The organism is Pseudomonas sp. S36, from assembly GCF_016647875.1.
GTDB lineage: Bacteria > Pseudomonadota > Gammaproteobacteria > Pseudomonadales > Pseudomonadaceae > Aquipseudomonas > Aquipseudomonas parafulva.
Map to the genome: position 1 here is coordinate 57,327 of NZ_JACVVG010000013.1, position 57,671 is coordinate 114,997.

General features: G+C 63.4%; 49 protein-coding genes (2 of these 49 cut by a window edge). 31 read left to right on the forward strand and 18 right to left on the reverse strand.

What is annotated here, in order from left to right; translation table 11 throughout:
* The 10 genes from IAE36_RS09870 to IAE36_RS09915 form a co-directional block, all read left to right on the forward strand.
* Positions 1 to 2, forward strand: partial view of an Lrp/AsnC family transcriptional regulator gene (locus IAE36_RS09870; protein ID WP_028633638.1) — a 2-nt sliver only. The gene continues 460 nt to the left of window position 1, outside the view; just 2 of its 462 coding nucleotides fall inside the window; the start codon falls outside the window, past its left edge; only part of the stop codon is in view: it crosses the left edge, with 2 bases visible at positions 1 to 2.
* 191 nt (positions 3 to 193) lie between these two features.
* Entirely contained in the window at positions 194 to 1,876 is a 1,683-nt protein-coding gene (locus IAE36_RS09875) for a flavin monoamine oxidase family protein (protein ID WP_028633639.1), read from the forward strand.
* Between the two features lie 13 nt (positions 1,877 to 1,889).
* Positions 1,890 to 2,684, forward strand: a complete 795-nt coding sequence (locus IAE36_RS09880; protein WP_201212103.1) for a carbon-nitrogen hydrolase family protein — start codon at positions 1,890 to 1,892, stop codon at positions 2,682 to 2,684.
* Positions 2,677 to 4,974 carry a pyrroloquinoline quinone biosynthesis protein PqqF gene (gene pqqF / locus IAE36_RS09885; RefSeq protein WP_201212105.1) on the forward strand — a complete coding sequence of 766 codons (2,298 nt, stop codon included), beginning with the start codon at positions 2,677 to 2,679 and terminating at the stop codon, positions 4,972 to 4,974. Before IAE36_RS09880 ends, pqqF begins: the two co-directional genes overlap by 8 nt.
* Before the next feature lie 158 nt (positions 4,975 to 5,132).
* The gene (gene pqqA, locus IAE36_RS09890; RefSeq protein WP_003243383.1) at positions 5,133 to 5,204 is read left to right on the forward strand and encodes a pyrroloquinoline quinone precursor peptide PqqA; all 72 of its coding nucleotides are present in this window, start codon (positions 5,133 to 5,135) and stop codon (positions 5,202 to 5,204) included.
* Positions 5,205 to 5,288: 84 nt separating this feature from the next.
* Positions 5,289 to 6,200, forward strand: coding sequence for a pyrroloquinoline quinone biosynthesis protein PqqB (gene pqqB, locus IAE36_RS09895; RefSeq protein WP_201212107.1), 912 nt, complete (start codon positions 5,289 to 5,291; stop codon positions 6,198 to 6,200).
* 65 nt (positions 6,201 to 6,265) lie between these two features.
* On the forward strand, positions 6,266 to 7,021 hold the full coding sequence (pqqC, locus tag IAE36_RS09900; RefSeq protein ID WP_201212109.1) for a pyrroloquinoline-quinone synthase PqqC: 756 nt from the start codon (positions 6,266 to 6,268) through the stop codon (positions 7,019 to 7,021).
* Complete coding sequence (pqqD, locus tag IAE36_RS09905) at positions 7,018 to 7,293, forward strand: pyrroloquinoline quinone biosynthesis peptide chaperone PqqD (RefSeq protein WP_060482884.1); 276 nt, start codon at positions 7,018 to 7,020, stop codon at positions 7,291 to 7,293. The genes pqqC and pqqD overlap by 4 nt, the downstream gene beginning before the upstream one ends.
* Complete coding sequence (pqqE, locus tag IAE36_RS09910; protein ID WP_028633645.1) at positions 7,265 to 8,425, forward strand: pyrroloquinoline quinone biosynthesis protein PqqE; 1,161 nt, start codon at positions 7,265 to 7,267, stop codon at positions 8,423 to 8,425. Before pqqD ends, pqqE begins: the two co-directional genes overlap by 29 nt.
* Complete coding sequence (locus IAE36_RS09915; protein WP_201212111.1) at positions 8,391 to 10,217, forward strand: S9 family peptidase; 1,827 nt, start codon at positions 8,391 to 8,393, stop codon at positions 10,215 to 10,217. Before pqqE ends, IAE36_RS09915 begins: the two co-directional genes overlap by 35 nt.
* 42 nt (positions 10,218 to 10,259) lie before the next feature.
* On the opposite strand, the gene IAE36_RS09920 is transcribed toward IAE36_RS09915, so the two are convergent.
* Both IAE36_RS09920 and IAE36_RS09925 read right to left on the reverse strand, forming a co-directional pair.
* Complete coding sequence (locus tag IAE36_RS09920) at positions 10,260 to 10,418, reverse strand: YqaE/Pmp3 family membrane protein (protein WP_033727371.1); 159 nt, start codon at positions 10,416 to 10,418, stop codon at positions 10,260 to 10,262.
* A gap of 148 nt (positions 10,419 to 10,566) precedes the next feature.
* Complete coding sequence (locus IAE36_RS09925; protein WP_201212112.1) at positions 10,567 to 11,829, reverse strand: aspartate aminotransferase family protein; 1,263 nt, start codon at positions 11,827 to 11,829, stop codon at positions 10,567 to 10,569.
* A gap of 209 nt (positions 11,830 to 12,038) precedes the next feature.
* Here IAE36_RS09925 and IAE36_RS09930 point away from each other — a divergent pair, with 209 nt between their 5' ends.
* A complete protein-coding gene (locus IAE36_RS09930) occupies positions 12,039 to 12,953 on the forward strand; it encodes a LysR family transcriptional regulator (protein ID WP_060482887.1) in 915 nt (304 codons plus the stop codon).
* Positions 12,954 to 13,234: 281 nt separating this feature from the next.
* Here IAE36_RS09930 and IAE36_RS09935 read toward each other — a convergent pair whose 3' ends face one another.
* From IAE36_RS09935 to bioB, 9 genes are all read right to left on the reverse strand, one after another.
* Positions 13,235 to 15,013, reverse strand: coding sequence for an acyl-CoA dehydrogenase C-terminal domain-containing protein (locus tag IAE36_RS09935; RefSeq protein WP_201212114.1), 1,779 nt, complete (start codon positions 15,011 to 15,013; stop codon positions 13,235 to 13,237).
* A gap of 122 nt (positions 15,014 to 15,135) precedes the next feature.
* Positions 15,136 to 16,419 (reverse strand): GGDEF domain-containing protein, encoded by a 1,284-nt coding sequence (locus IAE36_RS09940; protein ID WP_060482889.1) that lies wholly within the window; start codon positions 16,417 to 16,419, stop codon positions 15,136 to 15,138.
* A gap of 148 nt (positions 16,420 to 16,567) precedes the next feature.
* Positions 16,568 to 18,373 carry a phenylacyl-CoA dehydrogenase gene (locus tag IAE36_RS09945; protein ID WP_028633651.1) on the reverse strand — a complete coding sequence of 602 codons (1,806 nt, stop codon included), beginning with the start codon at positions 18,371 to 18,373 and terminating at the stop codon, positions 16,568 to 16,570.
* Positions 18,374 to 18,653: 280 nt separating this feature from the next.
* Positions 18,654 to 18,950, reverse strand: coding sequence for a hypothetical protein (locus IAE36_RS09950; RefSeq protein WP_028633652.1), 297 nt, complete (start codon positions 18,948 to 18,950; stop codon positions 18,654 to 18,656).
* A gap of 118 nt (positions 18,951 to 19,068) precedes the next feature.
* A complete protein-coding gene (gene bioD / locus IAE36_RS09955) occupies positions 19,069 to 19,749 on the reverse strand; it encodes a dethiobiotin synthase (RefSeq protein WP_201162109.1) in 681 nt (226 codons plus the stop codon).
* A 10-nt stretch (positions 19,750 to 19,759) separates the two neighbouring features.
* Positions 19,760 to 20,578, reverse strand: coding sequence for a malonyl-ACP O-methyltransferase BioC (gene bioC, locus IAE36_RS09960; RefSeq protein WP_201162111.1), 819 nt, complete (start codon positions 20,576 to 20,578; stop codon positions 19,760 to 19,762).
* On the reverse strand, positions 20,571 to 21,302 hold the full coding sequence (locus tag IAE36_RS09965; RefSeq protein ID WP_201212116.1) for an alpha/beta fold hydrolase: 732 nt from the start codon (positions 21,300 to 21,302) through the stop codon (positions 20,571 to 20,573). Before IAE36_RS09965 ends, bioC begins: the two co-directional genes overlap by 8 nt.
* Positions 21,295 to 22,467 (reverse strand): 8-amino-7-oxononanoate synthase, encoded by a 1,173-nt coding sequence (gene bioF, locus IAE36_RS09970; protein WP_201212118.1) that lies wholly within the window; start codon positions 22,465 to 22,467, stop codon positions 21,295 to 21,297. Before bioF ends, IAE36_RS09965 begins: the two co-directional genes overlap by 8 nt.
* A 1-nt stretch (position 22,468) precedes the next feature.
* Positions 22,469 to 23,527 (reverse strand): biotin synthase BioB, encoded by a 1,059-nt coding sequence (bioB, locus tag IAE36_RS09975; protein WP_201162116.1) that lies wholly within the window; start codon positions 23,525 to 23,527, stop codon positions 22,469 to 22,471.
* An 89-nt stretch (positions 23,528 to 23,616) separates the two neighbouring features.
* On the opposite strand from bioB, the gene IAE36_RS09980 reads away from it, so the two are divergent.
* The 4 genes from IAE36_RS09980 (at position 23,617) to rarD (ending at position 27,158) form a co-directional block, all read left to right on the forward strand.
* Positions 23,617 to 24,348 carry a ComF family protein gene (locus IAE36_RS09980; RefSeq protein ID WP_201212120.1) on the forward strand — a complete coding sequence of 244 codons (732 nt, stop codon included), beginning with the start codon at positions 23,617 to 23,619 and terminating at the stop codon, positions 24,346 to 24,348.
* A gap of 17 nt (positions 24,349 to 24,365) precedes the next feature.
* Entirely contained in the window at positions 24,366 to 25,130 is a 765-nt protein-coding gene (locus IAE36_RS09985; protein WP_201212122.1) for a TOBE domain-containing protein, read from the forward strand.
* A 102-nt stretch (positions 25,131 to 25,232) separates the two neighbouring features.
* Positions 25,233 to 26,207 (forward strand): serine/threonine protein kinase, encoded by a 975-nt coding sequence (locus tag IAE36_RS09990; protein WP_201212125.1) that lies wholly within the window; start codon positions 25,233 to 25,235, stop codon positions 26,205 to 26,207.
* Positions 26,208 to 26,270: 63 nt separating this feature from the next.
* Positions 26,271 to 27,158 (forward strand): EamA family transporter RarD, encoded by an 888-nt coding sequence (rarD, locus tag IAE36_RS09995; RefSeq protein ID WP_201212127.1) that lies wholly within the window; start codon positions 26,271 to 26,273, stop codon positions 27,156 to 27,158.
* Between the two features lie 241 nt (positions 27,159 to 27,399).
* Here rarD and IAE36_RS10000 read toward each other — a convergent pair whose 3' ends face one another.
* Complete coding sequence (locus tag IAE36_RS10000) at positions 27,400 to 27,918, reverse strand: glycine cleavage system protein R (protein ID WP_060482897.1); 519 nt, start codon at positions 27,916 to 27,918, stop codon at positions 27,400 to 27,402.
* A gap of 445 nt (positions 27,919 to 28,363) precedes the next feature.
* Here IAE36_RS10000 and IAE36_RS10005 point away from each other — a divergent pair, with 445 nt between their 5' ends.
* Positions 28,364 to 30,544 carry a malate synthase G gene (locus IAE36_RS10005; protein ID WP_201212129.1) on the forward strand — a complete coding sequence of 727 codons (2,181 nt, stop codon included), beginning with the start codon at positions 28,364 to 28,366 and terminating at the stop codon, positions 30,542 to 30,544.
* A gap of 33 nt (positions 30,545 to 30,577) precedes the next feature.
* Here IAE36_RS10005 and IAE36_RS10010 read toward each other — a convergent pair whose 3' ends face one another.
* On the reverse strand, positions 30,578 to 31,030 hold the full coding sequence (locus IAE36_RS10010; protein ID WP_028633664.1) for a response regulator: 453 nt from the start codon (positions 31,028 to 31,030) through the stop codon (positions 30,578 to 30,580).
* 213 nt (positions 31,031 to 31,243) lie between these two features.
* Here IAE36_RS10010 and IAE36_RS10015 point away from each other — a divergent pair, with 213 nt between their 5' ends.
* From IAE36_RS10015 to IAE36_RS10045, 7 genes are all read left to right on the forward strand, one after another.
* Positions 31,244 to 33,181 (forward strand): DUF294 nucleotidyltransferase-like domain-containing protein, encoded by a 1,938-nt coding sequence (locus IAE36_RS10015; protein ID WP_028633665.1) that lies wholly within the window; start codon positions 31,244 to 31,246, stop codon positions 33,179 to 33,181.
* On the forward strand, positions 33,178 to 33,891 hold the full coding sequence (locus tag IAE36_RS10020) for a 3'-5' exonuclease (protein WP_060482900.1): 714 nt from the start codon (positions 33,178 to 33,180) through the stop codon (positions 33,889 to 33,891). The genes IAE36_RS10015 and IAE36_RS10020 overlap by 4 nt, the downstream gene beginning before the upstream one ends.
* A 585-nt stretch (positions 33,892 to 34,476) precedes the next feature.
* A complete protein-coding gene (gene exaC, locus IAE36_RS10025) occupies positions 34,477 to 35,997 on the forward strand; it encodes an acetaldehyde dehydrogenase ExaC (protein WP_028634284.1) in 1,521 nt (506 codons plus the stop codon).
* 118 nt (positions 35,998 to 36,115) lie between these two features.
* The gene (pqqA, locus tag IAE36_RS10030) at positions 36,116 to 36,187 is read left to right on the forward strand and encodes a pyrroloquinoline quinone precursor peptide PqqA (protein WP_080667878.1); all 72 of its coding nucleotides are present in this window, start codon (positions 36,116 to 36,118) and stop codon (positions 36,185 to 36,187) included.
* Between the two features lie 135 nt (positions 36,188 to 36,322).
* Complete coding sequence (gene ercA / locus IAE36_RS10035; protein ID WP_060481846.1) at positions 36,323 to 37,486, forward strand: alcohol dehydrogenase-like regulatory protein ErcA; 1,164 nt, start codon at positions 36,323 to 36,325, stop codon at positions 37,484 to 37,486.
* Positions 37,470 to 39,197, forward strand: a complete 1,728-nt coding sequence (locus IAE36_RS10040; protein ID WP_201212133.1) for a PAS domain-containing hybrid sensor histidine kinase/response regulator — start codon at positions 37,470 to 37,472, stop codon at positions 39,195 to 39,197. Before ercA ends, IAE36_RS10040 begins: the two co-directional genes overlap by 17 nt.
* A gap of 230 nt (positions 39,198 to 39,427) precedes the next feature.
* Entirely contained in the window at positions 39,428 to 39,568 is a 141-nt protein-coding gene (locus tag IAE36_RS10045; protein ID WP_201212135.1) for a hypothetical protein, read from the forward strand.
* A 42-nt stretch (positions 39,569 to 39,610) separates the two neighbouring features.
* On the opposite strand, the gene IAE36_RS10050 is transcribed toward IAE36_RS10045, so the two are convergent.
* Together IAE36_RS10050 and nhaA are read right to left on the reverse strand one after the other, a co-directional pair.
* Positions 39,611 to 40,468 (reverse strand): SDR family oxidoreductase, encoded by an 858-nt coding sequence (locus IAE36_RS10050; RefSeq protein ID WP_028634281.1) that lies wholly within the window; start codon positions 40,466 to 40,468, stop codon positions 39,611 to 39,613.
* Between the two features lie 159 nt (positions 40,469 to 40,627).
* Positions 40,628 to 41,959 carry a Na+/H+ antiporter NhaA gene (gene nhaA, locus IAE36_RS10055; RefSeq protein WP_201212137.1) on the reverse strand — a complete coding sequence of 444 codons (1,332 nt, stop codon included), beginning with the start codon at positions 41,957 to 41,959 and terminating at the stop codon, positions 40,628 to 40,630.
* Positions 41,960 to 42,174: 215 nt separating this feature from the next.
* Between nhaA and IAE36_RS10060 the strand changes: the two genes are divergently transcribed.
* The gene (locus IAE36_RS10060; RefSeq protein WP_201212138.1) at positions 42,175 to 46,506 is read left to right on the forward strand and encodes an NEL-type E3 ubiquitin ligase domain-containing protein; all 4,332 of its coding nucleotides are present in this window, start codon (positions 42,175 to 42,177) and stop codon (positions 46,504 to 46,506) included.
* A gap of 14 nt (positions 46,507 to 46,520) precedes the next feature.
* On the opposite strand, the gene IAE36_RS10065 is transcribed toward IAE36_RS10060, so the two are convergent.
* The 3 genes from IAE36_RS10065 to IAE36_RS10075 form a co-directional block, all read right to left on the reverse strand.
* Positions 46,521 to 48,950, reverse strand: coding sequence for a TonB-dependent siderophore receptor (locus IAE36_RS10065; RefSeq protein ID WP_442967447.1), 2,430 nt, complete (start codon positions 48,948 to 48,950; stop codon positions 46,521 to 46,523).
* A gap of 104 nt (positions 48,951 to 49,054) precedes the next feature.
* On the reverse strand, positions 49,055 to 49,993 hold the full coding sequence (locus IAE36_RS10070) for a FecR domain-containing protein (RefSeq protein ID WP_201212143.1): 939 nt from the start codon (positions 49,991 to 49,993) through the stop codon (positions 49,055 to 49,057).
* The gene (locus IAE36_RS10075; protein WP_028634278.1) at positions 49,986 to 50,498 is read right to left on the reverse strand and encodes a sigma-70 family RNA polymerase sigma factor; all 513 of its coding nucleotides are present in this window, start codon (positions 50,496 to 50,498) and stop codon (positions 49,986 to 49,988) included. Before IAE36_RS10075 ends, IAE36_RS10070 begins: the two co-directional genes overlap by 8 nt.
* Positions 50,499 to 50,661: 163 nt before the next feature.
* Here IAE36_RS10075 and IAE36_RS10080 point away from each other — a divergent pair, with 163 nt between their 5' ends.
* The 7 genes from IAE36_RS10080 to IAE36_RS10110 form a co-directional block, all read left to right on the forward strand.
* Positions 50,662 to 53,016, forward strand: coding sequence for an FdhF/YdeP family oxidoreductase (locus IAE36_RS10080; protein ID WP_201212145.1), 2,355 nt, complete (start codon positions 50,662 to 50,664; stop codon positions 53,014 to 53,016).
* Positions 53,017 to 53,207: 191 nt separating this feature from the next.
* The gene (locus tag IAE36_RS10085) at positions 53,208 to 54,338 is read left to right on the forward strand and encodes a catalase family protein (protein ID WP_201212147.1); all 1,131 of its coding nucleotides are present in this window, start codon (positions 53,208 to 53,210) and stop codon (positions 54,336 to 54,338) included.
* Positions 54,339 to 54,359: 21 nt separating this feature from the next.
* Entirely contained in the window at positions 54,360 to 54,515 is a 156-nt protein-coding gene (locus tag IAE36_RS10090; RefSeq protein ID WP_169338818.1) for a hypothetical protein, read from the forward strand.
* 165 nt (positions 54,516 to 54,680) lie between these two features.
* Complete coding sequence (gene hchA / locus IAE36_RS10095) at positions 54,681 to 55,559, forward strand: glyoxalase III HchA (protein ID WP_201212149.1); 879 nt, start codon at positions 54,681 to 54,683, stop codon at positions 55,557 to 55,559.
* Complete coding sequence (locus IAE36_RS10100; protein WP_201212151.1) at positions 55,556 to 56,272, forward strand: PA1136 family autoinducer-binding transcriptional regulator; 717 nt, start codon at positions 55,556 to 55,558, stop codon at positions 56,270 to 56,272. The genes hchA and IAE36_RS10100 overlap by 4 nt, the downstream gene beginning before the upstream one ends.
* A 134-nt stretch (positions 56,273 to 56,406) precedes the next feature.
* A complete protein-coding gene (locus IAE36_RS10105; protein ID WP_201212153.1) occupies positions 56,407 to 56,916 on the forward strand; it encodes a sigma-70 family RNA polymerase sigma factor in 510 nt (169 codons plus the stop codon).
* Positions 56,917 to 56,920: 4 nt separating this feature from the next.
* On the forward strand, positions 56,921 to 57,671 hold the 5' portion of the coding sequence (locus IAE36_RS10110; RefSeq protein ID WP_201212155.1) for a FecR domain-containing protein. Its footprint extends 236 nt past the window's final position; only the first 751 of its 987 coding nucleotides appear in the window; the start codon lies at positions 56,921 to 56,923; its stop codon lies beyond the right edge, outside the window.

Sequence of the window (57,671 nt, forward strand, 5' to 3'; positions counted from 1 at the left end):
AACCCGCTCGCTGGCGCTGCTTCAGAACGTGATCGTCAAACTCTATGAATAATTCGCTGTTTCGACGAAAACAAAGACAAAAAGACAACACTCTGCACCTTAATAACGACCACCCCACCTCCTAAAATGACCTCCAGCCCCCCTATACTCAGGCTTCGCCCCCTCGCGCAGCCGCTCTGGCAAGGTCCACTTCATGAACAAGAAAAACCGCCACCCCGCCGACGGCAAACAACCCGTCACCATCTTCGGCCCGGACTTTCCGTTCGCTTTCGATGACTGGCTGGAGCACCCTGCGGGCCTGGGCAGCATTCCGCCTGAGCGTCACGGCGAAGAAGTCGCCATCATCGGCGCAGGCATCGCCGGCCTGGTAGCGGCCTACGAATTGATGAAGCTGGGGCTCAAGCCTGTGGTATACGAGGCATCGAAATTGGGCGGGCGCTTGCGCTCCCAGGCGTTCAACGGCACCGACGGCATCGTCGCTGAACTGGGCGGCATGCGCTTCCCGGTATCGTCCACGGCGTTCTACCACTATGTGGACAAGCTCGGGCTGGAAACCAAACCTTTTCCCAACCCGCTGACAGCAGCCTCAGGCAGCACCGTGATCGACCTGGAAGGCCAGACCTACTACGCCGAAAGCGTTGCCGACCTGCCCAAACTGTTTCACGAAGTGGCAGATGCCTGGGCCGATGCGCTGGAGAGCGGGGCCCAGTTCGCCGACATTCAGCAGGCTATCCGCGACCGCGATGTGCCGCGCCTGAAAGCGCTGTGGAACAAACTGGTGCCACTGTGGGATGACCGCACGTTCTACGATTTTGTCGCCACCTCACGCTCGTTTGCCAAACTGAGCTTCCTGCACCGCGAGGTGTTTGGGCAGGTGGGCTTTGGCACCGGGGGGTGGGACTCTGACTTCCCCAACTCGATGCTGGAAATTTTCCGCGTGGTGATGACCAACTGCGACGACCACCAGCACCTCATCGTGGGCGGCGTGGAGCAAGTCCCCCAAGGCATCTGGCGCCATCAGCCAGAGCAATGTGCGCACTGGCCACAGGGCACCAGCCTGAGTTCACTGCATGGCGGTGCACCGAGCACCGGGGTCAGGCGCATCGCCCGGGCGGCCGACGGGCGTCTGGCGGTCACCGACACCTGGGGAGGCACACGCCACTATGGTGCGGTCCTGACAACCTGCCAGACCTGGCTGCTGACCACCCAGATCGACTGCGAAGAGTCGCTGTTTTCGCAGAAGATGTGGATGGCCCTGGACCGCACCCGCTACATGCAGTCTTCGAAGACCTTCGTCATGGTCGATCGGCCGTTCTGGAAGGACAAGGACCCGGAAACCGGTCGCGACCTGCTGAGCATGACCCTGACCGACCGCCTGACCCGGGGTACCTACCTGTTCGACAACGGTGATGACAAACCGGGGGTGATCTGCCTGTCCTACGCCTGGATGAGCGACGCCTTGAAAATGCTGCCGCACCCTGTGGAAAAACGCGTGCAGCTGGCGCTCGATGCGTTGAAGAAGATCTACCCGAAAACAGACATTGCCGGCCATATCATCGGCGACCCGATCACCATCTCGTGGGAAGCCGACCCGTACTTCCTCGGCGCCTTCAAGGGTGCACTGCCGGGCCACTACCGTTACAACCAGCGCATGTATGCGCACTTCATGCAACAGCACCTGCCCGCCGAGCAGCGCGGCATCTTCATTGCCGGCGACGACGTGTCGTGGACACCGGCCTGGGTGGAGGGCGCCGTGCAGACGTCGCTGAATGCGGTATGGGGTATCATCAACCACTTTGGTGGCAGCACCCACCCCGACAACCCCGGCCCGGGCGATGTGTTCGACGAGATCGGCCCCATCGCCCTGGCCGACTGACCCAGGAGGCGCCATGCACATCGCGCTGTTCCAAGGCACGCCCAGGCCGCTGGATGTGCCCGGCAACCTGCAGCGACTGCGCCAGCAGGCCAGGCTGGCTGCCGAACAGGGCGCCGGCCTGCTGGTGTGCCCGGAAATGTTCCTCACCGGCTACAACATCGGCGCCGCGCAGGTGCAACGCCTGGCCGAGACCGAGGATGGCCCGTCGGCCATGCGCGTGGTCGAGATCGCCCAGGCGTACCGCATCGCCATTGCCTACGGCTACCCGGAGCGAGGGGATGACGGGGCGGTCTACAACAGCGTGCAGCTGGTCGACGCCCAGGGTCGAAGCCTGAGCAACTACCGCAAAACCCACCTCTTCGGCGAACTTGACCGGGCCATGTTCAGCCAGGGGCCCGACCACTTTCCGGTTGTCGAGCTAAACGGCTGGAAGGTCGGCCTGCTGATCTGCTACGACATCGAGTTCCCGGAAAACGCACGCCGGCTGGCGCTGAGCGGTGCCGAGCTGATCCTGGTGCCGACGGCTAACATGGCCCCCTACGACTTCACCTGCCAGGTCACCGTGCGCGCCCGGGCGCAGGAAAACCAGTGTTACCTGGTCTATGCCAACTACTGTGGCTCGGAGGGCGACATTCACTACTGCGGGCAGAGCAGCATCGTTGCGCCGGACGGCAGCCTGCTGGCCATGGCCGGCCACGACGAGTGCCTGCTGACAGCGCAGCTGGAGTATGACCGGCTGATCCAGGGGCGTGAAGCGTTCCCCTACCTGCGTGACCTGCGCCAGGAGCTGCACCGGCGCCATGCCTGACGCAATTCGGCATGTCACCCTGGCCAACGGCCTGCAACTGCGCCTGCGCCACGCCCCCCGGCTGAAGCGTGCGGCGGCGGCGATACGGGTGCATGCGGGTAACCATGATGCGCCGGGCAAGTGGCCAGGGCTGGCGCACTTTCTGGAGCATCTGTTCTTCCTGGGTACGCCGCAGTTTCCGCTGGAAGACGGCCTGATGCGCTACGTGCAAGGCGTGGGTGGGCAGGTCAATGCCAGCACCCGCGAGCGCACCACCGACTACTTTTTCGAAACCCCGCCTGCTGCGCTGGCCGGTGGGCTGGTGCGGCTATGCCAGATGCTCGCCGAACCCGACCTTGGGGTTGCACGACAGCACCAGGAACGTGAGGTGATTCACGCCGAATTCATTGCCTGGTCGCGCAACCCGGCGGCGCAACAACAGTACGCCCTGCTGCAGTCGGTAGCATCGCACCACCCCCTGGGGGCTTTTCATGCCGGGAACCGCTATACGCTGCCAGTGCAGAATGTAGCTTTTCAGCAGGCGCTTGCAGGCTTTCACCAGCGTTACTATCAGGGCGGCCAGACCGTACTGGCCCTCTGCGGCCCCCAGCCGCTGGACGAGCTGGAGCAGCTGGGCAGGCAGCAGGGGCAGCGGTTTGCCAAAGGCGAGCGTGTGGAGCAGCCCCAGCCTGCGGCACTGGCGGCAAGTACGCACCCGCTGCTGTTCAGCCTGAACGCACTGCCAGAGGGGGCCGAGCAGGCCCTGGCACTGCTCACGGCCTGCCTCGGCGATAGCCGCCCCGGCACCTGGCTGGATGCGCTGCGCCAGCGCGGCTGGTTGCAGGGGTTCAATACCCAAACGTTGTATGGGTTTGGCGGGCAGTTGTTGTGGCATATCGACCTGAAACTGACCGCCGCCGCTCGCCGGGATGAAGCCACTGCACTGTTGCATGGCTGGTTCGGCTTCATTCGAGGGGCAGGCCTGGAGGCGCTCAACCAGGGTTTCGGCCTGCTGCAGCAAAGCCGTGAACGCAGTGCGGGGGCACTGGAGCTGGCCCAGCGGGACAGCACTGGCCAGCCGTTCGCGCCGCTGGATACCCAAGGTAAGCGAGCCTTTGAAGCACTGCTCGCGGCATTGCCGAGTGGCAGGCATGGCCGATGGCAGCTACCACCGCCGGAGCCATTGCTGAGCGCAGGCTGGGCACAAAACCAAACCCAGCGGTTGCCCGGTTCCCTGCATGTGACCGAAGTACTGCCCTCCACGCGGCAATATGCTGCACTCTACCTGCGCTGGAAGGTGCCAAGGGAGCTGCTTCAGCCTTTGTATCCGGTTCTTGAGCGCGCACTGGCACCCTTACAGGAGCGCTGCGACCGAGCCTCGGTGCAATTGCGCCTGGCCAGCGTGGGCGACCACCTGCAACTGCGTTGTACCGGGCTGCCGGCAGCCGTGGTTTATGCAACCGAGCACGCGTTGATGGCACTGCTACACCCCCCCGCCGATTGCTGGCAGCCGCCCATCACGGCGACGTTGCCATTGATGCCTATACGCGCCTTGCTTGAGCAACTGCCAGCCGCCGTGCAGGGGGCCGCGCGTGTGGCGGCCAGCGAAGGCTCACGTACTCAGTTACACCTCGACGCGTTATGGCAGCAGGCAACCTGGCACGGCCTGGCCGTGGGGTTCGAGCCGGCCGCCCACAGTGCCATGGCCGCAGCGCTGCAGCAGTGCCCGGGCCAGGGCTCGGCCCCGGCGCCGCTGGCCCCTTGGGCCGCGCGACGCTGGCACCCGGTGCAGGTCCCAGGCAGTGAGCACGCCCTGCTGCTGTTCTGCCGGTTGCCTGCGGCCAGCGAAGCAGCCGGCCGCCTGCTGGCCCAGCTGCTGCAGGGGCCGGTGTACCAGCGCCTACGGGTAGAGCTGCAACTGGGCTATGCCGTCTTCAGTGCCTTCCGCCAGGTGGAGGGGGCATACGGCCTGCTGTTTGGCGTGCAGTCGCCCCATGCCAGGCCGGCCGATGTTCTGGGGCACCTGATGGAGGTATTGAAAGGTGGCGTAACGCTGACGCCGAGCAGTCGCCAGGCCCTCGCAGCGCAGTTCGACGAAGCGGTCATGGTCAATGCCGAGGTCGCCGAATGGGCCTGGCAGACACACCTCGCTACACAACCCGTCAAGCTGGAAGCGTTGCCCAAGGCTATTCTGAAGGTGCGGCAGTCGGATCTGGACCAACTGCTAAGCGACCTGCTCAGCGCAGATTGCCCCTGGCTCTGTTTGGCCAACGCTGCCGCGCCACCCTCCCCCTGGCAGTGGGGTGAGTGATTGTTACGCAATATGCAACGGCACTTTTCAGATAATTAACCTTTCGGTACATAATTATCTTGTAAGATAGCGCAATCCGCGCTCAGGGAACCTCCTGCCCACGGCGGTACCCAAGTAGTAGCTGAGCCATCCGTAACCCCTTCCGAAGGAGTAATCCCATGTGGACCAAACCTGCATACACTGACCTGCGTATCGGCTTCGAAGTCACCATGTACTTCGCCAACCGCTAAGCCAGGCTTACGGTTTCACGCCTCGGCCTGCCGGGGCGTTTTCGTTTTTCCGACACGGTTTTCTGCACAGTAAAGAGAGTGCCCATGCATATCCAGGTTCTCGGCTCGGCCGCCGGTGGCGGGTTCCCGCAGTGGAACTGCAACTGCGTCAACTGCAAGGGCTTGCGCGACGGCACCCTGCGCGCCACAGCCCGCACCCAATCCTCCATTGCGCTATCCGACGACGGCGTGCACTGGGTATTGTGCAACGCCTCGCCCGACGTCCGTGCGCAACTCCAGGCCTTCGCGCCCATGCAGCCGGCCCGCGCCCTGCGCGACACCGGGGTCAACGCCATCATCCTGCTGGACAGCCAGATCGACCACACCACCGGCCTGCTCAGCCTGCGCGAGGGCTGCCCGCACCAGGTGTGGTGCACCGACATGGTCCACCAAGACCTCACCACCGGGTTTCCGCTGTTCAACATGCTCAGCCACTGGAACGGCGGCCTGCAATGGAACCGCATAGCGCTCGAAGGCAGCTTCGTTGTCGAGGCCTGCCCCAACTTGCGCTTTACCCCCTTCCCGCTACGCAGCGCCGCGCCGCCCTACTCGCCCCACCGCTTCGACCCGCACCCTGGGGATAACCTCGGCCTCTTGGTGGAGGACACGCGTACTGGCGGCAAGCTGTTCTACGCACCGGGCCTGGGGCAGGTTGACGACAACCTGCTGGCGATGATGCAGGGCGCCGACTGCCTGCTGGTAGACGGCACCCTGTGGGAAGACGACGAGATGCAGCGCCGGGGCGTGGGCACGCGCACAGGCCGCGAAATGGGCCACCTGGCGCAGAATGGCAGCGGTGGCATGCTCGAAGTGCTGGACGCCTTCCCGCGTCAACGCAAGGTGCTTATCCACATCAACAACACCAACCCGATTCTCGACGAGGACTCACCCGAGCGCGCCGAGGTGGTGCGCCGTGGCGTGGAAGTCGCCTTCGACGGCATGAGCATCGAGTTGTAACGCACCATGAGGCGCCACTCACCTTCACCCGTGGGCCGAGACGCCGCTTTACAGGAGCCAGCCGAATGAGCGACGCACTGCCGATGTCCCCTGCCGAATTCGAGCAGGCCTTGCGCGCCAAGGGCGCCTACTACCACATTCACCACCCCTACCACGTGGCCATGTACGAAGGCCGCGCCACACGCGAGCAGATTCAGGGCTGGGTGGCCAACCGCTTTTACTACCAGGTCAACATCCCGATGAAGGATGCGGCAATCCTGGCCAACTGCCCTGACCGCGAAGTGCGCCGTGAATGGATCCAGCGCCTGCTCGACCATGACGGCGCCCCGGGTGAAGACGGCGGCATCGAAGCCTGGCTGCGCCTGGGCCAGGCCGTTGGCCTGGATCCGGATCAGCTGCGCTCCCAGGAGCTGGTGCTGCCGGGCGTACGCTTTGCCGTGGACGCCTACGTCAACTTTGCCCGCCGCGCCAGCTGGCAGGAGGCCGCCAGCAGCTCGCTCACCGAGTTGTTCGCCCCGCAAATCCACCAGTCGCGCCTGGACAGCTGGCCCCAGCACTACCCGTGGATCGACGCCGCCGGCTACGCCTACTTCCGCACCCGCCTGGGCCAGGCCCGCCGTGACGTGGAGCATGGCCTGGCGATCACCCTGCAGCACTACACCACCTGGGCTGGCCAGCAGCGTATGCTGGAAATCCTGCAGTTCAAGCTGGATATCCTGTGGAGCATGCTCGACGCCATGAGCATGGCCTACGAGCTGAACCGTCCGCCCTACCACTCGGTTACCCAGCAACGGGTATGGCACAAGGGGATCACCCTATGAGCATTGATCGCAACCAGGTGCCGAGCTGGCGCCCAGGCTACCGCTTCCAGTACGAACCCGCGCAGAAGGGCCATGTGTTGCTGTACCCCGAGGGCATGATCAAGCTCAACGAGAGCGCCAGCCTGATTGGGGGCCTGATCGACGGCCAGCGCAGCGTCAGCGCCATCATCGAGGCACTTCAACAGCAGTTCCCCGATGTGCCGGAAGTGGCTGACGACATCGAGCAGTTCATGGAGGTGGCCCGTGCCGAACACTGGATCCAGCTCAACTGAGCTGCCGGCCACGCCGGCGGTCGGCCTGCCGCTGTGGCTGCTGGCCGAGCTCACCTACCGCTGCCCGCTGCAGTGCCCCTATTGCTCCAACCCGCTGGACTTCGCCGCCCAGGGGCAAGAGCTGAGCACTGCACAGTGGTTCAAGGTAATGGCCGAAGCGCGGGAAATGGGTGCGGCGCAAATCGGCTTTTCAGGTGGTGAGCCCCTGGTGCGTCAGGACCTGGCCGAGCTGATCGGCGAGGCGCGGCGGTTGGGCTATTACACCAACCTGATCACCTCGGGCATCGGCCTGACCGAGGCCCGCATCGCGGCGTTCAAGCAGGCCGGGCTGGACCATATCCAGATCAGCTTCCAGGCCAGTGACGAGCAGGTGAACAACCTGCTGGCCGGCTCGAAAAAGGCCTTTGCGCAAAAGCTGGAGATGGCCCGCGCGGTAAAGGCCCACGGCTACCCGATGGTGCTCAACTTCGTGACCCACCGGCACAACATCGACAAGATCGACCGCATCATCGAGCTGTGCGTTGCCCTGGACGCAGACTTCGTCGAGCTTGCCACCTGCCAGTTCTATGGCTGGGCTCACCTCAACCGCCTCGGGCTGCTCCCCACCCGTGCGCAGCTGGAGCGGGCAGAAGCCATCACCAATCAGTACCGTGAAACGCTCAAAGCCGCGGGCAACCCGTGCAAGCTGATCTTCGTCACCCCGGACTACTATGAAGAACGCCCCAAGGCCTGCATGAACGGCTGGGGCAGCGTGTTCCTCACCGTTACCCCGGATGGCACGGCACTGCCCTGCCATGGCGCCCGTCAGCTGCCCGTGCAGTTTCCCAACGTGCGTGACCATAGCCTGCAGCACATCTGGTATGACTCGTTCGGCTTCAACCGTTTCCGCGGTTACCAGTGGATGCCGGAACCATGCCGCTCGTGCGACGAGAAGGAAAAGGATTTCGGCGGCTGCCGTTGCCAGGCCTTCATGCTGACCGGGGATGCCAGCAATGCCGACCCGGTATGTGCCAAGTCGGCCGACCACGGCATCATCCTCAAGGCTCGCGAGGAGGCGCAAAGCGCTGACCTTGCCATTGAACAGATGACTTTCCGCAATGAACGAAACTCACGTGTCATCGCCCGTGGCTGACTTCACCGCCGCGCAGGCTGTCGCCGCCGGCACCGACTTCGCCGAATTGAAGGCCAGCGATGCCGGGCTGTTCTGGGTCGAGTTCCGCCCGGCCGACGGTGCCTGCCGCATCTGGTGCTGGCAGCATCAGCAGGCCCGCAGCCTCACGCCCGACGGTTTCAGTGTGCGCAGCCGGGTTTATGAATACGGCGGTGGTAGCTTCTGCCTGGGCGGCGACGGCCTGGTGTTCGTCAATGAGCACGATCAGCAGGTCTACACCCAGGCCCTCGACCACCCACAGCCGCGCCCCCTCACCGACGACAGCCGCTGCCGCTACGGGGACGTACTGTGGCACGGCGGCCAGGTGCTGGCCGTGGAAGAGCGCCACGCACACACCGTGGAGCATCGCCTGGTCGCCCTGGGGCACGGCAGCCGCGAAGTGCTGGCCGAAGGCGCCGACTTCTACGCATCGCCCACCGTCAGCCCTGACGGGCAGCGCCTGGCCTGGGTGGAGTGGGATCGCCCGGCCCAACCCTGGACCTTCACCCGGCTGATGTGCCGTCAGCGCGCCGCCGATGGCAGTTGGGGGCCACCTCAGCCTGTGGCCACGGCGCAGGCGTCATTGCAGCAGCCCCGGTTCGACCACGCCAACCAGCTGTATTGCCTGTCGGATCACAATGGTTTCTGGCAGCCATGGGGCGAGGTCGAAGGGCGTTGGCAGGCACTGCCCGCCGAACCTGCCGACCACGCAGGCGCGCCTTGGCAGTTGGGTGCCTGTACCTGGCTACCGCTAGGCCCAACGAGCTACCTGGCTACCTGGTTCGACGCAGGGTTCGGGCAACTGGGGCTGCGCGCTGAGCATGGCCCCATGGAACGCTTTGCCAGTGCCTACACGCGCTTTCGCAGCCTGGCCATGGATGCGCACTACCTGTATGCGATCGCCGCCTCGCCCATCAGCCCGCCAGCGGTTATCGCCATTGCCCGCGACACCCATCAGGTCAGTGTGCTAGCCGGTGGCGCCGAGGTACTTGCGGCCGAACACATCAGCCTGCCGCAGTCGTTCCACTGCGGCCGTGGCGCGGCACTGGCCCACGGCTTTTTCTACCCGGCTGCCCACAGCAAGGGCGCGCCGCCACTGGTGGTCTTTATCCATGGCGGCCCCACCTCGGCCTGCTACCCGGTGCTGGACCCGCGTATCCAGTACTGGACCCAACGCGGCTTCGCCGTTGCCGACCTCAACTACCGGGGCAGCAGCGGGTATGGCCGTGAGTATCGCCAGGCCCTGCACCTGCGTTGGGGTGAAACCGATGTGGAAGATGCCTGCAACGCCGTTGAGTACCTGGCCGCACAAGGGCTGATCGACCCGCGCAAGGCCTTCATCCGTGGCGGCAGCGCCGGGGGTTATACCACCCTGTGCGCCTTGGCATTTCGCAATGTATTCCGCGCAGGTGCCAGCCTGTACGGCGTGAGCGACCCCACCGCCCTGGCCCGGGCAACGCACAAGTTCGAAGGCGATTACCTGGACTGGCTGATCGGTGACCCACAACAGGATGCCGAGCGCTATCGCCAGCGCACACCGCTGCTGCATGCAGCACAGATCACCGTGCCGGTCGTGTTTTTCCAGGGCGAACTGGACGCCGTGGTGGTGCCCGAGCAGACGCGCTCGATGCTGGCAGCACTACAAGCCAACGGCATCAAAGCCCAGGGGCATTTCTACGAGGGTGAGCGGCACGGGCTGCGCAAGGCTGAGAACCTGGCGCATGCGCTGGAGGAAGAATGGAGGTTCTACTGCGAAGTGCTGGCGGGTGAGTGACCCAGGGGGCGCGGGCCCCCTGGCCGCAAACTGGGTTACACCTCACCGCTTGGCAATGATGTACACCGCGTGCACGATGCCAGGGATATAGCCCAGCAGCGTCAGCAGAATGTTCAACCAGAACGCGCCGGCAAACCCCACCTGCAGAAATACGCCCAGTGGTGGCAGCAGGATAGCGATGATGATGCGAATGAAGTCCATGAGAGTCTCTCCGTAAAGGGGTTACATCACAGACTCGCCGCCGGTCGCAGAGGTTCCACAGGCAAAAAAAACGCCCCGGGCCGAATGTAACAGGCCAGGGGCGGTGCGCAGAAACGCCAGACGGTTCGTTGAATCAGGGGTTGGCAACCTAGGCCGGCATCTCGCGGCGGCTCTGTTGGCGGGCGTGCAACCGGGCAAAGGCTCGGGTCAGGCGCTGCAGCATTTCGTCGATATTGCTCCGGCTCACGGTCAGCGCCGGCGTAAAGCGCACTACGTCGGGCTGCGGAGCATTCAGCAACAGCCCCTCCTGCAGCGCGGCAGCCACCAGCGCGGGGGCCAGGTTTTCCTTGAGCGGCAGCGCCCAGAGCAAACCTTGCCCGCGTATCGGGCCCAGGCCGAAGCGGCCCGCCAGCCGACCGAGGCCCTCGCGCAGGTGGCGGCCCTTGTCCTGCACCTCGTCGAAGAACCCAGGGGCCAGCACCGTGTCCAGCACCGTAAGGCCGGCAGCGCACATCAGCGCATTGCCATGGTGGCTGCCCTGCAGTTCGCCTGCCTCGGCACAGCAGGCCGCCCCCCGCGCCAGCAACGCCGCCAGCGGCACGCCCCCACCCAGGCCCTTGCCCAGGGTGACGATGTCGGCGCGTACCCCGTAGGTTTCCTCTGCCAGCAATGCACCGCAGCGGCCAAGGCCGGTTTGCACTTCGTCCAGAATCAACAGGATGCCAAGCTCCCGGCACAGGGTTTCCACACCCTTGAGGTATTCGCGCGTGGCCGGGATAACACCCGCTTCACTCTGCACAGGCTCAAGCATGATCGCCACCGTGCGAGAGTCCACCGCGGCGTGCAGTGCTGCGAGGTCATTGAAAGGCACCCTGCTGAAGCCGGGCACGCCGGGTTCACAGCGGCTACAGGCCGTCGGGTCGGAGGCCGACAGCGTGCCCAGGCTGCGCCCATGGCAGCCCCGGCTGGCGGTGATGATGTGGTACGCGCCATTGCGATGGCGCAGGCCCCACTTGCGCGCCAGCTTGATCGCACCTTCGCAGGCCTCGGCACCCGTGTTCAGAAGGTAAGCCTGGTCGCTGTCGGTAGCCTGGCAAAGCCGGCTGGCCAAGGTCAACAAAACCGGGCTATGGAACGCTGAGCCTGGCTGGATCAGCGCCTGAGCCTGATTCGCCAGCGCGGCTACCAGCGCGTCTGGGCTATGGCCCAGGCTGTTGACGCCGCCGCCTTGGGTGAAGTCCAGGCAGGCTCGCCCCTGGTCATCCCACAACCACGCCCCCTGGCCACGCACGAACACGGGCGTTGCCCGGTTGTGCCCGGGCATCAGGTTGCCGGTTGAAGGCTGCTGCGGCATCTGCCTTGGCTCGACAACAGCCTCAGGGGCCGGGCGGCGCAGGTTGAACAGATTCATCAGGATTCCAACCCATCACGGTGGCGGCAGCTAAAGCGCGATCACATGATCGCTGTGCGTTCTGTTGCCTTGCCTATCAATACGCTTTGAAGGTAGCTGCAACAATGTGACCATCAATTGCTGTAACCCCTTGTAATAGGGGCATAGACTAGGCGAGCAAGCGGTTTTACAACATTTCGATTTAGCAGCAATTTCAATAAGCAAACCTTATGGATTTTCGCCAACTGCGTTATTTCGTCGCGGTGTATGAGGAAGGCCACGTCGGGCGCGCCGCCGAGCGGCTGTCGCTGTCGCAACCCGCGCTCTCACAGCAGATTCGCCAACTGGAACATGGCCTGGACCTGAGCCTGTTCGAGCGCAGCAACAAGCGCCTGCTGCCCACACTCGCCGCCCACACCCTCTACAACCACGCCCTGCCGCTGCTCGACGGCCTGCAGCGCGCCACCGATGCCATGCGCAGCTTCAAAGGCCAGTCGCTGCGCACCCTGGCCATCGGGGTACTGCAAACCGTACGCCCCAGCCTGGTGCCGCGGTTGCTCGAACGGCTGCGCAAGGCCCAGCCTCACCTGGTGGTGCAGATCTATGAGCTGTCAGGCCTGGAGATCGAACGGCGCTTGCTCAATGGCAACCTGGACATTGGCATCAGCTACCTGCCGCCACGCCAGCCAGGGCTCCATGGGCTGCTGCTGTATGAAGATGAGTTGCAACTGGTCATCCCCAACACGCACCCCCTAAAGGACTTCAAGAAGGTTTCCATTCGCCAGGCCGCCGAGTTGCCGATGCTCATGCTTGGGGAAGAGTTTCAGATGCGCCAGATCTGGCAGGCACAACTGGCCAGCCAAGGCCGCAGGCCGCAGGTTCAGGCCGAGATGAACAACATGGCAGGTATTCTGGACAGCCTGGCGCATACATCGCTGGCCACCATTCTGCCGGGGCGGGCCAAGGAGGCGGCAGAAGATGAGCAAGGCTTGCTATGGAAGCCGCTGAGCGAGCCACGGGTACCGCTGAAAGTGGGGCTGGTGTTCCGCGATGCGCAGCGCCAGCAGGCTTCAGTGGAGCTGCTGCGCAACCTGCTGGAAGAAGAAACCGATACCCGGCAACCCGCCCTAGACGTATTGGCCTGAAAAATACGCGCACAAAGAAAACCCCGCCTAAGCGGGGTTTTCCAGACTGTTTCCCTGTGACATCCGTATCGCCCCGCCACCCTGGCAGGAAATCCTTCGTCGTCGTCCTTGATCTGTCCTAGGCGCTTCCTGCGCTCCGTCCATGTGATAAAGATTAACCGTGGATCCAATCTGAGAACAGTGGTGAAAAGTCACCACGTGATGTAGGAAAAAGCTTACAAACCCAGAATCATTCTCAAAAAGCAAAACCCTGGGGTTTTCTGCCAGCCCCTGGACGGGTATCAGAACTGCTGTGCATCCAGCAGGTACAGTGACTCACTCCCAGCCCTCACCGATGCCACCAGCGAGCCGACTCGCGGCAGCAGCCGGGCAAAGTAGAAGCGCGCCGTGCCCAGCTTGCCCTGATAGAACCCTTCATCGCCTTCCCCGCGCTGCGCTGCCTGCGCCATGCGTGCCCACATGTAGGCGTAAGCCACATAACCGAATGCATGCAGGTACTCCACCGAAGCAGCCCCAATCTCGTTAGGGTTGCCCTTGGCCTGCTCCAGCACCCAGTCGGTGAGCGCATCAAGCTCATCGAGCGATGCCGCCAGCGGCCGGGTGAACTCGCCCAGCTCATGGCCGGCACTGGCAATGAATGCGCGCACTTCATCGGCGAACAATTTGTAGTAGGCCCCACCGCTGGCCACCACCTTACGGCCCATCAGGTCGAGGGCCTGAATACCGTTGGTGCCTTCGTAGATCTGCGTGATGCGTACGTCACGCACCAGTTGCTCCTGGCCCCACTCACGGATATAGCCATGCCCGCCGAATACCTGCTGGCCGTGCACCGTGCACTCCAGGCCCAGGTCGGTGAGGAACGCCTTGGCCACAGGCGTCAACAGCGCCACCAGTTCTTCGCTGCGCTTGCGCACACTGGGGTCTTCGCTGTACTTGGCGCTGTCCAGCTGCATGGCCACGTAGGTGGAGAACGCACGCCCGCCTTCGATCAGCGCCTTCATGGTCAACAGCATGCGCCGTACATCAGGGTGCACGATGATCGGGTCGGCTGGTTTGTCTGTGGCCTGTGGGCCGGTGGGGGCGCGGCTCTGCAGGCGGTCACGGGCGTATTCCACCGCGTTCTGGTAAGAACGTTCGGCCGAGGCCAGGCCCTGGATGCCAACCCCCAGGCGCTCGTAGTTCATCATGGTGAACATGGCCGCCAGGCCTTTGTTGGGCTCGCCCACGATATAACCGACCGCGTCGTCGAAGTTCATCACACAGGTGGCCGACGCCTGAATGCCCATCTTGTGCTCGATGGAACCGCAGGTTACCGGGTTGCGCGCGCCCAGGCTGCCGTCCTCATTGACCAGAAACTTGGGCACCAGGAGCAACGAGATGCCCTTCGGCCCAGCCGGGGCATCCGGCAGCTTGGCCAGTACCAGGTGGATGATGTTTTCGGTGAGGTCGTGTTCGCCGCCGGTGATGAAGATCTTGGTCCCGGTCACTTTGTAGCTGCCGTCGGCCTGGGGCTCGGCCCTGGTGCGGATGATGCCGAGGTCGGTACCGGCATGGGGCTCGGTAAGGCACATGGAGCCTGCCCAAACGCCGGCATACATGTTCGGCAGGTACTTCTGCTTCAGCGCCTCGCTGGCGTGGGCATTGATGGACAGGCAGGCACCTGCGGTCAGCATCGGGTACAGGCCGAAAGCCAGGCTCGCCGCGTTGACCATTTCTTCAACCTGCGCCGACACCACCTTGGGCATGCCCATGCCACCCAACAGCGGGTCACCGCCCACGCCCACCCAGCCGCCCTCGGCATAGGTGTTGTAAGCCTCAATGAAGCCTGCCGGCGTCTGCACGGCGCCGTTATCCCAGTGGCAGCCTTCTTCATCGGCAGCACGGCTCAATGGCGCGATGGAGCGGGCCGCAACCTTGCCGGCCTCCTCAAGCACTGCCAAGGCGGTCTGCACATCGACAACGTCGCCCAGCCCGGGCAATTGTGCCCATTGCTGCCCCACGTCGAAGACTTCATTCAGTACGAAGCGCATGTCGCGCAGGGGCGCTTTATAGTCAGCCATGACAACCTCTCGCTGGTCGGAACGGGCGGTGTCAGGCACCGCAGCACTGGAGTTGCAGTGAGTGTAACCGAACAACTTTTACGAGACATAGGGTCATCAACAGACCGCATGGTCAGCTATGGTCACGACGCACGCTCTGCCCCCCGGCGGGTTTTCAGGCCATGCACCATCAGGCAGTTGCGCCCGGCCGCCTTGGCGCTGTAGAGCGCCTGGTCGGCGGACTTGAGCACGTCATCTGGGTTGCGGTGGTCCACATGCCGCTCTGCCACACCGATGCTGATGGTGACTGACACCGCACCACCACTGCTGCCGGCGCGCCGCTGCCGGCCCGTGCTGTCATCCTGGGGGCGAGCGCCCTGGTCACGCAGGCGCATGGCATAGCCGGCAATCGCTTCACGCACCGCCTCCAAGTGCGCCACGCAGTGCTCGGTGCTCTTGCCGGCAAACACCACCGCAAATTCCTCGCCGCCGTACCGGTACGCCTTGCCACCGCCACCCACTTTGCCCAGGCGGCTGGCAACCAGGCGCAACACCTGGTCGCCGACGTCATGGCCGTGGGTATCGTTGAAGCGCTTGAAATGGTCCACATCGCTCATCGCGATCACATAATTGCGCCCCAACCGCTGCATGCGTTCGTTGAGCGCACGCCGGCCCGGCAAGCCGGTGAGCTCGTCCCGAAAGGCCATCTGGTAGGCCTCATGTGCCACCGCCGCAGCTATCATCAGCATCACCTGGCTGCACATGATGTTCAGGGTGAAGGGCAAGATGAACGTTTTGGGCAGCATCCAGAAGAGCCCCACCAACCCCATCACCAGCGCTGCATTCAAAGGCCTCGGCGCCCGCAGGTACTGCACCACCAGCAGCACCAGTACCCCAATGAACAACGGGTACGCCAACTGGATCAGGCTCATCCACTCCCCATGCAGGGCCGGCCAGCGAATATCGGCCAAGCCGGCCAGCAGGGCGGCGGGGAAGCGTTGCTCCAGCGCTACCGCCACCGCACCTACAACCAACAGCACAGCGCCCCTGGCCACCATGTCCTGCAGCAGGTGCATGCGTTCCTGCCATACGCCGTAGATGCCATACAACGCCGGTAGCAACAGGCACACCAGGTGGAAGATGACGGCAGCGTCATCGCGCACATGCCCGTTATCTCTGTAGAAGTCAGTCTGGGTATCGAGCAGGAAATAGGCGATGTACACCGTCAGCATTAAAAACAGCTCACGCTGACGCCTGTAGACCGCGCAGTAGGCACCCCCCAGCAGCAACACCAGGGTGGGCAGCACATTGAACAAGGAGGTGAAGAACACGCTGAGGTCTTTGGCGTAGGCCGCGGCGAGGCCCGCTATCAGCAACAGCAGTGAGGGCAGAAAGTGGCTTGCACGGACGGCGTCAAGGCGAAACACAGTAATCTCCAACCCGGCAGATCAATAATGGCATTGTGCCCTTAGTTGATCGGCCGTGCACCCGGACAGTTTAATCAGGCTCCGTCCGTGGAATGCAAAAAACCCGCCTGCCATAGCAGGCAGGCGGGTTTCGCTGGAGCAAATGCGCTTAGTACGCCAGGCCGAAGTGCGCTTCGTCCATGGCCATCAGGTTGTCGGCACCCGACAGCATGGCCGCCACATGGGTACGGGTGCGCGGCAAGATGCGCTGGAAGTAGAAGCGCGCAGTCTGCAGCTTGGCCGTGTAGAAGGCTTGGTCGCCGCTGCCGGCGGCCAGCTTCTCGGCTGCAACACGTGCAATATCTGCCCAGAAATAAGCCAGGCAGGCGTAGCCGGAGTACATCAGGTAATCCACCGACGCTGCGCCCACTTCCTCACGGTCCTTCATGGCGGCCATGCCCACTTTCATGGTCAGCTCGCCCCACTCCTTGTTGATGGCCGCCAGCGGTTGTACGAAGTCGTTCAGCGCCTCGTTGCCTTCCTGCGCCTGGCAGAACTTGTGCACGATCTTGGTGAAGCCCTTCAGCGCTTCGCCCTGGGTCATCAGTACTTTGCGGCCCAGCAGGTCCAGGGCCTGGATACCCGTGGTGCCCTCGTACAACATGGAGATGCGGCTATCGCGCACGTTCTGCTCCATGCCCCACTCGGCGATGAAGCCGTGGCCGCCGTAGATCTGCACGCCATGGTTGGCAGCTTCGAAGCCCACTTCGGTCATGAAGGCCTTGGCGATCGGCGTCAGGAAGGCCAGCAGGGCATCGGCCTTCTTGCGGGCTTCTTCGTCCTGGCTGTACTTGACGATGTCCACCTGCTGCGCGGTGAAATACACCATGGCCCGGTTGCCCTCGGCGAAGGCTTTCATGGTCAGCAGCATACGGCGCACGTCCGGGTGGACGATGATGGGGTCAGCTGCTTTTTCCGGGGCCTTAGGCCCGGTCAGTGAACGCATCTGCAGGCGCTCGCGGGCATACTTGAGGCCGCCCTGGAAGGCCACTTCGGCGTGCGCCAGGCCTTGCAGTGCAGTACCCAGGCGAGCGGTGTTCATGAAGGTGAACATGCAGTTCAGGCCTTTGTTGGCCGGGCCGATCAGGTAGCCGGTAGCGCCGTCGAAGTTCATCACGCAGGTGGCGTTGCCGTGGATGCCCATCTTGTGTTCGATGGAACCACAGCTGACGCCGTTGCGCTCACCCGCCGCGCCTTCGGCGTTGGGCAGGAACTTCGGCACGATGAACAGCGAGATGCCTTTGGTACCGGCAGGCGCATCAGGCAGGCGGGCCAGCACGATGTGCACGATGTTCTCGGCCATGTCGTGTTCGCCGGCAGAGATGAAGATCTTGGTGCCCGATACCTTGTAGCTGCCGTCGGCCTGGGGCTCGGCCTTGGTGCGCAACATGCCGAGGTCGGTGCCGCAGTGTGGCTCGGTGAGGCACATGGTGCCAGTCCACTCGCCAGATACCAGTTTGGTCAGGTAGGTGTGCTGCTGCTCGGCTGTGCCGTGGGCAGAAATGGTGTTCATCGCGCCGTGGGACAGGCCTGGGTACATGCCCCACGACCAGTTGGCGCCACCCACCATCTCGCTCAGCGCCAGGCCCAGCGACTCCGGCAGGCCCTGGCCGCCGTGCTCCACGTCGTGAGCCAGGCTCGGCCAGCCGCCTTCGACGAACTGCGCGTAAGCTTCCTTGAAGCCGGTCGGGGTTTTCACGCCCGACTCGCTCCAGGTGCAGCCTTCCTGGTCACCTACGCGGTTCAGCGGCGCCAATACCTGCTCACAGAACTTCGCGCCTTCTTCCAGAATGGCATCGACCATGTCCGAGGTAGCGTCCTGGCAACCCGGCAGGCTTTGATAATGCGCCTCATAGCCAAGCAGCTCGTCACGAACGAAGCGGATATCACGCAAGGGAGCTTTGTAGTCAGGCATCGCGATGAACCTCTAGGTGAGTTCTGTGGGGGGACCGGCGCACGCGGCAAGGTCTGTCAAACAGTTGTTTGAAACTTACGTTTACCGCAGGCTGATGTCAAGGATGGACGATGGTGCCATTTACGCCGCGGAAAACGACGAAACCGCCACACGATTGCATGGCCGTGGATTCACGGGCAGTTGGAGGAGAATGGCTTGAATGAAAAGCGACGGCTGGCTGCGTCGCGCAGGCGAGAGACGCGCCTGCGTCACGCGTGGCTAGCGGGGTGAAGCAGAGGTGTCAGGCGTGGATATCGATGATACGGCCGAGCATGTCATCAGAGGCCTTGGCCACTTTCGCCCCCAGTTCGACCTCGAGCTTGCCCAGCGCCATTTGCACGGTACTGGTGGCAAGGTCCATTTGCTGACTGCGGTCGACGCCGCGCAGGCGTTCTGCCTGGAAGTCGCTGGACTGGCTGGTGGCAGTGCGTTCGGCACTGAGGTTGGCAACCTGGCTGGCGGCCTGGTCGACGCGTTCCTGGCCGGCCTTGATGGCGCCAAGGCCCGCATAGTAGGCAGAGCTACCGGTGATTTCCATGTCAGGGCTCCATTGAACCTGGATAACAGACAAAGCTGATTAAAACAGGCCTTGGCTGAAAAGGCCCGTTTAAAACAGTAATAGCTTGTTGCCATCTGATAGGCTCTGGGTATGCCGGTCAGTCCAGCAGGTCCAGTTGCAAGTGCTCAGCGACCATGTCGGCACTCGCCTGCTTCAGCTTCGGCACCCGCCCAAGGCAGGGCGCAGGCAGGCGCTCGGCCAGGCTGGCCAGGTTCTCTTCAAGCCGAGAGGTACGCGGCTCGATGATGTTCGCTACCCACCCCGCCAGTTGCAAGCCATCACGTTCGATAGCCTCGGCGCTTAGCAAGGCATGGCTGATGCAGCCCAGGCGCACGCCAACCACCAAAATGACCGGCAGCTTCAAGGCCACTGCCAGGTCGGACAGGTTTTCCAACCCTGACAACGGCACACGCCACCCGCCGGCCCCTTCTATGAGGGTGAAGTCGGCTTCCTGCTGCAACACAGTGCGCATCGCCCCCAGCAGGTGCGACACCGAGAGCGTGACGCCAGCCTCGCGCGCAGCCACATGGGGTGCGATGGCCGGCTCGAAGGCGAACGGGTTGACCTGGGCGTATTCGAGCTTGACGGTACTTTCGTCAATCAAGGCCTGGGCGTCACTGTTGCGCAAGCCCTTGGCGGTCAGGGTGCAACCGGAAGCCACGGGTTTGGCGCCAAGGGTACTCATCCCCTGCAAACGCGCGGCATGCAGAAGCCCTGCCGCGATGGTGGTCTTGCCGACATCGGTGTCGGTGCCAGCGATGAAATAGGCGTGCCTCATTTGGCTCCCCTTATGCCTGTGGCTTGCGCAACACACCATAGACCACCTGATAGGTGGCTGGCAGCCCCGAGGGTTGGCGAAATGCCTCATAGGCGTGCAGCAACCCCTGCATACGGGCACGGCCAGTCAGGCCAGAAGGCCGGCCAGGGTTGAGGTTGTGCGCGCCCAATGCCTTCAGCTCGTGGGTCAGGCTGCGCACATCCGGATAATGCAGCACATGCGGGCACTGTTGCAGGGCCAGCGGGCGCAGGCCGCTGGCCGCGCACAGGCGCTGGTACTCATCGAAGCGGCGAAAACGGTTCACATGCACCAGGCCGTCCACTGCCTGCCAGCTGGCCCGCAGCTCATCGAGGGTGCCCGTGCACAGGCTGCTGAATGCCAGCACACCGCCGGGCCGCAACACGCGCTGCGCTTCTGACAGCACGCTGGCGAACTGGCTGCACCATTGCACTGCCAGGCTGGAAAACACCAGGTCGACACACCCATCGCTCAGCGGCAGGCGTTCGGCATCGCCCGCCACGTGATACAGCGCACCGCCGTGTGCCTCGCGGGCGTGGCGCAGCATGCCTTCGGCGATATCCACCGCCACGCCGCCGGCCGCAACATAGCGTTGGGCCAGCGCCCGGCTGAAGTGGCCAGTGCCGCTCCCCAGGTCTAGCCAGCGGGAGGGCTGCAGGTCTGCCGGCAGTTGCGCCAGCAGGCGCGTGCCCACCTCGCGCTGCAGGGCTGCAACACTGTCATAGCTGCCTGCGGCCCGGGAAAAGGAAGCCGCCACCTGGCGTTTGTCCGGCAGCGTACCGGGCAAGGCGGGTTGGGAAAGGTCAGTCATCGCCACTCTCATGCAAAAAACTCTTGATGCCCGCCGCCAACTCCTGAGGGTACTCCAGCAGAAACGCGTGGGAACTGTCTTCGACCAGGCCCACTTCCACATCTGGCAACAACTCGCTCAGCGCCTGGGCAGCTTCGGCCGGCACCAACGCGTCGCTGCCGGCGAACAGGTGCAACTGAGGGCCGGCAAATGCCTGAAGCGCTTCGCGGGTGTCCAGCTGGGCCAGCACTTCCAGGCCGGTCGCGAGGTAAAGCGGGTCGGTGTCCGGTACACCCACACCGAGCTGGCGCAGGAGGGTGCGCGGTTGCAAGGCACCGTCGCTGCACAGGCTGCGAAAACGCTTGAGGGTCACGGCGGTATGGCTGCGACACCCATCCAGGAAGGTGCCGAAGGTGTCTTGCGCCATGCCGTGGGGCCAATCCCCCCGGGCCACGAAGCTGGGGTTGCTGGCCAGCGTCAGCAGGCCGCAGCAATGGTCGCCGCGCTTGTGCGCCAAGGCGCTGGCAAGCATGCCGCCGAATGACCAGCCGCCCAGCCACACATCGTTGGGCAGCTTGCGGTCCAGGTGCTCGACCCAGCCCTGCACATCCGCGTGGTCAAGCTCCGGCAGTGGCATCAGGGTGATCTGCAGGCGGGCGTCCTGCGCACGCAGGCTGGCGGCGAGCGGCTCCAGGGCCGCGGTACCCAACCCCCAACCCGGCAACAATACAATTCGGTTACGCATCGGCGCGCTCCAGTTGTGGATAACACTCTGCCAATGCATTCAACAATAGCTGCACCTGCGCAGGCGTGTGCGCAGCGCTCAGTGTTACCCGCAGGCGTGCGCTACCAGCCGGCACGGTGGGCGGGCGAATGGCGGTTACCAGCAGGCCGCGCTCGCGCAACATGGCCGACAGGCGAAGTGCCCGCGCACTGTCACCGATCAGGATCGGCTGGATCGGTGTGGGGCTGTCCATCAGTTGCAGGCCGATCTGGCGTGCCCCCTCACGGAACTGGCCGATCAAGGCGTTCAGTTGTTCACGGCGCCAGGTTTCGGTGCGCAACAGCTCAAGGCTCTTGAGCGTGGCGCAGGCCAAGGCCGGGGGCTGGCTGGTGGTGTAGATGTATGGGCGGGCGAACTGCACCAGCGTGTCGATCAACGCGTCACTGCCGGCCACAAAGGCGCCAGCGGTGCCGCAGGCCTTGCCCAAGGTACCGATCAGCACCGGCACATCCTCCACGCCCAGGCCAAAATGTTCCACCACGCCACCGCCGCCTGCGCCAAGGGTACCCAGCCCATGGGCATCGTCCACCATCAGCCAGGCATCACGGGCGCGGGCAGCACGGGCCAGGCCAGGCAGGTCGGCCACATCGCCATCCATGCTGAACACGCCGTCGGTCACCACCAGGGTGTTACCTGCCGCTTTCTCCAGGCGGGTGGCCAGGCTGGCAGGGTCGTTGTGCAGGTAACGGCTGAAGCGGGCACCACTGAGCATGCCGCCATCGAGCAGCGAGGCATGGTTAAGGCGGTCCTGCAGCACCGTATCGCCCTTGCCCACCAAGGCCGTGATGGCGCCCAGGTTGGCCATGTAGCCGGTGGAAAACAGCAACGCCCTGGGGCGGCCGGTCAGTTCGGCCAGGGCCTCCTCGACCTGGTGGTGGGCGGTGGTATGCCCCACCACCAGGTGAGAGGCGCCGCCGCCCACGCCCCAGCGCTCTGCACCCGCCTGCCACGCCGCAATCACCTGTGGGTGATTGGCCAGGCCCAGGTAGTCATTGCTGCAAAAGGCCAGCAACTGCTGGCCATCGACCACCACCTGCGGCCCCTGAGGGCTGCCCAGCAGTGGCCGTTGCCGGTACAGGTCTGCCGCGCGCCGTTCGGCCAGACGCGTTGCCAGGTCGAACGCCATGTCAGGCCGATGCTGCGTCGTAGAACATCTCGCTGCTGCGCTGCTCCACCAGCGCCTGTTCGATGGCGGCCTGGTGAACTTCGTCGGCATGCTCTTCACGGGCTTCGGGCTTGATGCCCAGTCGTGCGAACAGCTGCATGTCCTTGTCAGCCTGCGGGTTGGCAGTGGTCAGCAGTTTCTCGCCATAGAAGATGGAGTTGGCACCAGCCATGAAGGCCAGGGCCTGCATCTGCTCGTTCATCTGTTCGCGCCCGGCGGAAAGGCGCACGTGGGACTTGGGCATCAGGATACGGGCTACGGCCAGCATGCGAATGAAGTCGAAGGGGTCCACGTCTTCTTCTTCGGCCAGCGGCGTGCCAGCCACCTTCACCAACATGTTGATCGGCACCGACTCGGGGTGTTCAGGCAGGTTGGCCAGCTGAATCAGCAGGCCGGCGCGGTCGTCCAGCGACTCGCCCATGCCCAGAATGCCACCGGAACAGATCTTCATGCCGGCATCGCGCACGTAGGCCAGGGTCTCCAGGCGCTCACCATAGGTACGGGTGGTGATGATGCTGCCGTAGAACTCCGGGGACGTGTCGAGGTTATGGTTGTAGTAGTCCAGCCCGGCCTGGGCCAGTGCCTGGGTTTGCTCCTGGTCAAGTTTGCCCAGGGTCATGCAGGTTTCCAGGCCCATGGCTTTCACCCCTTTGACCATCTCCAGCACGTAGGGCATGTCCTTGGCAGAGGGGTGTTTCCAGGCGGCGCCCATGCAGAAGCGCGTCGAACCGATGGCCTTGGCGCGGGCAGCTTCCTCCAGCACCTTCTGCACTTCCATCAGCTTCTGTTTTTCCAGCCCGGTGTTGTAGTGCCCGGACTGTGGGCAATATTTGCAATCCTCCGGGCAAGCGCCGGTCTTGATCGACAGCAGCGTGGAAACCTGCACGCGATTGGGGTCGAAATGCGCGCGGTGCACGGTCTGCGCCTGGAACAGCAAATCATTGAAAGGCTGCTGGAACAGCGCCCGGACCTCGGCCAGGGACCAGTCGTGACGTGTTGTTGCAGTTGTGCTGGCGCTCATCGGCGTTTCCTTGTTTAGGCTGTAGCTGGTGCCGGGACAAGAACGCCCGCCAGCGGATCACGGATAGCTCGCATAGTCATGGAAGGCCTATGAACTGTCAACCACGCATCAGAAGACTGGTTTACAAGTGGTTATTTAATAATCAAACATGCCTGCTGTGCGATGGCCCGGCGCGGCAGGCTTATCCGCTGTGCATGGCGTGTGAGCAACAGCTGCCCTGGCTGGGGGACCACTGCCTGCGCTGCGCGCTGCCGTTGCCCATGGCCGGCATGACCTGCGGCCAGTGCAGCCGTAGGCCTCCTGCCTTCGATCAAGTCGTAGCGCCGTGGGCCTTCGGCTTTCCGATCGACACCCTGATCAGCCGCTTCAAGCACAACCGCCAGTGGCCCATGGGGCGCCTGATGGCCGAGCAGCTGGGGCAGGCTCTGCTGCATCAGTTTGCAGAGGGGCTGCCGCGCCCACACCTGTTGCTGCCAGTGCCCCTGGCCAGGCGCCGGCTGCGTGAGCGAGGTTTCAACCAGGCGGCGATGCTGGCGCGTTGGCTGTCGGCGCAGCTGTCGGTGCGCTGCGACGAGCGCTTGCTCACCCGCACCCGTCACACCCCCGCCCAGCAGCAGCTGGACGCCAAGGCCAGGTGGCGCAATCTGCGCCAGGTGTTCTGCCTGTCGGGTGAGGTGCGGGGCTTGCATGTGGCAATCATCGATGACGTGATGACCACCGGGGCCACCGCCCAGGCCATTGCCCAGGTGTTGCGCAAGGCCGGCGCGCAGCGTGTCGATGTATATTGCCTGGCACGCACCCCAAAACCTGGGTATGCATGATCAACCGTGGACCGCCCATGCCCCTGCCAACATCGCTCACCCAGCACATTGCCCACCGCCCGCAGCGTATCGCGCTGCTGCAGCATGTTGCCGAACAGGGCTCCATCACCCGCGCCGCCAAGGCGGCCGGTATCAGCTACAAGGCCGCCTGGGACGCCATCGACGAGCTCAACAACCTGGCCAGCAGGCCGTTGGTGGAGCGTAGTACCGGCGGCCGCGGCGGGGGCGGTGCCAGGTTGTCTGCAGAAGGCGAGCGGGTACTGCGCCTGTACCAACGGCTGCAGGCGCTGCAAGCGCAAATACTCGAGGCCGCTGAAGAATCCAGCGACCTCGGCCTGCTCGGTCGCCTGATGTTGCGCACCAGTGCGCGCAACCAGTTACAGGGCCAGGTCAGCGGGCTGCGCCGCGAGGGCCGACACGACCGGGTCAGCCTGGCCTTGGGCGGGGGGCTGGAAATCGACGCACTCATTACCCATGACAGCACTGAGCGGCTGGAGTTGACGCTGGGCGCGGTGGTGGTAGCACTGTTGAAGGCCGGCTGGGTGAAGCTGCTGGCGCGGGCGCAAGAAGCGGAGCCTGGCAGCAATTGCTTGAATGCCACCGTGGAAGAAGTACTGGCAGAAGGTGACGGGCCCAGCGAGGTCCGGCTGGCACTGGGGAATGGGCAAACACTGTGTGCCATTGCCGAGGCTGACTGGTTGGCCGAGCAGCAGGTGCAGGCTGGCAGCGCGGTACGGGTGCAGTTTCACCCATCCTATGTGTTGATCGGGATTGCGGCATAGCTGGGCGGGCCTTGTTCAACCTGTGGGCGCAGTTTCAGCCGCGAACAGGCCGGCACCCGTAGAACGCGTTACCATGCCGTATCGTTCACCCCCGGAGTCACCATGTCTCACCCCTTCGCTACCCTGACACCCGACCTGGTGCTGGACGCCGTCGAAAGCCTCGGCTTTCTGAGCGACGCCCGCGTGCTGGCACTCAACAGCTACGAGAACCGTGTGTATCAGGTGGGCATCGAGGGTGAACAACCTCTGATCGCCAAGTTCTACCGCCCCGGGCGCTGGAGCAATGAGGCCATCCTCGAAGAACATGGCTTTACCGCAGAGCTTGCCGAACATGAGGTGCCGGTCGTGGCGCCACTTCAGCACGCAGGCCGTACGCTGTTCGAACACCAGGGCTTTCGCTTTGCCCTGTTCCCGCGCCGCGGTGGCCACGCGCCAGAGCCGGGCAACGCGGACCAGCTTTACCGCTTGGGCCAATTGCTGGGCCGGCTGCATGCGGTCAGCGCCACCAGACCCTTCGAACACCGCGAAGCGCTGGCTGTGGACAACTTCGGCCATGCCTCGCTCGAAACCCTGCTGCAAGGCGGTTTTGTCCCGAAAGAGCTGCTACCCGCCTTCGAGTCCGTAGCCCGTGACGTGCTCAAGCGGGTCGAAGACATCTATGCCCGCACCTCGCACTCGCTCATTCGTCTGCACGGCGACCTGCACCCCGGCAACCTGATGCACCGGGACGAGGTGTACCACGTGGTCGACCTGGACGACTGCCGCATGGGGCCGGCAGTGCAGGACCTGTGGATGATGTTGGCGGGCAGCCGCGAGGAACGTCTGGGGCAACTGGCCGAACTCATCGATGGCTACAACGAATTCCATGACTTCGCGCCCCGCGAACTGGCACTGATCGAACCCTTGCGGGCGCTGCGCCAACTGCACTACAGCGCCTGGCTGGCACGGCGCTGGGATGACCCGGCGTTCCCGCTCAGCTTCCCCTGGTTCGGCCAGCCCCGTTATTGGGGCGACCAGGTACTCGCGCTGCGCGAGCAAATGGCAGCGCTGGATGAAGCCGCCCTGAAATTGTTCTAGAAGCAGGGCCTGGGCTGTCTACAATACGCACTGTTTTATTAGTGACCTGAGCAAGGACTCTGCATGCACGCTGCAAACCCGCGTCGCGGGTATCTGTTGGGCCTCAGTGCCTACATCATCTGGGGCCTGTTCCCCCTCTACTTCAAGGCCATCCAGAGCGTGCCGGCGGTGGAGATCATCGTCCACCGGGTGCTCTGGTCCGCCCTGTTCGGCTCGTTGCTGCTGCTGGTATGGAAGCACCCAGGCTGGTGGCAAGCGCTGCGGCAAAACCCACGCAGGCTTGCCATTCTGGCCTTGAGTGGCACGTTGATCGCGGCCAATTGGCTGACCTACGTGTGGTCGGTGAACAACGGCCGCATGCTTGAGGCCAGCCTGGGCTACTACATCAACCCGTTGATCAATGTGCTGCTCGGCATGCTCATTCTGGGCGAGCGTTTGCGGCGCCTGCAGTGGCTGGCCGTGGCCATGGCAGCATTGGGCGTGGCACAGCAGGTGTGGCAAGTAGGCAGCCTGCCCTGGGTGTCGCTGGCGCTGGCACTCACGTTCGGCTTCTATGGGCTCATCCGCAAACAGGCACCCGTTGCGGCCCTGCCTCGGCTGGTGGTGGAAACCTGGATGCTGGTACCACTGGCGCTGGGCTGGCTACTGCTTCACCCCACCGCGATGAGCGCGCAAGGTACGTTCTACACCAGCTCCGAAGCCTTGTGGCTGATGGCAGCCGGCCCGGTTACGCTGGTGCCCCTGGTGTGCTTCAACGCTGCTGCACGGCACCTGCCCTACACTACCCTGGGCTTCCTGCAATACCTGGCGCCCACCCTGGTGCTGCTGCAAGCACTGCTGCTGTTCAACGAACAGTTGTCATCCAGCACATTGGTGGCGTTCATGTTCATCTGGGCAGGCCTGGCGATCTACAGCGTCGATGCCTGGTGGAATCTGCGCAAGCACAGCTGATCAAAAAACGACCTGATCTCTGCAGGCCAAGCCCTACAAGGCCTGCAGAGACATCTCCAGAGGTTATCCACACCCTCGTCCCCGCCGTTTGTGCACAACCCGTCAGTTACTGAGCGTTTTTTGACCAAACCTCTGGAAGGCTTGCAGCAGCAGGGCTGGAGGCGAATAGCCCCAGGTTATCCACAGGGCCTTCCCCGTTAAACCGGGATAACCCCAGGCGCCGATCGGGCATGCCTGCGTATCAGTCCTGCGCCCGAAGCTCCAGCTCGACCATCAGGTCGTCCGCCAGGCTCTCCAGGCGCTGTTGCAATGCATCAAGTGGCACATCCAGTGGCAGTGCCAGCAGCGCATTGGCGTGGAACAGCGGCTCACTGCTCATGGGCGCTGGCCGCACCTCGGTGGTAAAGCGCTCCACATTGACCTTCAACTCGGCCAGCAGGCGGGTAATGTCGCGCACAATCCCAGGCCGATCATTGCCCACCAACTCCATGGCGATAGGTTTGGACGAACTGGCAGCGTCGGCGCCGCTCTGCGCGATCAGCACCCGTATGCCATGGCTCGTAAGCCCCTCCAGGCCCTGCACCAGCGCTTCATAGTGATCTGCAGGCACGGCAACGCGCAGAATGCCGGCAAATTGCCCAGCCATGCGCGACATGCTGCTTTCCAGCCAGTTGCCACGGTGGTCGGCAATGCATTGGGCAATGCGCTCCACCTGCCCGGCCTTGTCGGGGGCAATTACAGTGAGTACAAGATGGTCCACGCGTCGTTCCTCATGTCAGTCTGCGCAAGGCGGCTGGAAACCCCACCGGTTCAGTATAGGCAAGGCGCGGCAACCTGCCGCAGGGCAATTCTGGATACAAATCGTGTACTGTTTTTAGATTTATCTGGAACAATCACACGTTTTCTTGCGAACATACCGCTTCCCAACGTGACCCTGCGCGACCAATGGGTCGCACAAAGGCGCTTTTAGTCTGATGTTGCCCCGTGTGCTGCTTCATGTAGTATCCCGTGGCGCGGACTACAAAACGTCGTGTGGATGTCTGCCGAGGCGCCTGTGAAGCAGGCACGTTGCCTGCCGTTCGTTAGGGCAGGCCGCACCCAGCCGTGTTCGGGCCCGCCCGGGCGCATGCACGGGTGCCGTGTTTGATGAAGCGCTATAGGCTTAATACAGAAGAGCGAAATAGCTGAGCAGAGTGAGGCAAGCAATGACTGGATACGTTCAAGTCGGTGGCCTTCAGGTCGCCAAGGTCCTGCACGACTTCGTGAACAACGAAGCCATCCCCGAGACCGGCATCGTCGCCGAGCAATTCTGGGCAGGTGCAGAAAAGATCATCAATGACCTCGCTCCAAAGAACAAAGCCCTGCTCGCCAAGCGCGACGAGCTGCAAGCCAAGATCGACGCCTGGCACCAGGCACGCACAGGCCAGGCCCACGACGCCGCAGCCTATAAGGCTTTCCTGCAGGAAATCGGTTACCTGCTGCCACAAGCCGACGATTTCCAGGCCACTACACAGAACGTGGACGAAGAAATCGCCCACATGGCCGGGCCACAGTTGGTGGTGCCGGTCATGAACGCCCGCTTCGCCCTGAACGCCGCCAACGCCCGTTGGGGGTCGCTGTACGATGCCCTCTATGGCACAGATGCCATCAGTGACGAAGGCGGCGCTGAAAAAGGTCAGGGCTACAACAAGGTGCGCGGCGACAAGGTCATCGCCTTCGCGCGCGCCTTCCTGGACGAAGCAGCGCCACTGGCGGCCGGCTCACACGTAGACTCCACCGCCTACCGTATCGAGGACGGCAAGCTGGTAGTCGCCTTGAAAGGCGGCAGCAACAGCGGCCTGCGCAACGACGCACAACTGGTCGGCTTCCATGGCGACGCCGCCGCCCCCACTGCCGTGCTGCTCAAGCACAACGGCCTGCATTTCGAAATCCAGATCGACGCCAGCACGCCAGTTGGCAGCACGGATGCGGCCGGTGTCAAAGACATCCTGATGGAATCGGCACTGACCACCATCATGGACTGCGAAGACTCCGTCGCCGCCGTGGACGCCGATGACAAGGTCATCGTCTACCGCAATTGGCTGGGCCTGATGAAAGGTGACCTGGCCGAAAGCGTCAGCAAGGGGGGCAAAACCTTCACCCGCACCATGAACCCGGATCGCGAGTACGCAACCCCCAACGGCGGCAGCGTGACCCTGCATGGCCGTTCGCTGTTGTTCGTACGCAACGTGGGCCACCTGATGACCAACCCGGCCATCCTCGACGCCCAGGGCAACGAGGTGCCAGAGGGCATTCAGGACGGTCTGTTCACCAACCTGATGGCGCTGCACAACCTCAACGGCAACAGCAGCCGCAAGAACACCCGCACCGGCAGCGTGTACATCGTCAAACCGAAGATGCACGGCCCTGAAGAAGTCGCCTTCGCCGCCGAAATCTTCAGCCAGGTCGAAGACCTGCTGGGCATGCCGCGCAACACCGTCAAGGTCGGCATCATGGACGAAGAGCGCCGCACCACGGTCAACCTCAAGTCGTGCATCAAGGCGGCTGCCGAGCGTGTGGTGTTCATCAACACCGGCTTCCTGGACCGCACCGGCGATGAGATCCACACCTCGATGGAGGCCGGCGCAGTGGTGCGCAAGGGCGCCATGAAGAACGAGAAATGGATCGGCGCGTACGAGAACAACAACGTTGACGTGGGCCTGGCCACAGGCCTGCAAGGGCGCGCGCAAATTGGCAAAGGCATGTGGGCCATGCCCGACCTGATGGCCGCCATGCTCGAGCAGAAAATCGCCCACCCACTGGCCGGCGCCAACACCGCCTGGGTGCCCTCGCCTACCGCTGCTACCCTGCACGCCCTGCACTACCACAAGGTGGACGTGCAGGCCCGCCAGCGCGAACTGGCCTCGCGCACCCCGGCTTCGGTCGACGATATCCTGGCCATCCCGCTGGCCGCAGACACTAACTGGTCGGCCGAGGAAATCCGCAACGAGCTGGACAACAATGCCCAAGGTATTCTTGGCTACGTGGTTCGCTGGATCGACCAGGGCGTGGGTTGCTCGAAAGTGCCGGACATCAACAACATCGGCTTGATGGAAGACCGCGCCACCCTGCGCATTTCTGCCCAGTTGCTGGCCAACTGGCTACGCCATGGCGTGGTCAGCCAGGATCAGGTGCTGGAAAGCCTCAAGCGCATGGCCGTGGTCGTCGACAAGCAAAACGCCAACGACCCGCTGTACCGGCCAATGGCGCCCAACTTCGACGATAACGTGGCATTCCAGGCTGCCGTGGAGCTCGTGGTGGAAGGTGGCAAGCAGCCCAACGGCTATACCGAGCCGGTGCTGCACCGCCGTCGCCGGGAGTTCAAGGCCCGTAACGGTCTCAATTGAGTGCTTTGGGGGCTGCTTTGCAGCCCCCATTTTCTACTGCAGCTTAAGCTCCCGCCTCACCAACTCCAGCAGCTTGTCCAGGTCCACCGGCTTCAGCAGAAAGTCCACGACCCCCAAGTGCATCACATCCACCGCTTCTTTGACGTCGGTATCGCCCGATACCACGATGATCGACAGCGAAGCCCGCCCGGAGTCCGGGATCATGCGCACCTTGCGGATCAGCTCCAGGCCATCTTCGGGCTGCATGCGCAGGTCGGTGATCATCAGGGCGATGCGCGGCTCCCAATGCAGCTTCCACAGCGCCTCCTTGGCGCCGTCGGCGGTCATGCAATCGATACCGCGGCTTTTCAGGAAATAACCCAAGGCCTCACTGTTGACGGGGTTGTCATCGACGACCAGCACCACAGGCCGCAACGGCGGGGGTGATGTCACGGCTGCCAATGCCTCGCGCTCCGCGTCGCTCAGGATATCGGTATGCTCGGTCATGGTCGTCTCGTCAAAAAATTTTCGCTTCAGTGGTAAGACCGCAGAACATTCGCCACCCGTTTGGCCTTTCGTCGGATCTTTGACAGGGGCAGCCCATAGACTTACGTCCAATGGGCACCACCGCCCTGCGGCCCGACCATGGAGACTGAAAACAACAAAGCCGGCACCTATATATAGATATATATAGTTCGGCGTAGCGATACGGTCAGGTCGATGAGCAAAAAGGACGCCTACAACCAGGCGGGCAGAACGGCGGTGTTGCAGAACATTCAGGGCACCTTGCAGTTCTTGCAGCGCTTCGCACCGTTCAACCAGATGGAACACAGCCATCTGGCCTATCTGGTGGAACAGTGCCAGCTGCGCTTCTATGCCAGCGGTGAGAGCATCATCAAACCCGCCGACGGCCCGGTGGAGCACTTCTACATCGTCAAACAAGGGCGCGTGGTCGGTGAGCGCCAGCACCGGGTGAAACCTGGCGTCGAAACCACCTTCGAGATCACCAGCGGCGAATGCTTCCCGTTGGCGGCCCTGCTGGGCGAACGGGCCACCCGTACCGAACACCTGGCCGGTGATGACACCTTCTGCCTGCAACTGAACAAGGCAGCGTTCATCCGCGTGTTTTCGATGTCCGGGGTATTCCGCGATTTTGCCTTGCGTGGGGTCAGCAGCCTGCTCGACCAGGTCAACCAGCAAGTGCGCCAGCGTGCCGTGGAAACCTTGGGTACACAATATTCACTGAACACCCCGCTGGGCGAGCTCGCCATGCGCCACCCGGTGGTATGCAGCGCCGATACGCCGCTGCGCGAGGCCGTGCAGCTGATGCACGAGCAGCAGGTGGGCAGCATCGTGGTGGTGGACGAGCAGCGTTACCCAACCGGCATCTTCACCCTGCGCGACCTGCGCCAAGTGGTGGCGGCGGCCGATGCCGACCTGAACGCGCCGATCGAGCGCAACATGACCGCCAAGCCGTTCTACCTGAGCCCACAGGCCAGCGCCTTCGACGCCGCCATGGCCATGACCGAGCGGCATATCGCCCATGTGTGCCTGGTGCACAACCAGCGGCTGTGTGGTGTGGTGTCGGAGCGCGACCTGTTCTCGCTGCAACGGGTCGACCTGGTGCACCTGGCCCGCACCATTCGCCATGCCCCGCGCCTGGAAAGCCTGGTTTCGCTGCGTGGCGAAATCAGCCAGTTGGTGGAGCGTATGCTGGCACACGGCGCTTCGTCCACGCAGATTACCCAGATCATCACCCTGCTCAACGACCATACCGTGTGCCGGGTGATCGAGCTGGCACTGGCCGAGCGTGGCGACCCCGGGGTCGCCTTCAGCTGGCTGTGCTTCGGCAGCGAGGGCCGCCGCGAGCAGACACTGCACACCGACCAGGACAACGGCATCCTGTTCGAAGCTGCCGACAGCGCTGCCGCCGACGCCATCCGTGCCCGCCTGCTGCCATTGGCGCAGTACATCAACCAGTGCCTGGCCCAGTGCGGTTTCACCTTGTGCAAAGGCAACGTAATGGCCGGCAACCCCGAATTGTGCCTGTCACGCAGCGAATGGGCACGGCGCTTTGCGGGGTTCGTGCGTGAGGCCAGCCCGGAAAACCTGCTGGGCTCAAGCATCTATTTCGACCTGCGCGTGGTGTGGGGCGACGAACAGGGCTGCGAGCAACTGCGCCAGGGCTTGCTGGAGCAGGTGGCCGACAACCGCATCTTCCAGCGCATGCTGGCAGACAATGCACTGCGCCAGCGCCCGCCCGTTGGCCGTTTGCGTGATTTCGTGCTGACCCGCCAGGGCAATGACAAGGCCGCCACCCTCGACCTCAAGGTGCAGGGCCTCACCCCCTTCGTCGACGGTGCCCGGCTGCTGGCGCTGGCCAATGGCGTAGGGGCGTGCAATACCCTCGAGCGGATTCGCCAACTGGTGGCCAAGGGGATCATCGAGCCACTGGACGGCGCGGCCTATGAGGAGGCCTACCACTTCATCCAGCAAACCCGCATGCAGCAACACCAGCGGCAGGCGCGGGACAACCTGGCGTACTCCAACCGCCTGGACCCGGACAGCCTGAACCACCTGGACCGGCGCATTTTGCGCGAGTCCCTGCGCCAGGCCCAGCGCCTGCAAAGCAGCCTGGCGTTGCGGTACCAGCTGTGAGCCTGTTTACCTGGCTCCGCCCCAGTGCGACACCGCAGCTGCCCCCCCTGGCCCGCCAGCGCCTGGCCCGGTTGCCCAAGCCTGCGGCACTGGGGGTATGCACCCTGCGCGAACAGCGCTGGGTAGTGCTGGACCTGGAAACCAGCGGCCTGAATACCCACCGCGACCAAGTGCTGTCGATTGGTGCGGTTGCCATCGAAGACGGCGCGCTGGACTTCGCGCAGCAGTTCGAGCGCACCCTGCACCGGCCCGAGCAGAAGACCAACGCCAGCGTGCTGATCCATGGCTTGGGCCCCGATGCCCTCGCGGCAGGCTGCGACCCGGCCGAAGCCTTGCTCGACCTGCTGGAATTTATCGGCGACAGCCCGGTGCTGGCGTTTCATGCCCCCTTCGACCAGCGCATGCTGGCGCGAGCGCTCAAACAGAGCCTGGGCCACCGCCTGCAGGTGCCCTTCCTGGACGTGGCAGAAATTGCCCCGATGCTCAACCCTGACACGGTGCTGCGCGAAGCCGGGCTGGACGACTGGGTAGCGCGCTTTGGCCTGCAGGTGCAGGAGCGCCATCATGCCAGTGCCGACGCCCAGGTGACGGCGGAGCTGGCCCTGATCCTGTTCAGCCAGGCCAGGCGCCAGCAACTGGACAGCCCGCTGCAGCTGGAACAACGGCTGCGCGGCTGGCGCCGGCGCAATACTCATACCCACGGTCTATAGCGCCTGCGAATCCCAAGAGGCGTCACCGTAGCTGGGCCTGGGGGGAGTAACTGTCTTCCACAAAGCCTCAAAGTTGGCGCAATCACTGTGGGAGCGGGTTTACCCGCGAACACCGGCGAAGCCGGTGCCATGCACCGCGCTGTCTGTTTCGCGGGTAAACCCGCTCCCACAGGATGGCGGTTCACCCGCAAGGGCGCCTGATCAGGCGGAAGCGCCCAACTGGCCTTGGCGACGCAGCGGGGCTGCGGGGCATTGGCGGCTGAAGGACCAGACAAAGAAGGTCACCAACGAGACAGACAGCAGAATCAGACTCCCACAGAGGCACCCACACTTCATAGTCAGAAAAATTGCGCAATCTTTGTGTGTGAAACTGTCTTCCATAAGATCTCAAAGCTGGCGCAATCACTGTGGGAGCTATTGTCTTCCACAGGCTCTTGGGTTGCCTGTGATTGGAACCCGCCACGCGCGCCTACGACCAAATGACGAGCCGCCCCCTGCCAACGATGCATTCGCCCCCCTGCGCGGGCTTCATACCATCGCTGCATCGCCTGTCGCTGGACAGGCATCGACCCGCAGAGGCTCAGCATGATCTACGCACAACCCGGAACCCCAGGCGCCGTCGTGTCCTTCAAGCCACGCTATGGCAACTTCATCAACGGCGAGTTCGTTGCGCCGGTGGCTGGGCAGTACTTCACCAACAGCTCGCCCGTCAACGGCCAGCCCATCGCCGAATTCCCGCGCTCCACGGCCGCAGACGTGGACAAGGCCCTGGACGCTGCCCACGCTGCAGCCGATGCATGGGGTAGAACCTCGGTGCAGGACCGTGCCCTGGTACTGCTCAAGATCGCCGACCGCATCGAGCAGAACCTGGAGCTGCTGGCGGTGACCGAGACCTGGGACAACGGCAAGGCTGTGCGCGAAACCCTCAATGCCGACGTGCCCTTGGCGGCAGATCACTTCCGCTACTTCGCCGGCTGCATCCGCGCCCAGGAGGGTGGAGCGGCCGAGATCAACGAAGGCACAGTCGCCTACCACTTCCATGAGCCCCTGGGCGTGGTGGGCCAGATCATCCCCTGGAATTTCCCGCTGCTGATGGCTGCCTGGAAACTGGCTCCGGCGCTGGCTGCCGGCAACTGCGTGGTACTCAAGCCGGCCGAGCAGACGCCGTTGTCGATTACCGTGTTCGCCGAGCTGATCGCCGACCTGCTGCCGGCAGGGGTGCTCAACATCGTGCAAGGCTTCGGCCGCGAGGCAGGGGAGGCGCTGGCCACCAGCAAGCGCATCGCCAAGATCGCCTTCACCGGCTCCACCCCGGTGGGTTCGCACATCATGAAGTGCGCTGCCGACAACATCATCCCCTCTACCGTGGAGCTGGGCGGCAAGTCACCCAACGTGTTCTTCGAAGACATCATGCAGGCCGAGCCTGCGTTCATCGAAAAAGCCGCAGAAGGCCTGGTACTGGCGTTCTTCAACCAGGGTGAGGTGTGCACCTGCCCCTCACGTGCGCTGATCCAGGAATCGATCTACGAACCCTTCATGGCCGAGGTCATGAAGAAGATCGCCAAGATCACCCGTGGCAACCCGCTGGACACCGACACCATGGTGGGCGCCCAGGCATCGGAGCAGCAGTACGACAAGATCCTCTCCTACCTGCAGATCGCCCAGGACGAGGGTGCGCAGTTGCTCACCGGTGGCAGCGCGGAGCGGCTGCAGGGGGACCTGGCAAGCGGCTACTACATCCAGCCGACCCTGCTCAAGGGCGATAACAAGATGCGCGTGTTCCAGGAGGAAATCTTCGGCCCGGTGGTGGGTGTAACCACCTTCAAGGACGAGGCCGAAGCCTTGGCCATCGCCAATGACAGCGAATTCGGCCTGGGCGCCGGTGTGTGGACCCGCGATATCAACCGCGCCTACCGCATGGGCCGGGGCATCAAGGCCGGGCGCGTGTGGACCAACTGCTACCACCTGTACCCGGCCCACGCTGCCTTTGGTGGCTACAAGAAGTCTGGCGTGGGGCGTGAAACCCACAAGATGATGCTCGACCACTACCAGCAGACCAAGAACCTGCTGGTGAGCTACGACATCAACCCGTTGGGCTTCTTCTGAAGTAGTGCCGCCTGTCCCTGCCGGGGGAAAGTTCGTTCCAAAGTAGCATTTGGCCGTGACGCCCCCCGTGCATTAATGCCTTTACCGGAATCGCCCGGCACAAGAAGAGGACCTGCCCATGTGGACCCGACCCGCCTATACCGACTTGCGCATCGGCTTTGAAGTGACGATGTATTTCGCCAACCGTTGAGGCATCAGGCACCGGCCGCCACGACGGCGGCCGGCGCCGGCCACACGCCTGGTTGGCACTTTGGTCTGGTTGCTTTCGCTGGGGGATGCATTACGCTGGCGGCTACCTTCCAGAACAATAAGAACAGGCTTGCCCATGAGCCAGAGTTTCAGCCCGCTTCGCAAGTTCGTCTCGCCTGAAATCATCTTCGGTGCCGGTTGCCGGCACAACGTGGCCAATTACGCCAAAACCTTCGGCGCGCGCAAGGTACTGGTGGTCAGTGACCCCGGCGTGATCGCTGCCGGTTGGGTCGCGGACGTCGAGGCCAGCCTGCAGGCGCAGGGCATCGACTATTGCCTGTACAGCGCGGTATCGCCCAACCCCCGGGTTGAAGAGGTGATGCTCGGCGCCGATCTCTACCGCGAGCACCACTGCGATGTGATCGTTGCGGTGGGTGGGGGCAGCCCCATGGACTGCGGCAAGGCCATCGGCATCGTGGTCGCCCATGGCCGCAGCATTCTCGAGTTCGAAGGGGTGGACATGATCCGCGTGCCCAGCCCGCCGCTGATCCTCATCCCGACCACTGCCGGTACATCGGCGGATGTGTCGCAGTTCGTGATCATCTCCAACCAGCAGGAGCGCATGAAGTTCTCCATCGTCAGTAAGGCGGTGGTGCCCGATGTGTCGCTGATCGACCCGCAGACCACCTTGAGCATGGACCCCTTCCTGTCGGCCTGTACCGGCATCGACGCGCTGGTGCACGCCATCGAGGCGTTCGTTTCCACGGGGCACGGCCCGCTGACCGACCCCCATGCCCTGGAAGCCATGCGCCTGATCAATGGCAACCTGGTGGAGATGATCGCCAACCCCCGCGACATTGGCCTGCGCGAGAAAGTGATGCTGGGCAGCATGCAGGCGGGGCTGGCGTTTTCCAATGCCATCCTGGGTGCGGTGCACGCCATGTCACACAGCCTGGGCGGCTTTCTCGACCTGCCTCATGGGTTGTGCAATGCCGTGCTGGTCGAGCATGTGGTGGCATTCAACTACAGCTCGGCGCCGGAGCGGTTCAAGGTGATTGCCGAGGTGATGGGCATCGACTGCCGGGGCTTGAACCACCGGCAGATCTGCGCGCGCCTGGTGGAGCACCTGATCGCCCTCAAGCACGCCATGGGCTTCCATGAAACCCTGGGCCTGCACGGTGTGCGTACCAGCGACATACCGTTTTTGTCCCAGCATGCCATGGGCGACCCGTGCATTCTTACCAACCCCCGCGCGTCCAGCCAGCGGGACGTGGAGGTCGTGTATGGCGAGGCCCTCTGAGGAGCAGCAGCGGGCGCTGGCCGGGTTGCTGGGCCTGGGTGACCACTCGGCGCGCAAGAGCCATTACCCCGAGCTGGCCGCCCGGCTGGATGAACTGGAGGCAGAGCGAAACCGCTATAAGTGGCTGTTTGAAAACGCAGTTCATGGCATTTTCCAGGCCAGCCTGGAAGACGGGATGCGCGCCGCCAACCCGGCGCTGGCGCGCATGCTGGGGTATGACGACCCGCAGGCTGTGCTGTTCAGCCTGAAGGACCTCGCCGCCAACCTGTTCGTCGGCGGCGCTCAGGAGCTGCAGGCGATTACCGCCACCCTGGCCCGCGAGCACAGCCTGCATGGCTACGAAACCCGCCTGCGGCGCCGGGACGGTAGCCCTGTCGATGTGCTGATGAACCTGCTGCTCAAGCCCGGCCAGCAAGCCTTGGTCGAGGGGTTCGTGGCCGATATCACCGAGCGCAAGCTGGCCCAGCAACACCTGCAGCAGCTCAATGACCAGCTTGAGCAGCGGGTAGCCGCCCGCACCGACGAGCTGCTGGAGGCCAACCGCAACCTGCAGCAGCAGATTGCCGAGCGCAAGCAGATTGCCCGGGCGCTGCGTGATGCCAGGGACGCCGCGCAAACCGCCAACCGCAGCAAGGACAAGTACCTGGCTGCCGCCAGCCATGACCTGCTGCAACCGCTGAATGCCGCCCGGCTGCTCATCTCGACCCTGCGCGAGCGGCAGCTGCCCCAAGCCGAGCAGGTGCTGGTGGAGCGTACCCACCAGGCCCTCGAAGGCGCCGAGGATTTGCTTACCGACCTGCTGGACATTTCCCGCCTGGACCAGGCGGCGGTGAAGCCGGACATTGCCGTGTATCACCTGGAGGCGCTGTTCGCGCCGCTGGTGTCGGAGTTCCGCTCGGTGGCCGATGCAGCGGGCATCCCGTTGCGTGCCCGGTTCGGGCAACATGCCGTCAGCACCGACCTGCGGCTGATGACCCGTATCTTGCGCAACTTGCTCAGCAACGCGTTCCGCTATACCGCCGAGGGCCGAGTATTGCTGGGGGCAAGGCGCCGCGGGCGGTACCTGCGGCTGGAAGTCTGGGACACCGGGCGGGGCATCGCCGAAGATCGCCTGGGGGCCATCTTCCTTGAGTTCAACCAGCTGGATGTGGGCCGCGCTGCGGACCGCAAGGGTGTGGGCCTGGGGTTGGCCATCGTCGAGCGCATCGCCAAGATCCTCGGCCATTCGGTACAGGTGCGCTCCTGGCCGGGGCGGGGCTCGGTGTTCAGCATCGAGGTGCCATTGGCCGATGCACTGCCAGTGGAGGTTCGCCCCTGCCAGGTGCTGTCGATGGCGGGGGACCCGCTGCCGGGGCGGCGCCTGCTGGTGCTGGATAATGAAGCGAGCATTCTGCAAAGCATGGGCGCGTTGCTGGGCCAATGGGGGTGCGAAGTGGTCACCGCCACCGACCAGCAGGCTGCCTTGCTGGCCTTGCAGGGCCAGGCGCCTGAATTGATTCTGGCCGACTACCACCTTGACCATGGTGTGCTGGGCTGCGATGTGGCTTGCGGGCTGCGGGCGCATTTCGCCCAGCACATCCCTACGGTAGTCATCACGGCAGACCGCAGCGACTCATGCCGCCGGGCGCTGCAGGCGCTGGGCATGCCGATACTCAACAAACCGGTCAAGCCGGGCAAGTTACGGGCGGTGTTGAGCCAATTGCTGGCCTGACGCCATCTGGCTGACAACATCCGGGCATTGTCAGGGAATTTTAAGGTTGGCATGGATATCTCATGTAAAGCGGGCACGGCGCAGCCGGGTTGACCTTGCAGCTGCTCGCAGCTGAACAAGAACAATAGGGGGCTAACATGAGTTGTCTGATATGCGCGGGGCAGGCCGAGTCCATAGAATGCAGCAGTGGCTGGGAGCAGCGCCAATGTGCGGTGTGCGGGTGTTACCGAATGTCCCAGGACCTGATACTGGCAATGATGGAAGAAGGGCAGATATTCGATACCGTGCGTATGCGCGAGTGGCTGATGGCCAACCGAAGCCTGGTGCCCGTGCCCTGTATCGATCACCCCCAGGCCATTCTGATGCCGTGATGGCGTGTGCAGGCAAGCCATTAAGGCTTGCCTGGCGTCGCTTTAAAGGATTGGCTTGCCGCCAGTGACGGCATAGCGCGAGCCGCTGATGTAGCTGGCCTCGTCAGACCCCAGGAGGACGTAGATAGGGGCCACCTCCACCGGCTGGCCCGGGCGACCCATGGGGTAGCCAGAGCCGAAGTTTCTAACAGCCTCATCGGGCATGGTGGCGGGGATCAAGGGAGTCCAGATGGGGCCCGGTGCCACGCTGTTCACCCGCACGCCGCGCTTGGCGAGCGATTGCGCAAGGCCTGCCGTGAAGTTGGCGATGGCGCCTTTGGTGGCGGCATAGGCCAGCAGCGATGAAGACGGGTCGTCCGAGTTCACCGAGCTGGTGTTGATGATCGAACTGCCCTTGGGCATCGACGGCAGGGCGGCCTTGCAGATGCGGAAAATCGCGGTGATGTTGGTGTCGAAGGTTTTTACCCATTCATCATCGTCGATGTCTTCGAAGGCCTCGTGGGCCATCTGGAACGCTGCGTTGTTCACCAGGATGTCAATGCGCCCGAACTGGGCGACGGTTTGCTCGACGATAGCCCGGCATTGCTGTTTCTGGGCCAGGTCGCCGGGTAGCAGCAGGCACTTGCGCCCGGCTTCTTCCACCCAGCGGGCGGTTTCCTTGGCGTCTTCGTGTTCGTCCAGGTAGGAAATGGCCACGTCGGCCCCTTCGCGCGCATAGGCTATGGCCACTGCACGGCCTATGCCGCTGTCGCCGCCGGTGATCAGGGCCTTCTTGCCCTCCAGCCGGTTATGGCCTTTATAGCTATGCTCGCCGCAATCGGGTACCGGCTCCATCTTGCGCTGGGAGCCTGGCACGGCCTGGGGCTGGGATGGGAAGGGCGGGGTAGGGTATTCGCGCATGGTAGAAGCTCCTGCAGTTGAGAATGCTCATACCTGTTCGAATGGGTAGCGCCGGTTGCGTTGAGTCTGATTGGGCTTGGTACGACGAGCGGCGCAGGGGCGGGTTGCCTGCAGGGCAGTGAAACCCGCTGCGCCGTGGCGCAGCGGGCACGTCGCGGGTCAGGCCTTGCGTACCCTCAATACCCCCCACGCCAGCCCCAGCAGGGCGGCGATGACGGAGGCTGAGAGCACACCCAGCTTCGCGGCCCCGAGCGTTGCCGGCTCGATGAAGGCGAGGTTGGCGATGAAGATCGACATGGTGAACCCGATGCCGGCCAGCAGGCCGATCAAGGTGATGCCGCTCCAGGTGACGCCTGCGGGCAGCGAGCACAACCCCAAGCGCACCATCAGCCAGCTGACACTGACGATGCCGACGGGCTTGCCCACTACCAACGCCAGCATTACTGCCAGCATCACCCCGTGAGGCGCCTGGGCACCCAGGTCTACGCCCCCCACGCTCACCCCGGCATTGGCCAGGGCAAACACTGGCATGATCGCGTAAGCCACCCACGGGTGCAGGGCGCTTTGCACGCGAACCACAGGCGGCAGCAGTTCCCGTTGCGCCAGGCGCAGGTGCTTGAGCGGGCTGAGCAAGTCGCCAGGGGCCTTGCCGGCGTTGCGGGCGCGGCCCACCAGCTCCTGCGTGAAACGTGTCACCGCTTCGAGTGGCGTTTCGCGCATGGGGCGGGCAGTGACCGGGGTCATCAGGCCCAGCACCACGCCGGCGAGCGTTGGGTGGGCACCGGTCATCAGCACACCCACCCAGGTAATGGCGCCCGGGATGACATAGGCGTAGGCGGAGCCGACACCAATGCGCTGCAGCCCTACCACCAGCGCAAGGCCCAGGGCGGCGACCGCGAAACCGCTGTAGTCCAGCCCACCGGAATAGAACACGGCGATGATCAGCACGGCGATGATGTCATCGATGATCGCCAGGGCCAGCAGGAAAACCCGCACGTTGGACGGGATCGACTTGCCGAGCAAGGCCAGTACCCCAACGGCGAATGCGATGTCGGTGGCGGTCGGTACCGCCCAGCCCCGCTGCTCGTCAGCTGCGTGGCCAAAACCCAGGTAAACCAGTGCCGGCACGGCCACCCCGCCAATGGCGGCAACCATCGGCAAGGTTGCCTGGCGCAGGTTGGCCAAGGCGCCTTCATGGATCTCGCGGCGGATCTCCATGCCGACCACCAGGAAGAAAATGGTCATCAGCCCATCGTTTACCCAAAAGTGCAGCGGTTGGGCGTACACCAGCGAACCTACACCCAGGGTTATCGGGGTGTGCCACAGGGCTTCGTAACTGGCAGCAGCAGGTGAGTTGGCCCAGACAAGGGCGGCGATGGCAGCGATCAGCAGGACGACGCCACTGACCGCCTCGATGTGAAGGAAGTGCTCGAAACGGGCGAGGGCACGTTCGGCCAGTTGCTGGGCTCGGGGCAGTTGGGTGTTATGCATAGGCGCAGAAACTCCCGCATGGCGGCCCGACCTGCGTAGTTTTTTAACCTGCATCACTGCACCACGCAGCTAGCACCCAGGCGCGATTGTAGCGGATGTGGGGATAACAGGGGAGGCTAAGCTTGCAAGGTATTTCTGATGCAAGCGTAGATAGATACCGCTGCACCGGCGTGTGATCCAGGCTCCATGAGGGTTTCGCCATGACGGAGCTCACCATGGATACACTTCCTTTTGCAGATACATCTGTCGATACCTTCATTGCCAGCCGCTTGCCAGCGTGGCTGACCAACGCTACTGCCGAGCAGTTGACGGCGCTGCAACAGGCGCTTGCCGAGCAGCAGCGTGCACGCGAGGCCGTTCAGGCGTTGCTGCGCCAGATTCAGCCACTGGACACCTTCGCCAGTACGCTCCTCAGCGAGGCGCTGGCCAGAAAAGTGCAGCCGCCGCTGGACGTTCGCCTCGCCACCCTACGCCGCGCCGTGCATATCCGTTACCCCTCCAGCGTAGGCTTGGCGCCCGACGGTATTGTCCCCGTTACCTTCGAGCAGAGTTTGCTCGCCTGCGCACTGCACAATTTCACCTTGCATGAAACTGCCGAAACAGCCTGGCTGCAGAACTCGACGTTGCTCGACGCACAGGCCCAGCCGTTCGCCTGGCGGCCCCGGGCATTCGCCGGCCTGTGCCGGTCACTGGATATAGGGGGCGCCTACCAGCAGCATCTCAAGCAGGTGTTGCTGGCGGACAACACCCGCCGTCACCAAACCGAGGCGGTGCTGGAGGAGGGTTGGCGCGCCCGGCTGGTAGCCGCCGCGCACATGGCTTGCGCTCAAGGCAACCTGGATGCGCGAGCAGTTGCGCTTGTGACGAACGCCGTACGTGCATCCAGTGACTCGGCAGGGTGGGCTGCCAACGATGTCCGTTTGCTTGGCCGCCAGATGTGCGGCCTGGTGGTGTTCGAGGAGCATGACGATGCCTCGACACTGCAGCGGATAGTTGCCTGGGTGCCGGATGATCCCGCGGGCGCGATGCATACCTATGCCTCCTGGGCACAGTGGTTCAGTGCGTTGGGCGCACGCTTGCGCGACCCAGGTTACCGAAGGTTCTTCGAGCGCTTCATCAAGGAACAGGACCGCGTGCATTTCAGCCAGGCGTTACAGCGTTTGCTGGGCACCGGAGGCGCGCAGGACGCTATCGAGCTTGATGGGCGCTGGCAGCGTATCGAGGGGCCATTGTGCGCCCACCTGCGCCAAGTGCAGGTAGACACACTGCTGGAGGATGCACAGGCACTGGCCGTACCTACCACCAAGGTCGACAGCGTGGAGCGCGACCGCCGCATGCACTGGCTAAAAGGGGTAGGGCTCGACGCGCTGGGGATCGCGAGCTTTTTCGTCCCGGGGCTGGCCTTGCCCTTGCTGGGGCTGACCGCAGTGCAGTTGGCGGACGAGGTGTACGAAGGCTACCAGGAATGGACGCTGGGCGACCGCGAGGCGGCCTTGGCGCACCTGATGGCAGTGGCCGAAAGCGTTGCGATGATGGCCGGCGGTGCGGCGGCCGAGGCAGTGGCCGTCAAGCTGGCGGCGCGGGTGGCTGCAGTGGACGATCTGGCCCCTGTGCGCCTCTGGAGCGGCGAACTGCGCCTGGCCCGCACCGACCTTCCGGGCTACGCAGAGCCAGAGCAGACACTTGCACACGGGCAGCGGGGCACCCTCCAGGGTCGGTTACATGTGTCTATCTCGAACAAGGCGTACCCGCTGGGCGACGACAACCACGTGCCGACGGTGATCCATCCGTCACGGCCCGACGCGCCAGCCATCACCCTGCACGATAACGGCGCGTCCGGCGTCCGGCATGGCTTGGAACGCCCCCAGGACTGGCAAGGGGCAGGCCTTTTGGTGCGGCGCCTGGGGTCCAACCTGGCGGCAGTGAGTGACGCGTTGGCCAAGCGACTCTTGCGCACGGTGGCCATGAACGAAAACCAGGTGCGCCTGCTGCACCTCGAAGACGCCCCCGCACCTGCGCGGTTGTGTGATGCCGCTCAACGCCATGAGCTGCATGAGTGGTTCCCCAGGCTGCGCGGTGAGGCCTTCGAGGCCCACTGGCAGCACATGCAGGGCACCCCCAGCCGCGCCGCGCAGCCGTTGCATCGCGATTTTCCCACGCTGTCTACCAGGGCTGGGCGCGCGCTGGTGGAGCACGCCAGCGGCAGCCAACTCAGCCAACTACTGGAGCAGCAGCGGGTTCCGCTGGCCATGGCCGAGCAGGCGCGCTGGTTACTGCGTGACGCCCGGCTGGACAGGGCTTGTGCGGGCTTCGAGCAGCCGGCGGCAGTCACGACCGACACTGAGCAGCTGGCCCTGGGCCTGGTAGATGACTTGGCGCCATGGCCGGCTGGGGTACAGGTTCAGGTACGCGACGCTCGGCTGCAGGGTGATGTGCTTGCGCGGGTAGGCAGTGCGACCGCCCTGGAAACGCGCTGCCTGATTCGCACGCCCCAGGGTTACCTGGCCACCGACAGCGAGGGTGTCGCTCGGCCCGGCGCGCTGGCGAGCGATGACCTGTTCCAGGCCTTGCTCTGGCACTTGGATGCTGAACAGCGTCAAGCTGTTGCGGGGGCTGACGCCTCATCTCGCGGCCTTGCCAGCGCCCTGGCGGACCGCGCAAGCGCCGACCGGGATCAGGCAGCCACCTTGTTGGCAATGGCGCCCGTTGCCGGAGGGGTACGCCCGCCCAGGCGGCTGGGCGATGGCCGCCTGGGTTACCCGCTCAGCGGGCGGGCGGAAGGCTCACGCCGCGCCTTGCTGCATGGTTACCAGCAGGTTTTCCCGACGCTGAAGGATGTGGACGTCGAGGCGTATCTTGAAACCGTGCGACTGCGCGGGGACACCCCTTGGGAACACTTGCGGCATCTGCATCAGTGCTTGCTGGACCTGAACGAAAGCCTGGCGGCCTGGCGGCGCGAGGCAACCGCAGCACCGCTGGCGGAGCGTCGTCGGCAGATTGCCCGGCGCATTCGCCACTGCTGGCGGCGCAAGCGCCCGGACGCTGACGGCCAGTACCGCCTGGTCATCGACAGCGAGCGCATCGACAGCTTGCCGGTGCTTGCCGAAGCGATCACCTTCGAGCACGTCAGCCAGGTGTCCATCCGGCGTGCCCACCTACACACCATCACCCCGGGTTTCTTGCAGCGCTTTACCCAGGTACAGGCCCTTGATCTGAGTGAAAACCTGCTGGGCGGTATTCCAGATGGCCTGCAGGCCTTGACCCAACTCATGACGTTGTCACTGGCCCGAAACCAGGTGGTGATCGATGAGGCTGGCCTGGCCAGGCTCGCCGCCTTACAGCGCCTGCGCACGCTCGACCTGTCGTACAACCCCATCGCACTTCTGCCCCCGCTTGGCAGCCTGCTCAACCTGCAGCGTCTGTCGCTGCGCAGCACCGGCCTGACCGAGTTGCCGGTCGAGGTCTACATGCACCCCACCCTTGAAGACATCGACCTGCGCGACAACCGTGTCGAGGACATGAGCCCGACCCTGGCCCATTCCCACAGGCGGCTTGCTGGCTTGAGCCTGCATGACAACGCCATGCCTGATGAACCCCAGCACACCCTGCGCGAAACGTTGGGGGCGCAAGGCACGGCCATGCTGCCTGTGCGCAGGCATGGGCCGGGGGGCCAGGAGTCGCTGGAGCGTTGGCTGGACGGCCTGGATGCCACTCAGCGTGGGGTTCGCGAAATGCACTGGGCCCAGTTGTCACAAGAACCCGGCAGTGATGACCTGATGCGCTTCATCCACGACCTGGGCCGTTCAGCGGATTACGAGTACCAGGGCATGGACTTGCGCAGACGCATCTGGGCGCTCATCGAAGCCTGCGTGGAAAACACCGAGGTGCGCCAGGCCATGTTCCAGCAGGCGGCAGGCCCCCGCACCTGCTCAGACCAGATGCTGTTGATACTGAGCCTGCTCGAAGTCCGTGCACTGGTGGTCACGCGTACCGCCGGTTTGGCAGCGCCCGACATCGGCCCGGCACTGGTGCAGCTTGGCCGTGAGCTGTATCGCCTCGACGAGGTCGACCGGGTGGCCAGCCAGCACATCGAGCAGGCCCGCGCTGCCAACCCGTATGGCCTGCACGATGAAGTGGAAGTCCACCTGGCCTACCGCGCCGCACTGGTCAGGCCACTGGGGCTTCCGGCGCAACCGCGCTACATGTATCACCGATTGTTTTCCAATGTCAGCGAAGCCCAGTTGCAACAGGCGGCCAGCACCATCCTGTCGCAGGAAACCGACACCAAGGTCGCCCAGTCGCTGCTGGAGCGGCCTTTCTGGGTGGATTACCTGCACGCCACCTGCGCCAAACACTTCGAGGTGCTCAACCAGCCCTATCACGACCGACTCGAAGCGCTGCTGGAGCAGACCCAGGCGTCGGCAGAAAAACCCACGCTCGACGCCATTGGCACGCTGGCAGAGGAACGTGCCAGGGCCGAGCGCAAGCTGATGTTGGGGCTGACCTTGCAGTGGGTGATGGGGCATCCCTGGGTCGGCTCTGCCTGAGCCCACGGCTTGGCTCAGTAGGTGTAGCGCAGGGTGGTCATGAAATTGCGCGGTGCACCGTAGATACCCCCAGCGGTAGTGGTGAGGTACTCCTTGTCGAACAGGTTGTTGATATTGACCGTGGCTGACAACGCCGGGGTGAACTGGTAGCGGGTCATCAGGTTGACGATCGCGTAGCTGCTCTGGGTAGTGGCGTAGCTCAGTGCATAGCCGGTCTCGCTCTGCCAGTTCACACCGCCGCCCACGGTCCATTTGTCCAGTTCGCCTGGCAGGCGATAGCTGGTGAACACCTTGACGCTGTTGCGCGGAATCTCGGTAACGATGCGCTCATCGTTCGAGTTGAAACTGACGTTGTACGAGTAGCCCCCCATGACCTGCCAGCCCTCGGCCAGTTCACCGTTGACCTCCAGCTCCACCCCCTCACTGGTGGTACCACTTTCAGCCCGATAGGCCTGGAAGCCGTTGGGCTGCAGCAAGCGGCCATCGGCCACCGCAAGGTTGTCCTGCTCGACGCGGAACACGGCCAGGCTGGCGTTCAGGCGCTTGTCGAAGAAGTCTGCCTTCAAGCCCACCTCGTAGCCGGTGCCCTCTTGGGGATCCAGGGGCGAGCCTTTGACATCGCGCACCTGGTTGCTCTGCGGGTTGAAGATCTGCGTGTAGCTGGCGTAGGCCGTCCAGGTGTCGTTCAGGTCGTAGACCAGCCCGGCATAAGGGATCACTACACCGTTCTCGGTGCGTTCGGTACGTTGGTGGGTGCCACTGTACAGTGCGCTCTTGTTTACCCGATTCCAGTCCACTACCCGCGCGCCGAGGATGAAGCTTGCGGCATCGCTCAGGTGCCAACGGGAGGTCAGGTACGCGGCGTACTGGGTTTCCGTCATGTCGGTGGTGCCGGCCTTGGTGAACACCGGCTTGGGAGAGCGACCCTTCCAGGTGAAGATATTGTCGATGCTATCGTCGTAGCCGGTGCGCGCACTCTGCCAGCCGCCGTAGTTGGAGGTGCCGCGCTCTTCGGTGCGTGACAGGGTCACGCCGCCGATCAACTCATGTTCGCGCCCCAGGAACGGGAAGGCACCGGTCAGATAGGCGTCCAGGCTGTCCTGGGTGGGGGCGGCCTTCCAGCGGGTCGGGTTGATGGTGGCGCCACCGCCTGTGGTTGGGTCGATTTCACCGTCTACATAGGCAATGACGGTGTCATAGGCGTTGCGTGCATGGCTGTACTCCAGCTTGCCGCTCCAGCCGTTTTCAAACTGATGCTCCACGGAGGTGAACAGGGTGCTTTGCTGGCGATCGTAATAGCTCCAGCTCGGCGCGGTATTGAACGAGCGGCTGAAATGTGTTCGCCCACCATCCTCGGTGAACAACGGAAAGCCCGTACGAATGGGGGCATTGCTGTGGCTGACCTGGTGGCTGAAGCCCAGCGTCAGCAGCGTTGAATCGGTGACGTCCAGTTCGGTGATGCCATACAGCGTGGACAGTTCCTGGCTGAAGCGGTCGATCCAGGCATGCTGGTCCCGGTGGTCGGCAACCAGGCGCCCGCGCAGGGTGCCGGCATCGTTCAACGCGCCGCTCACATCCACGCCCAGACCGTAGCGGTCCCAACTGCCGGCTTCGGCAGACAGCTGTACCTGGGGATCAGTAGTGGGCCGCTTGCGGATCAGGTTGATGGTGGCTGACGGGTTGCCCATGCCGCTGATCAACCCGGTAGCGCCGCGTACGATTTCCACCCGGTCGTACATCGCGGTGTTCTGGGTGTAGTTGTCCATGTTGGCCGAGGTGGGGACGCCATCGATTTCGAAATTGCGGATGGCGAAGCCGCGGGACATGTAGACGGTGCTGTCCGCACCCAGGCTCTCCCTGATGACCGTAATGCCGGTAGTGGCATCGAGTGCGTCGGTGAGGGTATCGAGTTTCTGGTCTTCCATGCGCTGGCGGGTGAGCACGGTGATGGACTGGGGGGTCTCCTTGAGTGAAAGGTTCAACCGTGTGGAGCTGCTGGACGATTCGGTCGTATACGAGCCGGAACCCTCGGTGACTGCCCCGGGAGCTTTACCGGAAATACTCAGTGCAGTCAGCTCCAGGGCGGTGTCACCGCCCTCGGCAAGGGGCATCAGCAAGTAGCCGCCGTTGTTGTCGCGCTGCACCTGCAGGCGGGTACCTTGCAGCAAGTGCGTAAGCCCCCCCTGGACGTCGTAGGCGCCTTGCAAGCCGCGAGACTGCAGGCCATCCGTGTATTCGTTGATAAACGACAGGTTGATGCCAGCGCGGTTGGCGAATTGGGCCAGCACGCTGCCCAGTGGCCCTGCCGGGATGTCGAAGCGGGCTGTCTGCTCACTGGCCGACGCAGCAAGCGGCAACGCAGTGGCGGGGGCGACAATCAGGGTGAGCAATGCAAGAGGGATGGCCCTGGCCAAGGGGCTGGCGACGTTAAACGCGCGGCGCATCATGCGTATGTCCTTCATAAATGTGGGCAAAGGTGCGGCCGTACTCGCCGCTTCAATGCATGGCCGGGCGAGAATGAAAATCAGCAACCCTGTTGCTCAAATATTCAGGCCAGGTCAATCCAGGCCCAATACGGGGTCAGGTAGCGCACGCGGATGGGCAGGGCGCCCGCCAGGTTGCCCAACGCTGCATCGCTGTCGTCCAGACGCAATGTCGTGGTTATCCGCAGGCTTGCGGCTGAGGGGGCGCAGCCGAGATAGCCTGGCCGATAGCGGCGTAACTGCTCTATCACCTGGCCCAAAGGCCAGTCAAAGGCCACGAGCATGCCACGGGTCCATGCATCACTGGCCGCCGGTACCAGCGAGGCAGGGCCGCTACCTTTCCGATCAAAGGTCAGCTGATGACCGCTTTCCAGCTGTACTACCTGGGAAGGCGTGTCGAGCGGGCGTACCTCCACTGCGTGTTCGAACACCTGTACTGTGCTGTGGTCGTACTGGCGTGAGACGCTGAACCGGGTACCCAGCGCTCGCACGCTGCCCTCGGCCGTAAGCACCAGCAATGGCCGGTGCGCCGCATCGGGTGCCGTTTCCAGCAGCAGTTCACCCTCGTGCAGGTACACCTTGCGCCAGTGCTCGGTGTAATCGATATCTACGGCGCTCTGGGCGTTGATCACAAGGTGGGTGCCATCGTGCAGCCGCAGGTCCTGTCGCTCGCCCTTGTTGGTACGGTACTGCGCCATGCGGGCGGGCAGCGGTCTGGCCATCAGCGCCCCGGTACCTGCTGCCCCAGCGGCCAGCAGCACACCGAGCAATTTCGCCACTTGCCTGCGCCTTGCCCTGATGGAGGCCAACGTAGGCAGGGCCACATCTGGCGTAAGGCCTGCGCATTGCTGATGCAACCTCTGGACCTGGGCCCAGGCCTGGCGGTGTCGCTCGCTAGCCGCCAGCCAGCGCTGCCACGCGGCGATGGTCGCCGTATCCCCGGGCATGTCTGTCATCTGCACGTACCAGGTGGCGGCTTGCTCCAGCTCGTCGCGCTCAAGCATCGTCGTAATGCTGAGCCAGCAGCATGCAGTGGGTCATGGCCCGGATCACGTGTTTTTTCACCGTCGTCACGGAAACGCCATGGCGCTCTCCCGCTGCGCCGTAAGTCAGCCCTTCGAGCTGAACGGCTAGAAAGATCGCACGGGTTCGCGCGCCCAGGCCATCGAGCATGGCATCCATTGCAGTAAGGGTTTCGATGACCAGCAGGCGTGTTTCCAGTGATGGGGTCTGCGGCTCTGGTAGTAGCGCCAGGGTTTCAAGGTAGGCTTGCTCCACCGCCCGGCGGCGAAAGCGGTCGATCATCAGCCCGCGCGCAATGGCGCTCAGGTAGGTTCTGGGTTCTCGGATATCCGGCACATTTCGCGCAGCCAGCACCCGCACGAAGGTGTCCTGTGCGAGGTCGGCGGCATCGCTGGCATTTCCCAGACGCGCCCGCAGCCAGCCTTTCAGCCAGCTATTGTGGGCCAGGTAGAGCTGATGCATTGAGGAAGAGGAGCTCACTGACATGGCAGAGGTTTTATGAGAATGATTCTCTGTAATGATGGCGAAATGTCCGCCGGAAAACAACCCTGCGCCGACCACCTGTTGCACCGCCAAACATCCTGCGGGTTTGAACTTTCGAAGCGCGGTCATTCTCGAAATATTCAGACATAACTCACGCGAGGCGGCCATGTCGCTCATCCACCCTCAAGCGCGTTTCAAACCCTATGAAGATGCCGCAGGAGGGTGGGGGTCAGCGCGATCAGTAATGGCCATCCTGTGGCGTGAACAGGTCATGGCTTCGGGGTCGCTTGCCTTGGTCAAACAGAACAAACCCAAAGGTTTTGCCTGTGTCAGCTGCGCCTGGGCCAAGCCCGGCGACCCCCATGCCCTTGAGTTCTGCGAGAACGGCGCGAAAGCGACCGCGTGGGAGATCACCCGCCACCGTACCGGCCCTGAGTTCTTTGCCAGCCACACGCTCGCCCAACTGCGAACGTGGAACGACCATGACCTCGAACGCCAGGGTCGGCTCACCCACCCCCTGCACTATGACCCGGTCACCGACCGCTACAAGGTCACCACCTGGGAGCAGGCTTACCGCGAGATCGGTCAACAGCTGCGAGGGCTCACGCCTGACCAGGTGGTGTTCTATGCCTCAGGGCGGGCATCGCTGGAAGCGTCCTTCATGTACCAGTTGTTCGCCCGCGCCTACGGCACCAACAACCTTCCGGACAGTTCCAACATGTGCCATGAAAGCACGTCGGTGGGGCTGCAGGAGAGCATAGGCGTGCCAGTGGGCACTGTGACCCTCACGGACTTTGAACACACCGACTGTATCTTTTTCTTCGGCCAGAACGTGGGCAGCAATAGCCCGCGCATGCTGCACCCGCTGCAGGAGGCCCGCAAGCGTCATGTGCCGATCATCACCTTCAACCCGCTGCGCGAGCGTGGGCTTGAGCGCTTCGTCAACCCGCAGTCACCCAGCGAGATGCTTGGGCCGCAGTCGACAGTCATCAGCACCCAGTATCATCAGGTGAAAATCGGCGGGGACCTGGCGGCGGTGACCGGCATCATCAAGGCGCTGCTGGCCATGGAGCAGGCGGCGCTCGAACAGGGCTTGCCAGGTGTACTCGATCACGCATTCATCGAGGCGCATACCGAGGGTTTTGCGGCTCTTTGCCGGGAAGTGCAGGGCTATGACTGGGACCTGCTGGAGCGTCATTCAGGCATCGGCCGCGCTGCAATGGAAGCGGCGGCGACGGTGTACGCACGCAGTAATAACGTGATGATCGTCTACGGCATGGGCATGACCCAGCATCGCCACGGCGTCGACAATGTGCAAATGCTGGTCAATCTGCTGCTGCTACGGGGCAATATCGGCAAGCCGGGGGCAGGGATATGCCCGGTGCGAGGGCACTCCAACGTACAGGGGCAGCGCACGGTCGGTATTACGGAAGACCCGTCCAAGGTTCCTGCGGACAAGCTGCAGGCATTGTTTGGGGTGCAAGTGCCCCAGCAAAAGGGCATGGCGACGGTTGACTGCTGCGAGGCGCTGCTGGCCGGCCAGGTGAAGGCCTTCATCGGCCTGGGCGGCAACTTTCTGCGGGCCATCCCCGACACCCGGCGCATGGAGGCTGCATGGCAGCACCTGGCATTGAATGTACAGGTGGCCACCAAACTCAACCGCACCCACCTCTTGCCTGGCCAGCAGGGCTGGTTGCTACCTTGCCTTGGGCATATCGAGATCGACCGCCAGGAGGGCAGGGTACAGGCCTACAGCACCGAGGACAGTACCGGTGTGGTGCGGGGCTGGGAAGGCACCACTGAGCCTGCCAGCGAGCACCTGCGCTCTGAAGTTGCGATTATCGCAGGGCTGGCTGAGGCCACGCTAAGCGCAGATCACCGCATACCTTGGGACGAATGGCGGCACGACTATGCCCTGGTACGTACCGCCATCAGCCAGGTCTACCCGGAAATATTCCACGATATGGAAACCCGCATGTGGCAGCAGGGCGGCTTCCACCGCCCGTTGCCGGCGGGTCAGCGTCAGTGGAAAACCCCCTCTGGCAAAGCCCAGTTCGTGGCGCCGCAGCAACTGGAGGCTGATGAAGACGTGCAGGTCAGCCCCCATGCGCACAATGTGCTGCAGTTGATGACGTTGCGCAGCAACGATCAGTTCAACACCACGGTGTACGGCTATGACGACCGCTTTCGCGGGGTGAAGGGCACCCGCAGCGTGCTGTTCATGAACCGCAGCGATTTGGTACGCCTGGGCTTCGCGCCGGGCGACTGGGTGCTGCTGCGCACCGCGGTCGAACCGCAGGTGCTGCGCGAGGCGGGCCCCTTGCAGATCATCGCCTACGACATACCTGAAGGGTGTGCCGGCGCTTACTACCCGGAATGCAATCCGTTGGTGCCGCTCTGGCACCACGCCCAGCGGAGCAAGGTGCCCGCAGCCAAGTCGATACCTGTCACCTTGCACGCCAGCCAGCCGCTGGAAGGTAACCAGACCCAAACGATCCGTGTGACGGACCAAGTGGTGTGAAGACGCTGGGCAAGTGGCCGAAGCGTGCAGCTCCACTTGTCCGGATTTCCACAAGATGGCTGAACGCTATCGGCTCCCCGACCCCTCAAACCTGCAAGGGTGACACCTTGCGGCGAGGGCTGCGCGGCGGCACCCAGGTTGCCTTCTTACGAACACCCTAACCGTCCACAGAGACGACCGGAGTAGCCTTGATGAACAATGACCCCGTAACACCGGCTGCAGGTGCACCGTTGCCGTTCGACCCTGCTTTCGAACAAGTCCCTGAAGATGAAGCGCAAACCAGCCAGGAGCTGCAAGACACGCTACGCCAGATCATGGAGATCACGTTCAAAGACAATGGCCACGCCTACCGCAGCGTGCACGCCAAGGGCCAGGGCCTGCTGCGGGGCACCATCACGGTCGCGCCGGGCCTGCCATCGCACCTCGCCCAGGGCGCCTTCGCCAAACCGGGGCGGTTCGATGCCTACCTGCGGTTCTCCACCAACCCTGGCGATATTCTGGATGACAAGGTGTCCACCCCACGCGGCCTGGCCTTGAAGATGGTCGGTGTGGACGGGCCACGCTTGCCCGGCAGTGAGGGTGAAACCACCCAGGATTTCGTGATGCAGAACGCAAAGGCGTTCACTGCTGCGACCCCCAAGGCCTTCCTGAAAACCCTCAAGATGCTGGCCAAGACAACCGATAAGGCGCCCGGTACCAAGAAAGCCCTCTCTGCCGTGCTGCGCGGTGCCGAGAAAGTTGTGGAAGCGTTCGGCGGTGAAAGCGGGACGTTGAAGAGCCTCGGTGGGCATCCGCAGACGCATATTCTGGGTGAAAGCTTCAGCACCGTAGTGCCGATGTTGTACGGTCCCTACTACGCGAAGCTCGCCGTAGTGCCCGTGTCGGCCACGCTTACTGCACTGACCGACCAGCAGGTGGATTTGAGCGATGACCCGGATGGCCTGCGCCACGCGGTGGAAGCGTTTTTTGCAACGCATGGCGGCGTGTGGGAGCTGCAGGTGCAACTGGCGACCGACAGCGAAAAAATGCCCGTCGAAGACGCTTCGGTTCAGTGGCCGGAAGACCTCAGCCCCTACGTGGCCGTAGCCCGGCTCGAAGTCGAGCCCCAGGCAGCCTGGAGTGAGGAAAAGGTGCGTGCCATGGACGATGGCATGGCATTCAGCCCCTGGCATGGCCTGGCTGCACACAGGCCGCTCGGCGGTGTGATGCGCGTTCGAAAGCCTGCCTATGACATGTCATCCGGCTTCCGTGCCGAACATAACCGTTGTCCCATCCATGAGCCTCGCCCGGAGAGCCCGGGTGACCCCAAACCCTTTGTCTGAACCTATCAAGGAGATAACCCTGTGCAACCGAAAACCGCAGGTAACGAAGAAAAGGGCCCGAGCGATGTGCCCTATATCAATGACCCTTTGAAACCTACCTCGCCCGCGTTGAATGATGCTGATGAAACTGACGCGGCAGAAGTGGACGAAGACATCGACGACGGCGAGTCACTGTAAGGGCGAAAAGGACCGATCAGCTGTCACTCAGCGCACCGGCCCATGGCACTGGTGCGCGAGTGATTAGCGTTAGGAATATCTCCGTACTAGGGGGAAACCCTCATTGCGAGTGCTGGCCTTGCCCCCTAGGATCAATGTCTTGGACATCCACCGAGGTAACCCGCCATGCAACCTGTGAATTCCGAAGACAAACGCCCAACCGCAGACCCGGCAGAAGATGGTGCGTTCTTTCCATCGCCGTATTCGCTGAGCCAGTTTACGTCACCCACTTCTGACCTGAGCGGTGCGGCTTACCCCACCCCTTACACGGGTGGGCGCCTGAAGGTGCTGGTGATCGGTGCTGATGAGCGCTACCTGCCCACTGACAATGGCACACTGTTCTCCACCGGCAATCACCCAGTCGAAACCTTGTTGCCGATGTATCACCTGGACAAAGCCGGGTTTGCCTTCGACATCGCGACGTTGTCGGGTAACGCGGTCAAGTTCGAGCACTGGGCGATGCCCGCGCAAGACGCCGAGGTTAAGGGCCTTTACAGCAAGTACCGTGATGCCTTCAGGCAGCCGCACAAGCTGGCCGACGTGCTGGAACAGGCGCTTGGCGAGCAGTCGGATTACATCGGTGTGTTCATACCAGGTGGTCACGGCGCACTGATCGGCTTGCCCGAAAGCCCTGACGTGAAGCGTGTGCTCGAATGGGCCTTTGCCCAGGACAAGTTCATCATTTCGCTGTGCCACGGCCCGGCGGCATTTCTGGCGACAAGTGCCACCGGGGGCAGCGACGACTCGGTGTTCAGGGGCTACAAGATCTGCGCGTTCCCGGATGCGCTCGATGCCAAGACACCTGATATCGGCTACATGCCGGGCCACCTCACCTGGAAGTTCGGTGAGCGGCTCAAGGCTCTGGGTGTGGAGATCATCAACGATGATATCTCCGGGCTCGTCCATCAGGACCGTAAGCTGCTGACCGGCGACAGCCCGTTGGCAGGCAATGCCTTGGGCAAGCTGGCGGCGGCCGCGTTGTTGAAGGAAGCCAACGGTCAATGACGCCCGCCAAGGCTGCATTCCGGGCGGTGCTCACGATGCAAAAGGCCTCTGCGATGCCTGCGATTCAGGCGGCTGTGCGTGAGTTCGCACAGCCTCTGGGCTACGACCGATACGTGTTGTTTTCGGTATCTGTCACCGCTGAAGACCTTGTTGACCGTGTGTTCTGGGTAGAAGGCCAGTGGTGGGAGGATGGTCAGGAAGTGGATGCCAAGGCTTACGTGCGGCATTGTCCGGTCACCCGGCACATCCTTGAAGCGCGTGAAGCCTTCTTCTGGTCCAAGACTCATCAGGCAGGAACAGAGCGGTATCGGGTGGTCCGCCGCCCGGCAGGGCCAGGGCTGCACGGTGTACAGGTGCCTGTCTTCGGGCCTGCCGGGCTGGAGGGCGCCATGAGCTTGGGCGGTCAACGTGTATCGAGCGATTCCGAAGCGTGCATTGCCCTGGTGATCGTCGCCGAAGCGGCGTTCAGGGCCGCTCGCCGGCTGTCGATCGCGCCGGCAACTTCGGCTGCAAGGCTGCTGACGGCCCGGGAACGTGAGGTGCTTACCTGGACGGCGGCCGGCAGCCGACAAGCCGATATTGCCATCAGCCTGGGCTTGTCGGAACGCACAGTGGAAAACCATTTGCGTTCTGCGCGTCGGCGGCTGGGGGTGGCTACGACCGCCCAGGCGATCAAGGTTGCGATTAGCAAGGGGGAACTTGCGCGGGAATAGCGTTTAACACGAGAAGCTCAATACTCATGGCGCTAGTGCATACCCCATTATTCCTAGCGCGGATCGGTTGCAGGGCATCAGAACGCATCGCTATAATTGCGAATACTTATCATCATCGCCGGGCATTCGGTTTCATGGGTATTGATCACTCATTCGAGCGCGATGTGGAGCGCTTGTACACGGCTCATCATGGCTGGCTGAGGGGGTGGCTCACGCGCCGGCTCGGTGATTCAAATGATGTAGAAGACCTGGCGCATGACACATTCGTAAGAGTCATGCGGGCACGCAAGCCGGTGAATCAGTTGCGCCAGCCTATGGCGTACTTGTCTACCATCGCCAATGGCCTGGTCATGAACCGCTGGCGCAGGCTGACCATTGAACGCGCTTACGCTGATGCCTTGGCGAGCATGCCTGAGAGGGTTGAGCCCTCAGCCGAGGACCGTGCAGTGCTGATCGAGTCGGTGCTGCAGGTTGAAGCCCTGTTGCAAGGGCTGTCGCCGCGTGTGAGGACAATCTTTCTGCTATCGCAACTTGATGGCCTGACCTACAAGGAGATCGCCTTGCAGCTCACCCTCAGCGTGGACCAGGTGCAGAAGGCCATGACTCAGGCATTCCGCCGCTGCTACTGTAGCCTCTTCGAGTAAACCCGTGCCTGACGACCACCGCGATCAAGCCTTGTCGCCTGAAGTACTCGACCAGGCGCTCGCTTGGCTGGCGCTTAGCTGTTCAGGCAATTTCACCGAACAGCAGATGCTTCAGTTTCAGCAGTGGCTGCAACTGGATAGTGAACACGAGCGCGCCTGGCGGAGAATGCAGGTGCTTTCCACTGCGTTCAAGGATCACGAACCGGCCCTTGTCGACCCTATCGCGAGGTCCATGGTACAGCGGCCGGAACCCCTGCTAAGTAAACGTAGGACGTTACTCAAGGTTGTCTTGGGTACAGCAGTGGGCTGCGCCGGCGCGTGGTATGGCAAGGATACCCGTCTTGTTCAGGGGAGCCTGGCTGACCTGAGCACAGATATCGGCGAGCGTCGGCATCATGTGCTGCATGATGGCACGCAATTGTGGTTGAACACTGCCACTGCCGTGGATGTGGATTATGGCCGGGATGAGCGTCGCCTTACCCTAAGGTATGGTGAAGTTGGCGTGCTGACTGGCAATGATCTGGCTGGCCGGCCTCTGGTTGTCGTAACTCGCGATGCCCAGTTCGCACCCCAGGGCACACATTTCACGGTACATGCCGACGAGGCGAGGGCCATAACGTCGCTGGCCGTCACCCAAGGAGCGGTGGCGGTGACAGCCAGTGGTACTGGAGCAATGGCCCTGGTGCAGGCAGGGCAGCAGGTGGCGGTCGATCACGGGCGTGTGTCGCTGCCGGCTGCGCTTGAGGCCCGGAGCA

Excerpts from the sequence above, each read along its gene's own strand:
- IAE36_RS09875 (WP_028633639.1), top strand. The coding sequence starts at position 194 with ATGAACAAGAAAAACCGCCACCCCGCCGACGGCAAACAACCCGTCACC.
- IAE36_RS09880 (WP_201212103.1), top strand. The coding sequence starts at position 1,890 with ATGCACATCGCGCTGTTCCAAGGCACGCCCAGGCCGCTGGATGTGCCC.
- pqqF (WP_201212105.1), top strand. The coding sequence starts at position 2,677 with ATGCCTGACGCAATTCGGCATGTCACCCTGGCCAACGGCCTGCAACTG.
- pqqB (WP_201212107.1), top strand. The coding sequence starts at position 5,289 with ATGCATATCCAGGTTCTCGGCTCGGCCGCCGGTGGCGGGTTCCCGCAG.
- pqqC (WP_201212109.1), top strand. The coding sequence starts at position 6,266 with ATGAGCGACGCACTGCCGATGTCCCCTGCCGAATTCGAGCAGGCCTTG.
- pqqD (WP_060482884.1), top strand. The coding sequence starts at position 7,018 with ATGAGCATTGATCGCAACCAGGTGCCGAGCTGGCGCCCAGGCTACCGC.
- IAE36_RS09915 (WP_201212111.1), top strand. The coding sequence starts at position 8,391 with ATGAACGAAACTCACGTGTCATCGCCCGTGGCTGACTTCACCGCCGCG.
- IAE36_RS09920 (WP_033727371.1), bottom strand. The coding sequence starts at position 10,418 with ATGGACTTCATTCGCATCATCATCGCTATCCTGCTGCCACCACTGGGC.
- IAE36_RS09925 (WP_201212112.1), bottom strand. The coding sequence starts at position 11,829 with ATGAATCTGTTCAACCTGCGCCGCCCGGCCCCTGAGGCTGTTGTCGAG.
- IAE36_RS09930 (WP_060482887.1), top strand. The coding sequence starts at position 12,039 with ATGGATTTTCGCCAACTGCGTTATTTCGTCGCGGTGTATGAGGAAGGC.
- IAE36_RS09935 (WP_201212114.1), bottom strand. The coding sequence starts at position 15,013 with ATGGCTGACTATAAAGCGCCCCTGCGCGACATGCGCTTCGTACTGAAT.
- IAE36_RS09945 (WP_028633651.1), bottom strand. The coding sequence starts at position 18,373 with ATGCCTGACTACAAAGCTCCCTTGCGTGATATCCGCTTCGTTCGTGAC.
- IAE36_RS09950 (WP_028633652.1), bottom strand. The coding sequence starts at position 18,950 with ATGGAAATCACCGGTAGCTCTGCCTACTATGCGGGCCTTGGCGCCATC.
- bioD (WP_201162109.1), bottom strand. The coding sequence starts at position 19,749 with ATGAGGCACGCCTATTTCATCGCTGGCACCGACACCGATGTCGGCAAG.
- bioC (WP_201162111.1), bottom strand. The coding sequence starts at position 20,578 with ATGACTGACCTTTCCCAACCCGCCTTGCCCGGTACGCTGCCGGACAAA.
- IAE36_RS09965 (WP_201212116.1), bottom strand. The coding sequence starts at position 21,302 with ATGCGTAACCGAATTGTATTGTTGCCGGGTTGGGGGTTGGGTACCGCG.
- bioF (WP_201212118.1), bottom strand. The coding sequence starts at position 22,467 with ATGGCGTTCGACCTGGCAACGCGTCTGGCCGAACGGCGCGCGGCAGAC.
- bioB (WP_201162116.1), bottom strand. The coding sequence starts at position 23,527 with ATGAGCGCCAGCACAACTGCAACAACACGTCACGACTGGTCCCTGGCC.
- IAE36_RS09980 (WP_201212120.1), top strand. The coding sequence starts at position 23,617 with ATGAACTGTCAACCACGCATCAGAAGACTGGTTTACAAGTGGTTATTT.
- IAE36_RS09985 (WP_201212122.1), top strand. The coding sequence starts at position 24,366 with ATGCCCCTGCCAACATCGCTCACCCAGCACATTGCCCACCGCCCGCAG.
- IAE36_RS09990 (WP_201212125.1), top strand. The coding sequence starts at position 25,233 with ATGTCTCACCCCTTCGCTACCCTGACACCCGACCTGGTGCTGGACGCC.
- rarD (WP_201212127.1), top strand. The coding sequence starts at position 26,271 with ATGCACGCTGCAAACCCGCGTCGCGGGTATCTGTTGGGCCTCAGTGCC.
- IAE36_RS10005 (WP_201212129.1), top strand. The coding sequence starts at position 28,364 with ATGACTGGATACGTTCAAGTCGGTGGCCTTCAGGTCGCCAAGGTCCTG.
- IAE36_RS10010 (WP_028633664.1), bottom strand. The coding sequence starts at position 31,030 with ATGACCGAGCATACCGATATCCTGAGCGACGCGGAGCGCGAGGCATTG.
- IAE36_RS10015 (WP_028633665.1), top strand. The coding sequence starts at position 31,244 with ATGAGCAAAAAGGACGCCTACAACCAGGCGGGCAGAACGGCGGTGTTG.
- exaC (WP_028634284.1), top strand. The coding sequence starts at position 34,477 with ATGATCTACGCACAACCCGGAACCCCAGGCGCCGTCGTGTCCTTCAAG.
- ercA (WP_060481846.1), top strand. The coding sequence starts at position 36,323 with ATGAGCCAGAGTTTCAGCCCGCTTCGCAAGTTCGTCTCGCCTGAAATC.
- IAE36_RS10040 (WP_201212133.1), top strand. The coding sequence starts at position 37,470 with ATGGCGAGGCCCTCTGAGGAGCAGCAGCGGGCGCTGGCCGGGTTGCTG.
- IAE36_RS10045 (WP_201212135.1), top strand. The coding sequence starts at position 39,428 with ATGTCCCAGGACCTGATACTGGCAATGATGGAAGAAGGGCAGATATTC.
- IAE36_RS10050 (WP_028634281.1), bottom strand. The coding sequence starts at position 40,468 with ATGCGCGAATACCCTACCCCGCCCTTCCCATCCCAGCCCCAGGCCGTG.
- nhaA (WP_201212137.1), bottom strand. The coding sequence starts at position 41,959 with ATGCATAACACCCAACTGCCCCGAGCCCAGCAACTGGCCGAACGTGCC.
- IAE36_RS10060 (WP_201212138.1), top strand. The coding sequence starts at position 42,175 with ATGGATACACTTCCTTTTGCAGATACATCTGTCGATACCTTCATTGCC.
- IAE36_RS10065 (WP_442967447.1), bottom strand. The coding sequence starts at position 48,950 with ATGCGCCGCGCGTTTAACGTCGCCAGCCCCTTGGCCAGGGCCATCCCT.
- IAE36_RS10070 (WP_201212143.1), bottom strand. The coding sequence starts at position 49,993 with ATGCTTGAGCGCGACGAGCTGGAGCAAGCCGCCACCTGGTACGTGCAG.
- IAE36_RS10075 (WP_028634278.1), bottom strand. The coding sequence starts at position 50,498 with ATGTCAGTGAGCTCCTCTTCCTCAATGCATCAGCTCTACCTGGCCCAC.
- IAE36_RS10080 (WP_201212145.1), top strand. The coding sequence starts at position 50,662 with ATGTCGCTCATCCACCCTCAAGCGCGTTTCAAACCCTATGAAGATGCC.
- IAE36_RS10085 (WP_201212147.1), top strand. The coding sequence starts at position 53,208 with ATGAACAATGACCCCGTAACACCGGCTGCAGGTGCACCGTTGCCGTTC.
- hchA (WP_201212149.1), top strand. The coding sequence starts at position 54,681 with ATGCAACCTGTGAATTCCGAAGACAAACGCCCAACCGCAGACCCGGCA.
- IAE36_RS10100 (WP_201212151.1), top strand. The coding sequence starts at position 55,556 with ATGACGCCCGCCAAGGCTGCATTCCGGGCGGTGCTCACGATGCAAAAG.
- IAE36_RS10105 (WP_201212153.1), top strand. The coding sequence starts at position 56,407 with ATGGGTATTGATCACTCATTCGAGCGCGATGTGGAGCGCTTGTACACG.